We start from the raw sequence: 46,587 nt of genomic DNA, 5'->3' as shown, positions 1-46,587 counted from the left end.
TCCGCCATTTACACATAAGCCTTAGCAGAAATGCTAAGGCTTTTTTGTGCTTGTTTGTTAGCGATTGTGCTAAAAGCTTCGTCGCAGTGTTAGTGAAAGTGGAGCGGAAGTTCAGTTGGTTAGCTTATTTGTTTAGAGAAAGGGACCTGTCACGCCGGGGACCGCTGTATCTTGCAACATAGGAACTCTCGTCCGTTCCGCCATATACTTTACAATAGAGCACATAAGCCTTAGCAGAAATGCTAAGGCTTTTTTGTGTTTGTTTGTTAGAGATGGTGCTGGAAGCGTAGTGACTGTGTTAGTAAGTTTGGAGCGGCAGTTCAGCTGGTTAGTGGTTATGTGGGAAGCGCAACTCTTTGTCAAATAGAGTATCTTTGTTTTTTTGTGCTATGACTTTCTCTTTGGAGAATAACAAATCTAATATCGCTGAATACTTATCAAATTTCTCCTATCTAATATCACTAGACCGAAGGTAATGTGTTCATGAAAATCTTTCATCTTTATTATGTTTTTCTTTAATAGAGTGACTTGTATATTTCATGTTAAAATGCCTAGTATGTGTGCTTTTTTAGACGTCTAGATTTCTAGTGTTGTTTGTTAGAAGTATAAAGAAAATTAATAGAACGAGGCTGTAACGTGGTAAAGAATGTAAAAGATCAGCTTGAATCGCAACTAAAAGAACGAATCCTGCTTATCGATGGCGGGATGGGAACTATGATCCAAAATTATAAGCTTCAAGAAGAAGATTATCGTGGAGAACGTTTCGCTGATTGGCATTGTGATCTTAAAGGTAATAATGATCTTTTAGTATTAAGCCAACCGAAAATAATTCGAGATATTCATAAAGAATACTTAGATGCCGGTGCTGATATTCTGGAAACGAATACTTTTAACGCGACTACGATTGCAATGGCAGATTATGAGATGGAATCTCTTTCTGCAGAAATAAACCTGGAAGCTGCACGTATTGCTCGAAAAGTTGCAGATGAAAAAACAGCGGAAACACCAGATCGTCCACGTTTTGTTGCTGGTGTTTTAGGCCCAACTAATAGAACTTGTTCTATCTCTCCTGATGTAAATGATCCCGGTTTTCGTAATGTGAGCTTTGATGAATTAGTTGAAGCTTACACAGAATCTACATTAGCCCTAATCGAAGGTGGCAGTGATTTAATTCTCGTTGAAACGGTTTTTGATACACTCAATGCTAAAGCTGCTGTTTTTGCGATTAGTGGTGTGTTTGAGCAAATAGGATATAAATTACCTGTAATGGTGTCAGGTACCATCACGGATGCCTCAGGGCGTACGTTATCCGGACAAACCACAGAAGCTTTTTACAACTCGCTACGTCATATTGAACCAATTTCATTTGGTTTGAACTGTGCATTGGGTCCTGATGAGTTGCGTCAATACGTTGCAGAAATGTCGCGTATCTCTGAAACATATGTTTCTGCTCACCCTAATGCGGGTTTGCCTAATGCATTTGGTGAATACGATTTAGAAGCTGATGAAATGGCTGGCCATATTAAAGAGTGGGCTGAAAGCGGCTTTTTAAATTTGGTGGGTGGCTGTTGTGGTACTACGCCAGCACATATCAAAGCAATGTATGAAGCCGTTGAAGGTGTTAAGCCTCGTGTGTTACCAGAGATCGAAGTTGCCTGTCGTTTAAGTGGTTTAGAAGCACTAACAATTAGTAAAGACTCGCTATTTCAAAATGTGGGTGAGCGTACCAATGTAACCGGATCAGCACGTTTCAAGCGTTTAATTAAAGAAGAACTGTACGATGAAGCATTAGACGTTGCGTTACATCAAGTGGAAGCAGGCGCTGATATTATTGATATCAATATGGATGAAGCGATGCTTGATTCATTATTTGCTATGAAGCGCTTCCTAAACTTATGCGCCTCAGAACCTGATATCTGTAAAGTGCCCATTATGGTCGACTCTTCTAAATGGGAAATTTTAGAAGAAGGACTTAAATGTGTTCAGGGTAAGGGTATTGTCAACTCTATCAGTATGAAAGAGGGAGTTGATAACTTTATCAAGCAAGCAACGCTAATTCGTCGCTATGGTTTTGCTGTTATTGTTATGGCCTTCGATGAGGTTGGTCAGGCGGATACCCGAGAACGCAAATTTGAAATCTGTCAAAAATCCTACGATATCTTAGTAAATCGAGTGGGTTTCCCGCCAGAAGATATTATCTTTGACCCGAATATTTTTGCCGTTGCAACGGGTATTGAAGAACATAATAACTACGCGGTAGATTTCATTGAATCAGTAAAGGATATTAAAGATAACCTTCCTCATGCGATGATTTCGGGTGGTGTTTCCAATGTCTCTTTTTCTTTCCGTGGTAATAACCCTGTGCGTGAAGCGATTCACGCTGTGTTCCTTTACTATTGTTTTAAAAATGGTATGGATATGGGCATTGTTAATGCGGCGCAACTCGCGATTTATGATGACATTCCAAAAGAGTTAAAAGACGCCGTTGAAGATGTTGTTCTCAATAGAAACCCTAATGCAACCGACGCATTGCTTGATATCGCGGATAAGTATCGAGATGCAGGGCAAGAAAAGGTTGATGATGGATCTGCATTATTGTGGCGCGAACTGCCTGTCAATGAGCGAATTGCACATGCATTAGTAAAAGGCATTACAGAGTTCATTGAAGAGGATACAGAAGCGGCTCGCCTAAATGCAGATATGCCAATCGAGGTGATCGAAGGGCCTTTGATGGATGGTATGAATATTGTTGGTGATCTGTTTGGTGCCGGGAAAATGTTTTTACCACAGGTTGTTAAATCAGCACGAGTAATGAAGCAAGCCGTCGCGTATTTAAATCCTTTCATTGAAGCGACCAAGCAGGCAGGTGAAACCAATGGTAAAATCGTGATGGCAACCGTAAAGGGTGATGTACACGATATTGGCAAAAACATCGTCGGAGTTATTTTACAATGTAATAACTATGAGATTGTTGATCTTGGGGTTATGGTTCCAACGGAAACGATCATTAAAACAGCGATTGCTGAAAATGCTGATATGATTGGCCTCTCCGGACTTATTACTCCATCATTAGATGAAATGGTTTATGTTGCCAAAGAGATGCAACGTCAAGGCTTGAAGCTGCCATTATTAATTGGCGGCGCTACCACATCCAAAGCACATACCGCTGTAAAAATTGAACAAAACTACGATGAACCTGTGGTTTATGTTTCAAATGCTTCTCGTGCCGTTGGTGTTTGTCAGTTATTGCTAAATGAAAAAACAAAACCTGACTTTGTTGCTAAGTTAAATACCGACTATGAACGTGTGCGTGAACAACATGCGAATAAGCGTCCTCGTAGTAAACCTATCTCATTAGAACGTGCACGCGCCAACGCCGCGCAAATTGATTGGACATCTTATCAGCCACCTAAACCGAATAAACTAGGTGTGCAGGTAATTAAAAATATGTCGATCACAACTTTACGAGAATATATTGATTGGACACCATTCTTTATGACATGGGGGTTAGCGGGTAAATATCCTCGTATACTAACGGATGAGGTTGTTGGCGAAGAAGCGACTCGCTTGTTTAACGATGCATTAAAAATGTTGGACACAGTGGAAGCTGAAGGTGAAATCTCTGCATCGGGTATTGTAGGTATTTTCCCTGCAAATAGTGTGGGCGATGATATTGAAATATACCGCGATGAGTCTCGTTCAGAAGTATTACAAGTGAGTAATCAATTACGTCAGCAGTCCGAGAAAAAGCCACCTTTCATCAATCATTGTCTTGCGGATTATGTTGCGCCCAAATCGTCGGGTGTTGCTGATTATATAGCTGCTTTTGCTGTTACAGGTGGAATCGGTGAGCGTGAAGTGGCGGATCGTTATAAAGCGAATAATGATGACTATAATGCCATTCTTGTTCAAGCCGTATGCGATCGCTTAGCTGAAGCCTTTGCCGAGTATCTACATCAACAAACCCGTAAAGATTACTGGGGCTTTGCTGCGGATGAGAGCTTAGGCAACGACGATTTGATTCGAGAGAAATATCAAGGTATTCGCCCAGCGCCTGGCTACCCTGCTTGTCCTGAGCATACAGAAAAGCAAATTATTTGGGATCTGATGAATGTTGAGCAAGAAATTGGTATGCAGTTAACAACCAGTTATGCAATGTATCCAGGTGCCGCAGTTTCTGGTTGGATATTTTCTCATCCAGAGAGTCGTTATTTTGCCATTGCTCAGATTCAACAAGATCAGGTTGAAGATTATGCTCAACGTAAAGGCTGGGATATGCTTGTAGCTGAGAAATGGTTGGGTCCAAATATCGGATAACAGCTTGTATTATCGGTATTCGTGAATAAAAAAGAGGTTAGCATTAAGCTAACCTCTTTTTTTTGAAACTAAATTGAGAGTCATTACTCTGATTCGAATAGATCCAAATGAAGTTTCTGAATTACCCCTTTTGCTTCGTCGGCATCAACGAGGAAACATAAGTTGTGGTCACTCGCGCCATAACAAATCATACGCAGGTTATAATCACCAAGAGTGCCAAATACCTCTTTAGCATATCCTTTTGTTTCCATATGATTGCCGATAAGCGCAATCAAACTCAAGTTACGTTCTACTTCTACATTTGCCAGCTCTTCTAATTCAGCACGAACTGCAGGTGGCAGTTCTGGGGCTCCGCCTGACGTATCAGTTTTATCTAACGTAAGTGAGACACTGATTTCTGAAGTGGTGATCAAGTCGACAGATACCTTGTGTTTTGCCAGAATTTCAAAAACCTTAGCTAAGAAACCATACGCATGGAACATTTTTGCACTTCGGATCGTCACCATTGTCTGGTTAGCTCGGAGTGCTAATGCTCGGTACAAAGGTGCACTTTCTACACGCTTACGAATCCACGTGCCGCCTTTTTCTGGGTTTTTTGAGGAGCCTACGAAAACAGGAATACCGTGGCGTAATGCGGGTAACAATGTTGATGGGTGAAGAATTTTAGCACCAAAATTGGCCATCTCTGACGCTTCACTAAAACTGATTTCTGGAATGGCTCGCGCCTCGGGAGCAATGCGAGGATCGGTTGTATAGATACCAGGTACGTCTGTCCAAATCTCTAGCCCTGCGGCTTGAACGCCTTCAGCTATTAATGCTGCAGAGTAATCACTTCCACCCCGACCTAGTGTGGTCGTGTTACCTTCTACATCTGAACCAATAAAACCTTGAGTTACAACAATGTGCTTCTGACAAAGTAGTTCTAGTTTTTCTTTGGCTAGAGTTGAAATCTCCTGAACTTGAGGCTCTGCACAACCAAAGTTGTCGTCGGTGCGCAATACTTCGCGAATATCAAAGCGGACTGCATCCATTCCTTTATCTCGCATGACTTGAGCAAAAAGAAATGTAGACATTAGCTCACCACACGCGACTAAATGATCCGTTAGTTTTGCACTTGATTGGAATGATGCGGCTTCTGCTAAACTCGATATGGTATCTAATATTGCTTGAATCTCAGCTTTAATTTCTACTTGTTGATCATTGAGTTTCTCAATTATCGAGAAGTGAATCTCCGCCAGTTGAGACAGTAACTCTTGGCGTCGCTCTGTATCTTTTGTTCCATTGGCGAGTTCTACTAATAAATTCGTTACTCCAGAACAAGCACTACTAACAACCAGTTTAGTACTTTCGTTTGCAGCAACCACGTCGGCACTGCGGCTCATCGCTTCATGGTTTGCGACACTAGTTCCGCCAAATTTGGCTACATTGAATGCACTCACGGCATTTCTCCCACGATTTATGAAATGAAAAAATATGTTGGGTCACAACGATTAATATTTGTGAAGAGAGAATTTCTAGAGCGAGTTTAGAGGTGAATTTAACCAATACCTCAGAAGCCCCTCATCAGCTGAGAACTGATGACAGTTGATGGGATTCAGCCCAATCACCCGATAAGTCATACCCACAAATAAGACCTACCTCGGCACTGCTCCCCATTAATGTTTTGTATCGGAGTTGAGGCTCCACAAAACATCTACCTAGGCAGTGCTCCTCTTCTGCTTTATAGCGAGTGTATTGAACGTTTTTGTGTGACTTTTGTCAACGGGAAATTTATTACGACTGGTGTGTTTCATCAAAAAACGTTAAAAATGCTAGATGCACTAGACTTGAGTCGAATTGTCCTAAGCTCAATTTTTCGTTAGGCTCGAGAACGATAATAAATAAAGGAGCATTGCTATGTTGTTCGAAAGTTTTCAGCCACCACGACGTATTTTAATGGGACCAGGTCCATCGGACATTTCTCCGCAGGTATTGCAAGCACTTAGTCGCCCGACTGTCGGGCACCTTGACCCATTGTTTATTGGAATGATGGATGAATTGAAAGAGTTACTAAAATACGCATTTCAAACGGAGAATAGTTTTACCATTGCGGTTTCAGCACCCGGTAGCGCTGGAATGGAGGCGTGTTTCGTCAATCTAATTGAGCCTGGTGATAAGGTTATCGTTTGTCGGAATGGCGTGTTTGGTGAGCGAATGCGTGAAAACATTCTTCGTTGCGGTGGTGAAGCCATTGTCGTTGATGATGAATGGGGAACGGCAGTTAGTCTAGATAAAGTCCAAGCTGCAATAAATGCTAACCAAGATGCAAAAATCGTCACCTTTGTTCATGCAGAAACGTCTACTGGCGCATTAAGTGATGCACGAGCGATCTCTCGCATGGCAAAAGAGAAGGGCATGCTTACGATTGTTGATGCGGTAACTTCACTAGGTGGTGTGCCTCTATTGGTTGACGAATGGCAATTAGACGCCGTTTATTCTGGTAGCCAAAAATGTTTATCGTGCGTACCTGGATTATCACCACTCACTTTTTCGAGTGCAGCGATTGAAAAAATTCAGTCACGAACATCTCCAGTACAGAGTTGGTTTTTAGATCAAAGTCTTGTGCTTGGATATTGGAGTGGGGAAGGAAAACGCAGCTATCATCATACTGCTCCAGTTAATGCTTTATACGCGTTACACGAGGCGTTATTAAAACTTCATAGAGAAGGACTTGAAACAGCTTGGGCTAGACATCGTCATATGCACAATCAATTACGTGATGGCCTTGAGGCTCTTGGGTTAACATTTGTGGTTGAAGAAAGTGTTCGTTTACCACAGCTTAACTCGGTTTATATTCCAGATGGTGTTGATGATGCCAAAGTGAGAAGTTACCTTCTTGAGCATTTCAATTTAGAGATCGGAGCAGGCCTAGGGGCATTAGCGGGTAAAGCGTGGCGAATAGGATTAATGGGCTACAGTGCAAGTGAAGAAAATATTGCACTATGTTTAAGTGCTCTAGAGCAAGCCTTAGAAAAAGCCCGTTGATATTTAACCGTAACTAATTAAGTCGCGCAGTATCACTGTATTTTGATATAAAAGACTCTGTTGGAAACAAATAACGTGCTTCTGTTTGTGTTCGTTTAGCTCGGTTTTCATCACCAAGTTGATGGTACATATCGATTAATAATTGATAGTAGTATGGACGAGGGTGTAATTTTATTTTATTGAGTAACCACTGAACATCCGTTTCAGTATGTGTGCTTTTCTTCGAATGTTCTAATGCATAAACTAAAGAAAACTCTTTTAGCTCATCTTGCCAAAGTGAAGGCAAGATGAGCTGGTTTAGTGTGAGGTTATCTAGCGTTTGTCGGTATTGAGTTAAGCGCTGTTGGTCGTGTAATATTCCAACGATGGTAAAAATAGTAATCATCGGAATTAATACGGTGACCAATGTTATGATTTTGTTTTGCCATTTCACTATTGGTATTGATTTATAGCGAGCTACGCGTTGATCAACCCAGAAAAAGAGAATCATCAACGTAATCCAATGAATACTTGAAACGTAGAATAGTGATGAAAATTGAGCTTGTATCGATATAGGTAAAAGCAAAGCAAAGCTCGCTAAACGGGTGCCATTCTTCGCCGATATAATTCGACCTGTTCCCATTATTGCCGCTAAAATCATCGATAATAATGTTAATACTCCTCCTTCGACAGCCCAATAGATAGGTTCATTTTGTGGATGAATATGATCGGTCAGTGCTGGTGGAAACGTTGGGTTTAACTGATGTTGTCGTGCACTATATAAGACGTATTCTTCGTCAAAACGCCCATAACCATATCCTGTAAATGGTTTTTCTATAAGCATATTCGAAGCTTGCTTGATGCTTGTTATATAGCTATTCACATGTTGGCGCTCTATTGAGATAACTTCTTCGCTAGATTGATAGAACATTCCAAGGCTAATTGTGACACCAATAAACAACGATACCGTCCACCCCTTTAGCCTTTTGAGGCTGGCAAACTTATATAGGTAAGGCAATATCATCATACAGCCAATAATGGTGGTTGATGTCGCGATAATTGGCGAATGCATAAAAATCAGTGGCAGCATCAGTGCAGGGGTAAGGTAAAGTAAGGCTACAATGCTAAACTGACTGTATTGCTTAATTATTCGTGATAACAAGTATCCAGAAGCAACGACCGCAGTGGCTAAAAAAGCGGCTATGGAGTTAGAGTCACTAAATGTGGTAACGATTTGATTATTGCTGAGCCAAACGGAAACTTGCGCCAGCTGTGGCAAGTTGAGCTGAAGAATATCAAATAATAGGTAACCTCGAATAGCTTCAATCCATCCTGCCAATACAATAAACCAAATAATCCGCTGTTTGTGTTGATTACTGAAATGAAATTGCTGCAGTAAAACAAACAAGAGAAAACCAGCCCAAAAACCTATAAGGCGTGGACTTGATTCATCTATTTGAGGGTTGCTGTAAAGTAAAGGCAGTGTCATTAAAATACTGCAACCAAAGAAGCCGATAGTGAGCTTTGAGTAGCGTAAATAACGATGACGTATTACTTGAACTAAGCCAAGGCTAATGAGTAGGCTTATCGACATCCAAGTGATAAGGTTCGTTGGCATTGCGCTATTGGTAGGGCGCTCAACCAATGAAAATACAGGCCAAGGTAGGTGGATAGCAAACAGGTAAATGACCCCTAAAGCAAAGATGAACCGTTTATTAAGCGGTGCCTTTGCTGGGCTGTCTTGAAGTTGCGTTCCTCTAACCAGTAATTGTGCCATCGTGTCCGTCAGAATTATTTACTTGTTTCTATCATCAAGCAAATAGAAATTTAATTCTAGTTTAGCATAGTCTTTAGGAATCTGGCGGTGTGAGAATGTTCAACTTTTGATACTTGTTCTGGTGTACCTTGAGCAATAATATCGCCTCCACCTTGGCCTCCTTCTGGTCCGAGATCAATTATCCAATCTGCGGTCTTAACGACATCTAAGTTATGCTCAATGACTACAACTGTATTCCCATGATCGCGTAAGCGATGGAGTACAGAAAGCAGTTGTTCAATATCGTGAAAATGAAGGCCTGTTGTGGGTTCATCTAGGATATATAAAGTTTTTCCGGTGTCGCGTTTGGATAATTCTTTAGCAAGCTTAACTCGTTGGGCTTCACCGCCTGATAACGTTGTTGCGGCTTGCCCTAATCGAATGTAAGAAAGCCCGACATCCATTAAGGTTTGCAATTTTCGAGCAATAACGGGAACAGGTTGGAAGAAGGTATGTGCATCTTCAACCGTCATTCCAAGTACTTCATCGATCGTTTTACCTTTGTAGTGCACTTCTAATGTTTCACGGTTGTAGCGTTTTCCTTTACAGATATCACATGGGACATATACGTCGGGTAAAAAGTGCATTTCAACTTTAATTACCCCATCACCTTGGCAGGCTTCACAACGACCGCCACGGACATTGAAACTGAAACGTCCCGGCTTGTACCCTCGAGATCGAGCTTCTTGAGTGCCAGCAAACAGTTCTCGAATCGGGGTAAAAATACCAGTATAAGTCGCTGGGTTTGAGCGAGGAGTTCGACCGATAGGGCTTTGGTCGATATCAATGACCTTGTCAAAGTGTTCTAGCCCTTTGACTTTTTTATACGGGGCAGGTGTGGATGTGGTTGCTCCATTTAATGCGGTATGAGCAATCTTGAAAAACGTATCGTTGATTAATGTTGATTTTCCTGAGCCAGATACGCCAGTGACACACGTGAACAAGCCTACAGGGATAGATAAATTGACATTATTCAAGTTATTGCCTGATGCACCACGAACCTCAACAACTTTTTTGCTATCACGCTTTATCCGTTTTTTAGGAATCTCAATAGAGCGTTTTCCGCTTAAAAACTGCCCTGTAACTGAATGCTCACTTGAGAGAATATCGTTGATATCACCTTGTGCTACGACCTGGCCACCATGAACACCGGCTCCGGGGCCTATATCAATAACATGGTCAGCGGTACGAATGGCATCTTCATCGTGTTCGACCACAATTACGGTATTGCCAAGATCACGCAAATGATTCAAAGTCTTTAATAAGCGTTCGTTGTCACGTTGATGCAAGCCAATTGAAGGTTCATCCAACACGTACATCACGCCAACTAATCCTGCACCAATCTGACTTGCCAGTCGAATTCGTTGCGCTTCTCCTCCAGATAAAGTTTCTGCACTTCGAGATAGGTTTAAATAATTCAGACCAACGTTGACGAGAAAATTCAGTCTATCGTTGATTTCTTTCATGACTTTCTCAGCAATTTTTGCCTTTTGTCCTTCAAGTTGAAGAGATGCAAAGAACAGCAAAGCATCAGAAATACTTAGTTCGACAATTTCAGGTAGTGATGTATCTTGAATAAAAACATGACGCGCTTCGGTTTTTAATCTTGTGCCGTCACACGTTGAACATGGTTTATTCGAGATGTATTTATTCAGTTCTTCACGCACAGAATTAGATTCTGTTTCTCGATAACGGCGCTCAAAGTTATGCAAAATTCCTTCAAATGGGTGACGCTTAACTCGAATGTCTCCTCGATCATTAACATACTTAAATTCAATAGATTCACTACCCGAGCCATTTAACACCATATTTTGAATTTGGCTACTTAACTTATTAAATGGCATTTGAAGATCAAACTGATAGTGCTCAGCCAAAGATGTCAGCATCTGGAAGTAGTAAAAATTACGCTGATCCCATCCTTTTATTGCTCCTTGAGCCAGGCTTAATGACGGATCTTGGATTACTCGTTCAGCGTCGAAATATTGTTGGACACCGAGTCCATCACAGGTAGGGCAGGCCCCCGCTGGATTGTTGAATGAAAAAAGTCTAGGTTCTAATTCTCTCATGCTATAACCACAATGAGGGCACGCGAAGTTTGATGAGAATACGATTTCTTCTCCTTGCTCATCCATTGAAGTGACCACGACGATACCACCAGAAAGCTCCAATGCGGTCTCAAATGACTCTGCCAAACGTTGATCGAGACCAGTACGTACTTTGAATCGGTCAACAACCACTTCTATCGTGTGTTTTTTATGTAACTCTAATGTTGGTGGATCGGTAAGATCACAGGTTTCACCATCAATACGAGCTCTGATAAAACCTTGTGCGGCGAGATTCTCAAGTGTTTTAACATGTTCGCCTTTTCGTTCTTTAATGATAGGGGCAAGAAGCATCATGCGATCCCCTTCAGGTAACTCTAGAACCTTATCAACCATTTGGCTTATCGTTTGTGCAGCAAGAGGAACGTTATGAGTTGGGCAACGAGGTTCCCCGACGCGTGCATAAAGCAGACGAAGATAATCGTATACCTCAGTAATGGTGCCTACTGTAGAACGAGGGTTATGTGATGTTGATTTTTGCTCGATTGAAATAGCAGGAGATAGTCCTTCGATATGATCAACGTCGGGCTTTTCCATCAAAGATAGAAATTGGCGAGCGTAAGTAGACAGTGATTCGACATAGCGTCGTTGCCCTTCAGCATAAAGAGTATCAAAAGCGAGAGAGGATTTGCCGGAGCCAGATAGCCCGGTGATGACAATTAACTTGTCTCGGGGCAAAGTGAGACTAATGTTTTTTAGGTTATGAGTGCGAGCACCCCTTAGTTCAATTTTATCCATCAACTTTGCTCTTATGCTTTACGAAATGATAAGTTAATCAAGTATTACATAGAGTGAAGTATCTGCAAAGATGTACTGGATAAAAAAACAGTACTAGTAAGTATTACCAGTACTGTTTTTTGATTGTGACTTTTTGCTAATTATTTTTGAGCTTTTTCAGTTGAATGTTTACCAAGTTCAACTTTCTTTTCGTCTTTCTTATAAAGATTTTCGAAGCAGTAATTTGTTGCTTCGATGTAACCTTCAACACTACCACAGTCAAAGCGTTTGCCTTTAAATTTATAAGCAAGAACACAACCCGCTTGAGCTTGTTTTAGTAGTGCATCGGTGATTTGAATTTCACCACCTTTACCAGGTTCGGTTTGCTCAATTAGATCGAAGATATCTGGAGTAAGGATGTAACGACCAATGATAGCTAAGTTACTTGGTGCTGTACCCGGTTCTGGTTTCTCGACCATATCATCGACTCTAAATAAGTCATCTTTAATCATCTCACCTGCGATAACACCGTACTTGTGAGTTTCGTCTTCAGGCACTTCTTGAACCGCAACGATAGTACAACGGAACTGTTTGAATAGAGCGACCATTTGAGCTAAAACGCCTTGCTCTTCATTTACACAAAGGTCATCCGCTAGGACAACAGCAAACGGTTCATCACCAACTAATTCGCGCCCAGTTAGTATTGCATGACCTAGTCCTTTCATTTCGCGCTGGCGAATAAAGGTGAAGTTAGACTTACCGATGATTTCGCGAATATCACCTAAAAGCTCTTCTTTGTTAGTGCCTTTAATTTGGTGTTCAAGCTCGTAGTTAAGATCGAAGTGATCCATGATGGAGTGTTTACCACGTCCAGTAACTATGCACATGCCATCCATTCCGGCAAGGATAGCCTCTTCCACGCCGTATTCGATTAGAGGTTTATTGACGACTGGCATCATTTCTTTTGGCATTGATTTTGTTGCAGGAAGGAAGCGAGTACCGTAGCCAGCAGCTGGGAAAAGACATTTTTTAATCATTGATAAAACCTTTGATCCGTTTTTTATAATAAATCTGGAGCGAAACTTAGTCATTTAACTCTAGCATGTTCTTGGGGGATTTCTAACTATCTTTATTTATATCTATATCTATTTTAAAACGAAAAAGCTAGCAGGCTCATTTATGAGACTAAGTTATTGTTTGCCCAACTGATTGCCTGTGTTCTGTTTTTAACGGCGAGTTTTTTGAATATTTGATATAGGTGCGACTTCACTGTGAATTCACTAATAAAGAGGGTTTCTGCCATCTGCATATTGCTTGCGCCTGTTTGAAGAGAACGTAAGATTTGAATTTCTCTGGAGGTTAAATCAATAGCGGCTTTTAGTGCTTGATTTCGAAATAGATGGCGATAGTAGTGAATTAATTGACTCGTGACATGTCGCGGGAGCCAGTTTTGTCCCTTCTGTATTTCGGACAGTCCAAGCCGTATTTGTTCTGTTGAATCTTGACGATAGAAAACGCCTTTTAAGTTTCCGAGCTCCAGCAGTTTTTCGGTGTGTATGCGGTGAGGAACATTAATTACGATTGTTTCTACAGCCATATTAAATTGGTGAGATTGAGACATATAGGGAATAAGATGTTGCCGATCTTGATAGTCAAACATGACAATTTTATGTTTATCGTCAGATTTATGTTGGAAAAGTTGTTCTATATGGCAAGTCGTAATGTTGAGGTCAAAGTCTTGAGTGATATTAACCATATTATGTTGGCTTATTAAGTTGTCACAATAGGTAGCGTATAGTGTGCGAACGTAGTTAGACTTTTTCATGATCATCTCCTTTTGTGTGAATTGACGATCACGCTGCCTAATTTTTGACCTAAGTTCATTCTCTTTACCTATGGAATTCGAGAGAACTCAAAGAAAATTTTTGGGTGCTAAATTGTTTCTCTTTTTTAGTGAGAGCTTTCTCGTAATATCAGGGAAAGTTGCACATTATTGGTTTAGTTTTAGGATTGGATCAATCAAGGTGGTTGAGTGGAGAATAAAGCGTGGTATTCTATTGAGCTAAACGAAACTGTATAAGTTAAAGACGGAGCAATCTATGGCAAGCCGTGGAGTAAACAAAGTAATTTTAGTGGGAAATCTTGGTGGAGATCCTGAAGTTCGTTATATGCCTAATGGCAGTGCTGTGGCTAACATCACGATTGCAACGTCAGAATCATGGCGTGATAAAGCGACAGGTGAGCAACGTGAAAAAACAGAATGGCACCGAGTTGCACTGTTTGGAAAGTTAGCTGAAGTCGCTGGTGAGTATCTTCGTAAAGGTTCTCAAGTCTATGTTGAAGGCCAATTGCAGACTCGTAAATGGCAAGACCAAAGTGGACAAGATCGTTATACAACAGAGGTTGTGGTTCAAGGTTACAACGGTATTATGCAAATGCTTGGTGGTCGTTCTGGTGGCCAAGGTGCATCAGATAACCAATCTGGTAACTGGGGTAAGCCTCAACAACCAGCAGCTGCGCAGGAACGACCTCAATCTGCACCAGCACCAAAGCCCGCTCAACAATATAATGAGCCGCCAATGGATTTTGATGACGATATTCCGTTCTAGACTGGAATTTTTATAATTAGTGTAAGAATAAGCACTTTTAAATTGGAATATACCAATTAACCCAGCATTTCTGTTGGGTTTTTTATTTTTTATTTAGACTTATTAATGGTTAAGGGTACCATTAAAGAACATCGTCACCTGCTGAATATGAAAGGATTGAATATTCATGCGCTACACCCCTTCGCTAAAGCTAAGTACTAGACTGGTTGCATTTGTAACGGTTATTGTGACTAGTGCAATGTTTATCCTATTTATAGGGGGGACATTTTCTTTTCAGCGCCTCGGCCAGGAGTACCTTAATCACTATCTCCAAGGGGTTGTTGAGGTAGTAGATAAGGAGCTTGATCAACACGATACATCGAACTCGATGCAGCGCTGGATGCCTAACTTACTTCAGGCATCGAGTATTGTTGAGATGAGCTTGAGTTCTGACTCTGGTGTTATTTATCGCTTCCGAGATACCAATTCTAAAGTAGAAGCCTCTCGTTTATATAAAACTCATTTTCCACTTAAACGTAACCAAGGTTTGACGTTGTATTTTGAAGCCATTCCTCCTTATGTTGGTTTTACCTATTCTTTTAGTGCCATGTGGTCGATTACGTTTGCGATAATCTTGGTGATTTTTTGTCTTATGCGTGGGGTGAAATGGCTCAAGGCCCAACTCCTTGGCTCGGAGCTATTAGAAGAACGTGGTCGTATGATTTTAGCCGGACGCGTTGAAGGTTATGCGAAAGGGGACCATAGAGAGTGGCCTTATACCGCAAGTGAAGCATTAGATAAGTTAATCGATGAACTGAGAGATTCTCGTCAGGAGCGAAGTCGATTTGATACTTTTATTCGCTCACATGCTTTTCTGGATCAATTGACTGGTGCCGCCAATAGAGTGCTTTTTGATAGTAAATTAGAGTCATTTCTGTTGGAGAATGGGGTTCGTGGCGGCGTGATTTTTATTGCAATTGAAGATCTAGACCAAGTTGAAGAAGAAACTAAGCAGACCGCTGGGGATGAATTGATAGTACAACTTGGTGAGCTCATATCAAATGTGATTCAGCGTTACCCAGATGTTGTTCTTTCACGGTATTATGACAGCGTATTTGCTGTTCTCATTCCGCATCAAAGTGCGCGAGAATTGTCTAAAGTTTCTACGCAATGCCTCAGCATTATTGAACGTTTAACCCCACCTGAACCATTAGATAAAAACAATTGGTGTCATATTGGCTTTAGTATGTTCGAAGAAGGTGAATCTCATAGCCGGATTATCGGTGAGGTTGAAGAGGCATTGAAAGGTGCCCAGCGTGAGGGGGTTAACGCATGGGATAGTTTCAACAAGAGTAATCAAATCTCAGACGAGCGCGGAAATGTACGTTGGCGCACCTTGTTTGAACATGCTTTTACTCAAGAGCATTTACATTTGTATAAGCAAGATTGTTTTGAAAGTAAGGAAAATCATCCTCCACGGTTAATTCATTCAGAGTTATTCACCCGAATTGAAGAGCGCCCTCATCGTTTTCTTAAGGCGTCTCGCTTTAGTTCAGCGATTGAAACATTAGGGTATGAAACACTGCTTGATAAGGCGGTTGTAACCAAAGTCTTGGCTTATTGTCGTGCACAGGATGATCCTAAATCGCTTTCGATAAATTTGTATGTGACGCCATTTGAAAACCGTTCTTACTTTAAATGGTTTCGAGATGAATTAATGCAACTCCCATCTCGATATCGTGCCAAGCTATCTTTTGAGTTTGCAGAAGGGCATGTGGTTGAGCACTTGGACTATATTCGACCAGTAATTCGTATGATCTCTGCTTTTGGTTGTGAGGTAATTATAGGGCAAGCCGGTAGAACGATTGTTTCAACCCATTACATTAAAGATCTCAATATCGACTATTTGAAATTGCATCGTAGTTTGATAAAGAGAATTGAGAAGCGCCATGAAAATCAGTTGTTTATACGTAGTGTGATTGGGGTGTGTAGTGGGACGAAAACTCGAGTAATTGCGGTTGGGGTACAAAATAAGCAGGAACTAGCCACTTTACAGGAGTTGGGAATATTTGGAGCTCAAGGACGTCTTTTTGACAGCGAAGCGCTATTTTTACCAAAGCAGAAGTTGTTATCAAGTGTAAAAGCAGGCCCAAGAAAGCGTTGGAAAAAAAAGTAGTTTAAATTTAAGCGTTGAATACAAATGCATTTTAAGCGCCATTATTTTTACGTTATGATGTTTTTTCACCCATTAAGGTCTGTTTTTTTTTCCAATAGTTAGAAATGTGTAAGAAATTACATGTTTCCTATCATGTTTATGCTTCAATGCCTTGCTGTGTTGGCGTGGCATTGGTACATTTAAGGCAATTTTTGTCTTCTATTTCTTTTATTTATTTCAGGATGAACGAAGAATATGTTTAAAAAACTTCGTGGTATGTTTTCTAATGACCTTTCAATTGATTTAGGTACCGCTAACACTCTTATTTATGTTAAAGGTCAAGGGATTGTTCTTGATGAACCTTCTGTCGTCGCTATCCGTCGTGATAAAAGCCGCGGAGGACGCAGTGTCGCAGCTGTAGGTCATGCTGCTAAGCAAATGCTGGGTCGAACTCCAGGGAATATTTCAGCAATTCGTCCAATGAAAGATGGTGTTATTGCCGATTTTTATGTGACTGAGAAGATGCTGCAAACATTCATCAAACAAGTCCATGACAATAGTTTTCTTAAACCAAGCCCTCGAGTACTTGTTTGTGTGCCTTGTGGATCCACTCAGGTAGAGCGTCGAGCGATTAGAGAATCAGCGCTTGGAGCTGGAGCTCGTGAGGTTTACTTGATTGATGAGCCAATGGCCGCTGCGATTGGCGCTGGATTGCGAGTTTCCGAGCCAACAGGATCGATGGTCGTAGACATTGGTGGTGGTACAACCGAAGTTGCGGTTATTTCGTTAAATGGCGTGGTGTATTCGTCTTCAGTTAGAATTGGTGGTGACCGATTTGATGAAGCTATTATTAATTACGTTCGCCGTAATTATGGCAGTTTAATTGGTGAAGCAACCGCTGAAAAAATTAAGCATGAGATTGGTTCTGCTTATCCTGGTGACGATGTTAAGGAAATAGAAGTTCGCGGTCGCAACCTTGCAGAAGGTGTGCCACGCAGCTTTACGCTTAACTCCAACGAAATTCTCGAAGCATTGCAAGAGCCTTTATCTGGTATCGTATCTGCCGTCATGATTGCACTAGAGCAGTGTCCTCCAGAGTTGGCTGCTGATATTTCAGAGAATGGTATGGTTATGACAGGTGGTGGCGCATTACTAAGAGATATTGATCGATTATTAACGGAAGAAACTGGAATTCCGATGGTTATAGCGGATGAACCATTAACGTGTGTTGCTCGTGGTGGCGGAAAAGCCTTTGAAATGATTGACATACATGGTGGTGATCTATTCAGTGAAGAGTAATCCCACTCACGAGTGGAGGGAAGTCAGATGAAGCCTATTTTTGGAAAAGGCCCATCTCTTCCTTTGCGTCTCTTTTTAGCCCTCATAATATCAATTGGTTTGATACTGGCTGATACTCGCTTAAATGCATTTTCAAAAGTTCGATATTTGTTGAACAGCGTTGTCGCTCCGATTCAATATGCGGCTGATTTGCCGCGTATTATGTTTGATGATTTGTACACTCGCCTCAATTCTCATCAAAGTTTGATTTATACCAATCAACGAATGAAGCAAGAGTTACTTGAAATGAAAAGTGACTTAGTCTTGTTAAATCAGTACAAAGAAGAAAACCAACGGTTACGTAAATTATTGGGCTCTTCTTTTGTTAGAGATGAGAAAAAGGTCGTCACTGAAGTGATGGCGGTTGATACTTCTCCTTATACTCATCAAGTTGTCATCGATAAAGGTCACACAGATGGGGTCTATGAAGGTCAACCCGTTATCAATGAGAAGGGTATTGTCGGACAGGTGACTTTTGTCGCTGCACATAACAGCCGAGTCTTACTGCTCATCGATGATACGAGTGCTATTCCAGTCCAAAACCTCCGTAATGATATTCGAGTTATTGCATCGGGGAATGGCAAAGTTGACCATATTGAACTCGAACATATTCCGAGTAGTACAGATATTAAGGTTGGCGATTTTCTTGTATCTTCAGGCCTAGGTGGTATTTATCCTGAAGGTTATCCTGTAGGGACCATTTCAACGGTTGACCGTGATACTCGCCGCGAATTCGCCGTGATTGAGGTCGAGCCTGTCGTCGATTTTGACCGTTTACGCTATCTACTATTGATTTGGCCGAATGAAGATCGTCAGCAAAAAGCGGTGCTCTCAACTCCTGAATTACTTGGTAGTGAAGAGGTGATAAATGAAAAATAGCTTATTTCGAGGTCGGCTAGTTATTTGGTTTTCATTTATATGCGCTCTCATTTTGCAAACGACGCCTTGGCCGGGAACGTTGGATCTTCTTCGCCCTTCATGGTTATTACTGATCACTTGCTATTGGGTATTAGCATTACCCCATAGAGTTAATGTCGGATCTGCTTTGATCCTTGGGTTGATTTGGGATTTGATTCTCGGTTCTACGCTTGGCATTCGTGGCATGATGATGTCTATTGTTGTGTATGTTGTCGCGATGAATTTCCTAGTATTACGTAATATGGCGCTGTGGCAGCAAGCTGTTGTCATGGGGATCATGACGATTCTACTTGATCTGATGATTTTCTTTGGTGAATACATGTTAAGGGAAGTGGAATTCAATTCCATTTCGTTATGGGGTGGTGTGATTAGTTTCATTCTATGGCCTTGGATGTTTTTATTATTGCGGCGGGTTCGTCGTTACTGGAATATCCGGTGACGATAGTGAAAAACTTGGTTTTGGCTTCAGGATCTCCTCGACGTAGTGAACTGCTTAAACAACTTGGTTATCAGTTTGATATTTTGGTACCCAACGTTGAAGAGAAGAGACTCTCGAGTGAAAGTGCGAAAGAGTATGTCGAGCGCTTATCAAAAGATAAAGCATTAGCCGCGCAAGCATTGCTTGAGAAAAGAGATGGTAACGCGAAAGATCTCATTTTTCTTGGCGCAGATACCATTGTCGTTTCCGGTCAGCATATACTAGAGAAACCAAAAGATTTGGCAGATGCTCAGCGGATATTAACATTAATGTCTGATGCATCTCACCAAGTGATGACCTCGGTTACGCTAGTTAAGGATGAGAAATTTAAAACAATCATAGTCGTAACTGATGTATGGTTTAAATCATTGAGTTCGGAAGAAATTATAGAGTATTGGAACTCCGGTGAACCACAAGATAAAGCAGGTAGCTATGCTATTCAAGGCATTGGGGGGAAGTTTGTTACCCGAATCGAAGGTAGTTATCATGCTGTTGTTGGGCTTCCACTGTTTGAAACAGAACAGCTGTTGCTTGAATTTTCATAGTCATTTTACCAAGGTGCGCGAATGAGTGCTGAGTTGCTGTTAAATGTGACCCCGAGTGAAACGCGGGTTGCAATGATTGAAGATGGAATACTTCAAGAAATACACATCGAACGCGAAGCAAAGCGTGGACTTGTCGGTAATATATATAAGGGCCGAGTCAGTCGCGTCCTTCCTGGAATGCAAGCCGCTTTTATTGATATTGGTTTAGAAAAAGCGGCTTTTTTGCATGCCTCCGATATTATCCCTCATACCGAGTGTGTGGCTGAAACTGAAAAACAGAAATTCAAAGTTCGTGATATATCTGAACTGGTGCGTCAGGGGCAAGATATTGTTGTCCAAGTCGTAAAGGATCCGCTCGGTACCAAAGGAGCGCGCCTGACCACTGATATCACCCTTCCATCGCGTTATCTTGTTTTTATGCCTGGAGCGAACCATGTCGGTGTATCACAGCGAATAGAAAGTGAAGCGGAACGCGAGCGACTAAAAGAAGCGGTCGCTGGTCATTGTGATGATCTTGGCGGCTTTATTATTAGAACGGCTTCTGAGGGTGCTGATGCTAAAGAACTATCACAAGACGCTGCATTTCTAAAACGTTTGTGGAGTAAGGTTGTTGAACGACGAGGGCGCTATAAAACTCGCTCAATGCTTTACGGTGAGTTGGGCTTATCACAGCGTATTTTACGAGATTTTGTTGGCACCGACCTTAACAAGATCTTGATTGATTCTCGCCTCGAATATGAGAATTTGAAAGAGTTTACTTCAGAATATGTTCCAGAGCTCACCGAAAAGCTAATGCTTTACGGCGGTGATAAACCTATGTTCGATATGCATGATATCGAAAATGAAATCCAACGTTGTTTAGAGCGAAAAGTCGAACTTAAATCAGGTGGTTACATCATTATTGATCAAACCGAAGCGATGACAACGATTGATATTAATACCGGAGCTTTTGTTGGACGACGTAACCTTGAAGAAACGATTTTTAATACCAATATTGAAGCGACACAAGCTATTGCCCGACAACTACGCCTTCGAAATTTAGGTGGAATCATCATTATTGATTTTATCGATATGGCATCAGACCTTCATCGCAAAAGGGTTGTAACGTCATTAGAGCTAGCTTTAGACAATGATCGAGTGAAAACAAACATTAACGGCTTTACCCAACTCGGTTTGGTTGAAATGACTCGTAAACGCACTCGAGAAAGCATCGAACACGTTCTTTGTTCAACTTGTTCGGCTTGTGAAGGTCGTGGTCGAGTTAAAACTATCGAGACGGTTTGCTTTGAAATTTTACGTGAAATTACTCGTGTAAATAGAGCTTACGATTCAGATAAGTTTGTCGTTTATGCTTCTCCAGCCGTTGCTGATAGCCTACAAGGTGATGAATATCATGCTTTGGCAGAGCTTGAAGTGTTCATCGGAAAACAAGTTTGCATTCAATCGGAGCCGCTCTATGTTCAAGAGCAATTCGATGTTGTTATGATGTAGTTGGAATGGCGTTTATTTATGCTTAGTCGGTTGTGGCGAGTATCGCTTTGGACATTGACCCTTCTGTTACTATTGCTCGCTATTTTTGTAACGACTTTACGCATAACTCTTCCACATATTGATCGTTATCAATCTGAAATTATTCAATGGATTAACCAGCAAACTCAAGCCAACTTATCCATTCAGCATGTTGATGGGTTCTGGCGCAATGCGCATCCTTCAATCTCGTTAAGTGGTTTGAATGTTCTGAATCTAGATGGTGAGGAATTAAATTTAAACGCAAAACAGGTTGATATTGAATTCGACTTGCTCCGCTCGATAGTCAGAGGGCAGTTGGTTATTGCTGATCTGACTATTTATCAGCTAGGGTTGGATGCGAGCTCGATTGCTATTCCTTTATTTGAACAACCCAAAGATCGACCTCCTTCATATAATCAGTTCCTCATCGATACGTTAGACCGAATATTTCTGCGTCAGCTTGAATATTTTTCTGTTGTTGATTCAGCAATAAAATATCAATCGATAACAGGGGAAACTCACGTCTTAGCAGTCGAAAAGCTCAGATGGAAAAATAAAGGTAAGAAACATTTTACTGAAGGGCGAGTTAGTATCGTTGGAACTGGGGTCAACTCTCTTCATGTCGGTGCAGAGTTTTATGATCATGGTAGCTTTACCGATCTCTCTGGGCAGTTTTATTTACAGGCGAATAAGATCGAGCTTGGCCCTTGGTTGGGGGACTATTTAAAACAAGATATGGGAATCAGAGGTGGTGAAGTCAGTTTTGATGCGTGGATTGACCTTCAACATAATGCTGCCTCTTCAACTTACTTTGACTTTCGTCCTTCCACTATACAATGGGGAGAAGGGCATGAAGCGACTATCCAGAAAGGTATTATCGAGTCCTCTGTAATTGAAACCGATATGGAGCGCTCTTGGCAGCTAAGAAGTCATTCCTTTGCTTTAGTTACAGATGGCCATCAATGGCCTGGGTTGGATATTAATGCTTTATTATCAAATAAGGGTTGGAGAGCCGAATTAGCTCAAGCGAACATTGCGAGCTTGACACCTTTCATTGATATTATTCCACAAGCTGAAATGCTTAAACGTTGGATAGCAGGACTAAGCCCTTCAGGGAAAGTAAATCAGTTTCGTATAGCTCACACCAATAATGAATCATTTCGGTATTCTGCTCAGCTGGATAATATTTCGACTGACCAATGGGCATTGCTACCAGAAGTTCATAAACTCAAGGCGCGCGTGAGTGGAGACGAGAGTCATGCCATTATTCATGCGACATTAAACGATGACGAGTTGCCATATGGGGATGTCTTTCAGGCTCCGTTAGTCATTGAAAATGGGGAAATTACTTTTGTTTGGCAAAAAGATAACAGTGGTTGGCGCATTTGGTCCGATCATATTTCACTTAAGACTCCAGAACTTTCATTTATTGGTGAATTTCGTTTAGACTTTCCTCATGAATATAGCCATGAACAAAGTCCATTGCTTTCTATTTATGGTGAAGGAGATGTGTCTGATGTTGGTCAAACATGGCGTTATTTACCAACCCGAGCCTTAGGTGTACCGCTAACTAAATACCTTTCTTCTGCTCTACAGGGTGGCGAATCGAAGAGTGCTCAAATTCTTTGGTATGGCCGATTAAAGCAGTTTCCTTATTCGGATAACAGTGGTGTCTTCCAAGCTAAGGTTAACTTGGAGAATGGTCGATATCGGTTTGGTGAAAAGTGGCCTGATGTTAAGGAGATCCAGCTTCAAGCTTTGTTTGAAAATCTATCACTTAACTACGAAGCTTCTACTGCCAAACTAATGGATGTTAAAGCCTTGAATGTGATTGGGACCATTCCTAGTTTGGTGAGTAAAGGGCATCTGGATATCTCTGCAAACGCAAAGGGAGACGGCATTGCGATACGTGATTTAATGAACTCTTCACCGTTGGCTAATTCGCTAGGTACGGCATTAACAAGTGTTGAAATTCATGGAAATGTTGACTCTACTTTACAGCTACATATTCCGTTTGATTTACGTAAACAGAATGTTCGAGTGTCTGGAAAAGCGAAACTGAAGAACAATAACGTTAAGATTCAATCGCCATCAATGAACATCCAAAACGTGTCTGGGGATGTTTCTTTTAATGACGATGTTATCACGGCGAAAAAAATGTCCGGAGAACTATTGGGACAACCGATCTCATTTGGGTTTAATGGTAAAACAAAAAATAAAAGTTATAACGTTAATATCTCTTCAAAAGGGGTTTGGGATGTCGCAAAGCTTGAACCATATATTGGAAAGTTCTGGATAGATCCATTGCGTGGCGATGGTCCTTGGACGTTAGGGATTAATCTCGACCTCCATCAGCAAGGGCTGAACTATCAAGTTGATTTGGAAGGTGACTTGACTAGAGTGAGAAGCCGTTACCCTTATCCATTGAATAAACATGTCGGTGACTTAGGTAGTATCTCGGTGCAAGCATCGGGTAATCAGCAAACGATTTCCGCAAGAGCTCAATTGCCAAACGCGAAATACCAAGTTGAAATCGATATTTCTGAGAAAAGACCGATATTAACAGCCACAAACTTGGTTATCGGGGATGGTAGCTTTAAACCAAGTCCCATTTCTGGCCATCAAGTCGCAATTCGAACCGACAAATACAATATGGATGATTGGATTCCCATTGTTTTTTCTAAGCAGGCACAAGTTGCAAGTACCGACGGTGATACTGAAGCCTCTTTATTTCCAGTGATACCAGATCCGACATTGATACAAATCGAAGCCAATGAACTTACGGCTGGAACATTGGAGTGGCATGACGCCGACCTCGTTGTTAAAAAGCAAAATGTTGGCTGGTCGATCGATATCAATAGCCAAGAAGCTGAAGGGCAAGCTTCGTATATTGCACCTTATGATCTTTCTGTTGCGTTGAAGCGCTTACACATTTATAGCTCAGATCTCGAGAGTCTAGGCAACGAAAATAGTCAGACTACTAGTGCGGAACCATCTCTGGATAAACCATTGGTTTCTCAATTTGATCGTGATTTTCATGAGTTAATCCCCAATCTAACATTACATGTGGATGATTTTTGGTTGCAAGGGTATAAAGTTGGTGAGTTAAATATGGACTTCCAGCGCCAAGGTAACACGCTAGTCTGGAAAAATATTGATGTGATTAGTGGTTCGAATGAAATTCATGCGAGTGGAGATTGGACGCTAAATAGCGAGAGTTCGTTCACCAATGTAGATTTGCGTATGAGTGGTGACAACAGTACCGATCTTATGCGGAGATTTGGAATTACGTCAGGTATTCAAAAAGCGCCATTTTCCCTTTCGAGTAATTTACAGTGGCAAGGCTCTCCTTGGTCCATGAAAGTAAATACGCTGACCGGAAAAGTGAATACAGAGCTAGGAAAAGGTGTTGTTTCCCATGTAAGTGGTGCTGCTCGCTTAATTGGTTTATTTAGCTTAGATTCAATTATACGCAAGATGCAGCTAGATTTTAGTGATGTGTTTGACACAGGTATGGCATTTAATTCGATCGAGGGTAGTGGCAATTTAACTGACGGGGTTTTTGTCACCAACAATATCACTATGGATGCGGTTGCTGGTGAAATGACGATTAAAGGTTTGGTGGACCTTAATCAGCGAATGATTGATTCTGAAGTAAAATTTGTTCCTGATATAACGTCTGGCATTCCTGTTCTAAGTGCATTTGCAGTAACACCAATTACCGCCTTGTATGTGTTTGCTATTACGGCAGTTATTGCGCCGGTTGTTGAAGTCTTTACAGAGGTTAACTACTCTGTGACTGGTCCAATTGATTCTCCGAAAGTGAAAGAAATTTCACGTACTACAGGGGAGTTTACGTTACCGGAAAATATGCGTGAGCAAGTTAAGAACCAAGGAGAGCGTAAATGAGTAAGGTTGGTTTGATTCAGATGACGTCAGGACCTGATGTTGACGTTAATATAAACTATATTGAACAACAAGTTACCACTCTAGCAAAGCAAGGTGTTGAGTGGGTACTTACGCCTGAAAACTCAATTGTATTTGGTACGAAGACGGACTATCACAATGTGGCTGAACCTCTTGAATCAAATCAATATATTTCTCGACTCGCGACCCTAGCACAAAGCCAAAATGTTTGGCTTATTATTGGCAGTATGCCGATTTTAACTGTTGATAATTTGGTGACCACAACAACGGTGGTCATTAATAATAAAGGCCAAATCGCTGAACACTATGACAAGATTCATATGTTTGATGTCGATGTGTCTGATGGCCATCAACGCTATCGTGAATCGGAAACATTTACTCCTGGAAATGAAGTGAAAACTGTGACAACCCCTTATGGGTGTATCGGTTTATCAATTTGTTACGATGTGCGCTTCCCTCATTTATACACAGAATTAAGACGCCAGCAGGCTGATATAATTTTGGTTCCAGCGGCTTTTACTGCTGTAACCGGAAAAGCCCATTGGGAAATACTACTGCGAGCTCGGGCGATTGAAGCTCAATGTTGGATTGTTGCCGTGAATCAAGCGGGAACCCATCAAGGTGGACGTGAAACGTGGGGGCATTCAGTGGTTATTTCACCTTGGGGAGAAGTGATAATTCAAGCTGGCTCGCAAGCTGAAAACGTTATTGCTGAACTCGACCTTAATACACTCGGCAGTATCCGAAGTGCCATGCCGGTAGAACAACATTGCCGATTTAGTAGCCAAATTATTGCAACAAGGAACCATTCTGGATCTTGTTAAGCTGCACTTGTCAGTGCGTATTCATCACTTTTCTTTTCCTGCCAAAAGTCCCATCTTGAGATCGAGACGATTTGATCATACTTAGCTCTTGGTCACATAGTGATACATTGATTTATATCACTATGCGGAAACCTTGAGTTGGTCACATTAAAGCCAATGACATCTTATATTGATCAAGACGTTGATGTGCTAGATTCGTTAAGGTGTTTTAATTTAGTCGATATACAGCAATCTGTTTTTCGTTTAGCACTTCAGTTCACTTTTGTATCGCAAGTTTGGAGTATTTTCACGAGCATAAAAAAAACAGCTGTAATAACTAGAATATTGTCTCATTGGAGAAATCATATGGTTCAAACTACAGATCGTTTTATTAGTAACCTCACCAAAGAAACGTACGCATTGGTATTGGCCGGTGGTCGAGGTAGTCGCTTACATGAATTGACAGATTGGCGTGCAAAACCCGCTGTTTATTTTGGCGGTAAATACCGTATTGTTGACTTCCCACTTTCGAATTGTATTAACTCTGGCATTCGCCGTATTGGTGTTGCTACACAATACAAATCTCACTCATTAATTCGTCATATTCAGCGTGGTTGGGGACACTTTAAAGCTGATACTTCAGAGTTTGTTGATGTTTTGCCTGCGTCTCAGCGTATGGGGGATGATTGGTATGTTGGGACGGCTGATGCTGTCCGTCAGAATCTTGATATTCTTCGCGCAGAAAATCCGAAATACGTACTTATTCTATCTGGCGATCATGTGTATCGAATGGACTATGGTTTGATGATTGCTGAGCACGTTTCAAATGGTGCTGATATGACCGTATGTTGTTTGGAGTGTGATATTGAGGAAGCGGCTGGCGCATTTGGTGTCATGACAGCCAATGAAAGTGGACAGGTGGTTGCGTTTGATGAGAAGCCTGCTGAGCCGAATCCAATTCCAGGTAACCCTGATAAATGTTTAGCATCGATGGGGAACTATGTATTTACGACAGAATTCTTATTTGAACAGCTAGAAAGAGATGGGGATAATTCGAATTCCAGCCATGATTTTGGCAATGATATCATTCCTTCAATTATCGAACAGCACAACGTGTACGCTCATGCATTCAAAGATCCTGAGACTGGTGAACAGCCGTACTGGCGTGATGTCGGAACATTGGACTCTTTTTGGGAAGCCAATATGGAACTTGTTTCTCCTACTCCAGCCTTAAACTTGTACGATAGGGATTGGCCAATCTGGACCTTCCAAGAAATGGTTCCATCTGCCAAATTTATTTTTAACGATGATGATCGTCGCGGTATGGCTGTAGACTCTACAGTTTCTGGTGGTTGTATTGTTTCGGGCTCCCACATTAGTAATTCTTTGTTGTACTCTCGTGTTCATACCCATTCTCGAAGTATGATTGAGCAATCAGTTTTGTTACCTGGCTGTGATGTTGGTGAAGGCGCTAAACTGAAGAAAGTGATTGTTGATAGTGATTGTACTATTCCAGAAGGGATGGAAATTGGTTACGATCATGCTAAAGATAAAGATCTCGGCTTCCGTGTTACGGAGAAGGGCGTTACTCTGGTCACTAAAGAGATGCTTAAGGCACTGAACACCTGACCTTTTAGCTAAAATGTAATTAAATGAAGAAGAACAAATTATGACCGTTACACGTATAGAGCAAGCCTTATTGAATCCAACTGGGTTAACTGAACAAGATATTGCTGGGACACTATCAAGTATTGTTAGTCGAGACGTTGACTACGCGGATATCTATTTTCAATCGAGCTGGCATGAATCTCTCGTACTTGAAGACGGTATTATTAAAGATGGTTCGTTTAATATCGACAAAGGCGTCGGTATTCGAGCGGTTACTGGTGAGAAAACAGGCTTTGCCTATTCAGATCAGATTACGCTTGATTCACTAAAACAAAGCGCTATTGCGGCTCGTGGGATCGCTCAGCAGGGGAAAAACGCACAAGTTAAGGCATTTGTAAAACATGATAATCAGGCTTATTACCAAGCAACTAATCCTCTAGAGTCATGGGAGAAAGAGCAAAAAAGCCGATTACTTCAAGAGTTAGACGCCTACATTCGGGCGAAAGAGCCTTTGATTCAAGAAGTCTCGGTTAGCCTATCTGGAGTATATGAACAAGTCTTAGTGGCTGCAACGGATGGCACCTATGCGGGCGATATTCGCCCACTTGTTCGCTTGTCTATTAGCGTACTAGCACAGCGAGGCGATCGTCGTGAACGAGGTAGCGCTGGTGGTGGTGGTCGCTTTTCTTACGACTATTTCTTGAGTGATGAACAAGGACAAAAAATTGCTTTTCAATTTGCTGATGAGGCGGTTCGCCAAGCACTGGTTAATCTAGAAGCTATTGCGGCACCTGCAGGCACAATGCCAGTAGTTTTAGGGGCTGGCTGGCCTGGCGTTCTACTTCATGAAGCGGTAGGGCATGGATTGGAAGGGGACTTTAATCGAAAAGAGACGTCGGTTTTCTCTGGAAAAGTAGGCCAACAAGTGACATCTAAGCTTTGTACTATCGTGGATGATGGCACTCTAAAAGATTTACGTGGCTCTTTAAATATCGATGATGAAGGAGTCAATGGTCAATATAACACCTTGATCGAAAATGGTGTTTTGAAAGGTTATATTCAAGATAAGTTGAATGCTCGATTAATGGGAGTGGCACCGACTGGAAATGGTCGACGTGAGTCCTATGCGCATTTACCAATGCCGCGAATGACCAATACTTATATGTTACCAGGAGAACACTCGCCAGAGGAGATTATCTCTACTGTGAAGAAAGGTGTTTATGCGCCAAACTTTGGTGGTGGGCAAGTTGATATTACTTCAGGTAAATTTGTATTTTCAGCATCGGAAGCGTATCTAATCGAAGATGGTAAAATCACAGCCCCAATTAAGGGAGCGACATTAATTGGTTCAGGAATTGAAGCGATGCAGCAAGTTTCCATGGTAGGGAATGATTTGTCGATCGATAGAGGTGTTGGGGTGTGTGGGAAAGCCGGACAGAGCGTTCCAGTTGGGGTTGGGCAACCGACACTAAAACTTGATGCGCTTACTGTTGGTGGAACAGAGTAGTATTTTCAAGTATTCCGTGCGATAGTTGCGCCACAAAAATTGCACCTTGTCATTTAGCTTAGTCTGGAGCCTGAAGAATGTCTCAAAACGATGAATATGTATCAGTACACGATCTGATTGAAATCCATAAAGAAGAAACTCGCGAAATTATTCAAGCGTTGCTTGAGGATGGTAGCGAAGCTGATTCACTCTATGATATTGAGCATCACCTTTTCGCAGAAAGCTTCGAAAAACTTGAAAAAGCAGCAGTAGAAGCTTTTAAAATGGGGTTTGAGGTTCAAGAAGCAGAAGAGACTGAAGACGAAGATGGAAATCAATTGTTTTGTTTTGATGCGACTGTTGAATCAACACTTGATCCAGAAACAATCGATGAACAAGTTTCTAAATTGATCGACTTAGCGGAAAAATTCGACATTATCTATGACGGATGGGGAACGTATTATGAAGGCGAAGATGCACTCTATCCTGAAGAAGACGATGATGAAGAGTAAATAAACCCGAATTGATGTTTACTAAAACCAACTGTCACAGTTGGTTTTTTATTTTCCTTTTCTATCGATCCTGTGCGTATAATGTGAAAAATTGATCTAAGACAATAAATGCATGAAATTCTCTCTCTCAGGCTATTGGCAATTATCTCCATTAACTGATCTATCATTACCTCAGGATGACATTGTATTTCCTGCGCCTTTTAGTCAGGTTTTACCTCAAGAGTTAACAGAATCAGAAATTACAGAGCAAGAATGGCACTTGATGCACGATATTGAAGTGGACGAGGCATTTCTGCGATACCCTGGTATTGATTTGGTTATTGAGGGTGTTGACTATTACGCCGAGGTTCGTCTCAATGGTGTTGCTATTTTTGATTGTGATAATTCAAAAGATAGCTATCGAAAGGATATTCGCTCTTTGCTTCAGCTAGGCCGAAATCGATTTGAGATTCTCTTTCTTGAGGAAGAAGAAAGCTTATTACTTGAAGAAGATATCGATGAGCTATGCTTACTTACTTCAACGAAAAAAACAATTCACGATCAACGGATGGGGATTTGGAAAGAACCTTACCTACAGTTGATCAATCATGTACGACTCAATCATATTTCAACTGAACAAGTTTGGCATCATGGTGGCGGCTGTGAAGTGATCGTTAATCTTTATTTTGATCTTTTATCTCCAGGGCTAGTGGCTGCAAACATAAAGTTTAACGGTTTAACCTATACATTACCGATCGACATGCGGCAGAACTCTGTTCGCGCTATTTTTCAGGTTGATGCTCCTAGGTACTATGATGTTAATGATCCACACCAAGATGATCTTTATCTTCTGGCAATTGAACTCGATGAACAAAATTATGAATGCCTAATTGGGTTAAGCCATGGCTTATGCGTGAGCCATTTCTCGATAGAGCGATAAGAACAACATACTGAAATGTTTTTCATGATGCGACTTACCGCGTTCATATCGTTGTTACTTCATTATCCCAATCTCACGATAATACCGCACGGCTCCAGAATGAAGAGGTGCGGATAAGCTATCTTTAATCATATGCTGTTTTTCTAATGTTGCGAGAGCAGGGTGACTGTTTTTGAATTGCTCAAAATTTTCGAAAATGGCTTTCACCAGTTTATAAACAACCTCTTCGGAAATATTACTTCTTGTGATCAATGTTGCGGCAACACCAAAGCTTTGGATTGGCGTAGTTTGCCCTCGATATGTATTGGGAGGAATAGTGGTGGTTGTGTAATAAGGGTGTTCGGCAACAATGCGTTCAATTTCTTGTCCTGTTGCTGGCACTATTTTAGCGTCACAGGATGTGATTGCTTCTTGAATCGAAGAGCTAGGGTGTCCAACCATATAAATGTATGCATCTAATTTATCTTCACATAAGGCTTGTGAGCGTTTTGCTCCTGTTAGCTCGGAAGCAAGTTGAAAACTCTCTTTATTCCAACCAAAAGCATCCATTACGAATTCCATTGTGGCTCTATCACCAGAGCCTGAATTACCAATGTTGATACGCTTTTGGAACAGGTCTTGTACGCTTTGAATGTCATTATCTGGATGCGCGATAATATTAAATGGTTCAGTGTAGAGTGAAAAAACACTTCGCATTTCTTTGAAAGCACCACGTTGTGTAAACGGTCCACTTCCTTGAATACCATGATATTGCCAGTCAGATTGCACAATAGCGAAGTCAAACTGCTCCCTTCTTAGTGTGTTCACGTTGTAGATGGAACCACCAGTAGCTTCGATGGAGCAGAGAAGGTTGTGTTGACCTCTTTCTTGATTAACTATTTGACACAAGGCACCACCGCTAGGGTAATAAACGCCCGTTTCAGACCCTGTTCCAATCGTGATAAAACGTGTATCACTCCAGGCTGAATGGGAGGGAATAAGAGACAATGTTGCAATTGCATACAACCCAATTAATCGTGCCATAACTCAGCACTCCTCTATGGTACGTCTTATATGAGAAGAATAGTCAGGCTAACCTGCATATTCAAATAAATCACAAATTGCATTAAAAAGGGTTTCTGTTGATATGCCTGATGTTGGAGTAATAAACACCGTATCATCTCCCGCAACAACACCAAGAATGCCTTCTGATTTTCCTAAAGAATCAAGAAGGCGAGCGATAAGTTGTGCTGCTGCTGGGCTGGTATGAATAACGACCAATGCTTCATTAAAATCTATGTCTAAAACTAGCTCACGCAATGAACTGGAAACAGTTGGCATACCCAGTTCTGCTGGTAAGCAATACACCATTTCCATTTTTGCATTTCGAGTTCGAACTGCTCCGAACTTAGTTAACATTCGCGACACTTTAGATTGGTTTATATTTTCAAAACCTTCGACGCGCAGAGCTTCAACGATATCGCTTTGTGAACCGAAACGTTCTTCCTTTAAAAGCGCCTTAAACGCACGGACTAGATTGTCTTGTTTATCCATATTTTTCATCACTTAGGGCTATCTTTATTGAGAATGACTATTCTAGTGCATATTTTCGCATAATTATGCATTAGACACCAAGCTATTGTCGTTCTATAGACTATTCCTTTAAAAATCTATGTATTTTTAATGATAACTTGCTATGTACAACGCTCTGTTTTCAATAGGAATTTATAATGACTTGTGAGTGGAAAAGTAGATGGAGATTTACTTATGAGAGATGTCTCAAACATGAAGTTAATTTATTGTAATCAGTTTGTAATTAATATAACGTCTTTGGGTTGCACTTTGAGTGTTCTGTACCACATTATAATAAAATCTCATGGAGAAATGCCCTATGAAAGTTGCTGTTATTGGCGCCGCTGGTGGTATCGGCCAAGCCCTTGCATTATTACTCAAGAATAATTTACCAGCAGGATCTGATCTTGCTTTATATGATATTGCACCAGTTACTCCTGGTGTTGCCTGCGATCTTAGTCACATCCCAACACCTGTATCAATTAAAGGTTATTGTGGCGAAGACCCAACTCCTGCGCTAGAAGGTGCCGAAGTTGTTCTTATTTCGGCGGGTGTTGCTCGTAAGCCAGGAATGGATCGTGCGGATCTATTTAATGTTAACGCTGGAATCGTACGCAGCTTAGCTGAAAAAATTGCGGCAGTTTGTCCTACTGCTTGTGTTGGGATTATCACAAACCCAGTTAACACGACAGTTCCTATTGCTGCGGAAGTTCTAAAAAAAGCGGGTGTTTACAATAAGAACAAACTTTTTGGTATCACGACACTTGATGTTATTCGTTCAGAAACTTTTGTCGCAGAACTAAAAGGTAAAGATCCATTATCGTTGAATGTCCCTGTTATTGGTGGTCACTCAGGAGTAACGATCCTACCTTTACTATCTCAAGTTGAGGGTGTTGAATTTAGTGATGAAGAAGTTGCCGCATTGACGCATCGTATTCAGAATGCGGGTACAGAAGTTGTTGAAGCTAAAGCGGGTGGTGGTAGTGCGACTCTTTCAATGGGACAAGCGGCATGTCGGTTTGGTTTATCGCTCGTGAAAGCTCTTTCTGGTGAAGAGAACATCGTTGAATGTGCTTATGTGGAAAGCGATGGTGGATTAGCCCCATTCTTTGCTCAGCCAATTAAATTGGGTAAAAATGGCATTGAAGAAGTGTTGAGTTATGGTGAGCTAAGTGCATTTGAACAAAATGCATTGGAGAGCATGCTAGATACTTTACGCGGTGATATTCAGATCGGTGTTGATTTCGTAAAATAAACACAGCGTTAAATGAAAAAGCTGGCTTAAAGCCAGCTTTTTTTGTTTGTATCACTTTAGATTACTTATTCCGATTAACCGCGAGATGCGAGAGTGATATCAAGGCTTGTTTGTATTCACTGTCTGGAATGATAGATAGAGACGCAATGGCTTTATCAGCTTCTTCCATCGCTTTCTTACGGGTATATTCTAATGCCCCGGTTTCTTCCATCGCTTGAAGAATCTCGGTTAAGCGTTCCATACCGTTCGCTTTTTCTATTGCTTCTCGAATCATTTCGCATTGTTGCTCGTTACCATTATGCATCGCATAAAGTAATGGAAGAGTAGGTTTTCCTTCGGCTAAGTCATCACCAACATTCTTACCCATCTCATCACCGTCTGAGGTGTAGTCCATAACATCGTCAATAAGCTGAAAAGCAGTACCCAAATAGCGACCATAATCTTGCAGAGCACTTTCCACTTCAGCAGGGGCATCGCAAAGGATCGCTCCAACCTGTGTTGCGGCTTCAAACAGTCGAGCTGTTTTAGAGTAGATAACCTGCATATAGCTTTCTTCAGTGGTGTCAGGATCATTACAATTCATCAATTGTAATACTTCACCTTCTGCTATCACATTGACGGCATTGCTCATTAGCTCGAGGATCTTTAATGATCCAATCTGAGTCATCATTTGAAATGAACGAGTATAGATAAAATCTCCGACTAATACGCTTGCTGCATTTCCAAACGCTGCGTTTGCCGTTGCTTTACCGCGACGCATATCGGATTCATCGACAACATCATCATGTAAAAGTGTGGCCGTATGAATAAATTCAATAAAGGCAGATGCCGTCGTATGATCATTTCCCTCATATCCTAGAGAGCGAGCCGACAAAATCGCAATTAGTGGCCGAATTCGTTTCCCACCACCACTTACAATATAAAATCCTAATTGGTTGATTAAAGAGACATCGGAATTGAGTTGCTTAAGAATCGTTTCATTCACTTTTGCCATATCATCGGCAGTTAGTGTTTGGATAGCTTTAAAATCCATGGTAAATCCGGCTAGTATCAATGCTTATAAGGACTTCTAATCCTAAGAATTGTTCAATAATACACTATAAAACGTTGATAAACATATGACTTAAGGGCATGATCCGAGCACTTTTATAGGGCGATAATATTTTCGCCATTTTTTTTCAAATATGGCTTGTCATAAGGTACTCATTCACGTAGAATCTGCGCCCTATTATGATTAGTTTAGCGTACACCCTATATGCCATAAACAGGCTAACGGCTGTGCGGAAAAAGCGGAGTAAAATATGTACGCTGTTTTCCAATCTGGTGGTAAACAACACCGAGTTAGCGAAGGTCAAACCCTTCGTTTAGAGAAATTAGACGTAGAAACTGGTGCAACTGTAGAATTCGATTCTGTTTTACTTGTTGCTAACGGTGAAGACATCCAAGTTGGCGCTCCTCTAGTAGAGGGCGGCAAAGTTACTGCAGAAGTAGTACAACACGGACGTGGCGATAAAATTAAAATCGTTAAATTCCGTCGTCGTAAGCATTCTCGCAAGCAACAAGGTCATCGTCAGTGGTTCACAGAAGTGAAAATTACTGGTATCAACGCGTAATTATTAGGAGAGTCCAACAATGGCACACAAAAAAGCTGGTGGTTCTACTCGTAACGGCCGCGATTCAGAAAGCAAACGCCTAGGCGTTAAGCGTTTTGGTGGTGAATCTGTATTATCAGGTAACATCATTGTTCGTCAACGTGGAACTAAATTCCATGCAGGCAATAACGTAGGTATTGGTAAAGACCATACACTTTTCGCATTATCTGACGGTAAAGTGAAATTTGAAGTTAAAGGTCCTAAGAACCGTAAATTCGTTAGTATCGAAGCTGAATAATTTAGCTTCAATCTGAATTTAAAAGCCCTGCCGTTTCGGTGGGGTTTTTTATTTGTATATTAAAAATAAAAGTAGGAACTTAGGTGTGTTACCTAAGGCGGATCATTTGATCTATAGATAGCAGCAAACAGCCAATATGGTAAGATCTGCTAGACTAGGAACTTAAGTGATGGTTTTGGCAACGCACTTATTGCGGAGTAAAAAATGAAATTCGTTGATGAAGCGGTAATCAAAGTCGAAGCAGGCGATGGTGGTAATGGAATCGTTAGCTTTTGGCGTGAGAAATTTGTCACCAAAGGTGGCCCCGACGGTGGTGATGGTGGTGATGGTGGTGATGTATATATCGAAGCCGATGAGAACCTTAATACACTGATTGATTATCGGTTTCAGCGTTTTTATACCGCTGAGCGTGGAAAAAATGGTAGCGGTGGCAACTGTACAGGAAAACGTGGTAAAGACATTACGTTAAAGGTTCCTGTTGGTACGAGAGCTATCGATATTCACACCAATGAGGTTGTGAGTGAAGTTACCGAGCATGGTAAGAGAATGATGATCGCAAAAGGCGGTTGGCATGGACTCGGCAATACTCGCTTTAAATCTTCAGTGAACCGCGCTCCTCGTCAAAAAACTATGGGAACGAAAGGTGAAGTGCGAGAGCTGCGCCTTGAGCTTCTTCTATTAGCTGATGTTGGAATGCTTGGTTTGCCTAATGCGGGTAAATCCACTTTCATTCGCGCGGTTTCTGCGGCCAAGCCGAAAGTCGCCGATTATCCGTTTACGACTCTGATCCCTAGTTTGGGGGTTGTTAGTGTTGTTCCTGGTAAGAGTTTTGTTGTTGCCGATATTCCTGGCTTGATCGAAGGTGCTTCTGATGGAGTTGGTTTAGGTGTTCGCTTCCTTAAACACTTAGAGCGTTGTCGAGTTCTGTTACATATGATCGATATTATGCCAGCGGATCAAAGTGATCCAGTTGAGAATGCAAAAGTGATCATTGAAGAGCTTGAACAATATAGCGAGAAAGTTTCGGAGAAACCTCGTTGGCTCGTCTTTAATAAAGTTGATCTGATGTTGGAAGATGAGGCTGAAGAGATCATTCAATCTATTCTCACAGCACTGGATTGGAAAGGCGAGTACTTCAAAGTCTCTGCAGTTAATAAACAAGGCACGAGTGATCTTTGCCGAGAACTTGCTGACTTTATGGAGTCATTACCAAAAGAAATGGCGGCCCCTGAGGAAAGTGAAAAAGTTGAATTTATGTGGGACGATTATCATAAAGATGCGATGACGGGCCAAAATGTCATTACCGAAGAAGGCTGGGATGATCTTGATGATGATTGGGATGACGATGATGAAGATGACGGTCATGTTATCTATGTTCGCGAATAGTTAGCCATAAAATAATTGGGCCGCAATATTAATTGCGGCTTTTTTCATCGAGGTCATTTTTTCCGTTGGTGACTTCAGGCACACTGAAGCACGAAATTACCTCAATTTACCTTTTATTAAGCTTTCGTTAGGAATGAAATAATGACCACCAAACAACGAGAAGTTTCTCGTTTGATTGCTCAGTCGGGCCAAATGTTATTAGCACATGGTGCAGAAAGTACTTTAGTTGCTGGAATTATGCAGCGCATGGGATTGGCACTGCATATGGATGAAGTCGAAGTTGCGCTTACTGCAAACTCCCTCGTGGTTACAACCGTAACCGATGAACACTGCATTACAACCGCTCGCCGTTGCCAAGATCGTGGAATTAATATGACCGTAGTGATCAATATTCAACGGATTTGTATCATGTTGGAAAAAGGCATTCTTGATCTTTCAATGGCTCAAGCAAAACTCGATAGTATTAGCCCTAAGCGTTATGATCGCTGGATCGTGATATTAATGATCGGTCTTTCTTGTGGTTCATTTGCGCACTTGGCTGGAGGTGATTGGATCATCTTTCTTGCGACATTTGTCGCATCTGCTGCAGGTATGTGTGTGCGTTTGGAAATAGGTCACCGTCATTTCAATCCACTCCTCAACTTCTGCGCGACTGCTTTTGTTACTTCTCTGATTTCTGCTCAGGCGGTTATTTATCAATTGGGGAATAAACCATCACTCGTTATGGCTTGTTCTGTTTTAATGCTCGTTCCCGGTTTTCCTCTGATTAATTCGGTTGCTGATATGTTGAAGGGATATCTGAATACTGGGATTGCTCGCTTTATGATGGCAACATTGCTGACGTGGGCTACATGTTTAGGTATTGTCGCAGCGATGTTTGTGACGGGGGTATGGAGATGGTAGAAGTGAGTTTTATCGAATTATTGCTTGGTTTGATTGATGACATGTTCTTTGCATCAATTCCTGCAGTAGGGTTTGCCTTGGTATTTAATGTTCCCCCTCATGCGTTAAAGTACTGTGCATTAGGTGGGGCTATTGGGCATGGCACTCGTTACCTTCTCATGCACTATGGAATGCCAATTGAATGGGCAACCTTTTTTGCGGCGACAACTGTTGGAACGATTGGTGTTCATTGGTCTCATAAAGTATTAGCTCATCCGAAGGTGTTTACGGTTGCGGCGTTGATTCCAATGGTGCCTGGTGTTTACACCTATAAAGCGATGATTGCGATGGTGGAAATTAACCATGTAGGGTTCTCTCCTGAATTAATGTCGGTATTAATGGAAAACTTTCTCAAAGCGATGTTTATTGTTGCTGGGTTAGCAATCGGCCTTGCGGTACCAGGCTTGCTGTATTATCGTCGTAAGCCAATTGTTTAACCTATGTTGTAAAGCAAGTGAGTCAATTTTATTATGATTATTAGTATGATAGCCGCAATGGCGAAACAACGCGTTATTGGTAAAGACAACTCGATGCCATGGCATCTTCCCGCCGATTTCGCTTGGTTTAAACGTTGCACCATGGGAAAGCCGATTGTGATGGGGCGTAAAACCTTCGATTCAATTGGGCGACCTTTACCTGGTAGAAAAAATATCGTTATTAGTCGTAATTCGACGTTGGATATTGAAGGGGTGAGTGTCGTTGCATCGATTGATGAAGCGTTAACCTTACTTACCGATGAACCGGAAGTTATGATTATCGGTGGTGGGAGTATTTACGCCTCTTGCCTTCCTCTTGCATCGAAACTGTACCTTACATTTATCGATGCCGATATTTCTGGTGATACTCAATTTCCAGAGTGGGGGAGTGAGTGGAAAGAGTCGTCTCGTGAGTATTACTCTGTTGACGAGAAAAACAGTTACGCCATGGATTTCGTTATACTCGAAAAGTGATGCAAAGAAGGCTAATTTAAGATTTACCTAGCAACGCTATTGAGTTAACGCAGGTTGAGTTATATAGCGTTGGGTTTCCCATTCAAGCATCGTGAGTTCACCTCCCCAGACGCAGCCTGTGTCGAGCCCGATGACATCGGTCCCTTGATAGCCCTCTAATGCAGCCCAATGACCAAATAGCAGAGTTTTGGGTAGCTGAATTCGCTTTTCCCATGTGAACCAAGGTACTAAAGTACTTTTCTCCAAATCCTTTGGTGGTAGTTTACAATCCATATCGAGTGAGCCATTTGGGAAACAGTACCGCATTCGGGTAAAGGCATTAATTATGTAGCGATAGCGTTCAATACCCTCTAAATCTTCTCGCCATAAGGAAGGTTCATCGGCATACATCCCCTCTATCAACCACGCCCATCGCTCACTTTGTAAAATCGATTCCACTTCTTTTGCGGCCGTTTTTGCTGTCGGTATATCCCATTGTGGCGATATTCCCGCATGAGTGAGAATAAAATTAGGGTGCTCAAGTAACAGCGGCTGAAAGCGAATCCATTCCGCAAACTTGTCTCGCTTTGGAGAGTGAATAATAGAGGCTGTTTTATCTTTCTTACGTGCTTTATAGAGCCCAAGAATGAGTGCAAGTAGATGAAGATCGTGATTCCCTAACACCGTTTTAGCTGAGGAACCAAGAGACATAACTAATTCTAGGGTTTCTAGTGATTTTGGTCCTCTAGCGACTAAGTCACCGGCAAGCCATAACGTATCTGAACTGGGGGAGAAGTCGACGCGATCAAGTAGGCGTTCCAATTCATCAAAGCAACCTTGAATATCGCCAACAATGTAATTAGCCAATGACTTGCTCCATTAATTCAGGATGTTAGGAATAGAAAGTCGAAAAGGTTCGATAGCAACGGTAAACTCATCTCCAGCTTCATCGATCATAATGTAGTGACCTTGCATCGCACCTACAGGAGTTTCAATCACTGTTCCACTGGTATAGCTATAGTCATCGTGAGCGCTAATAATGGGCTTCTCTCCAACAACACCTTCACCTTCAACACTGATTTGCTTTCCATCTGCATCGGTAATTAACCAACGACGACTCAGGAGTTGTACTTCTTGTGAGCTTAGATTTCTAATTGTGATCATATACGCAAAGACATATCGGCTTTTCTCGGGTTGAGATTGCTCTTCAATATATTTAGTGCGTACTTGAATCTTTATGCATGGGATTGAGTTAGGCATCATATCCTCAAAACGAAAAGGGAGGTGTTTACCTCCACTTAATTAATGTTTGTGATTGGCATCTAACCAGTTTGCCATGGCAACGAACTGTTGCAAAGTGAGGTTTTCTGGTCGAAGTGATGTATTGACACCGAGTTCCTCTAGTGTTTCAGCAGAAATTAACCCTTTAAAGCAGTTCCTTACAGTTTTACGGCGTTGGTTAAATCCTTCACGGCATACTCTTTCAAGCCAGTTAAGGTTTGTTGCAGGGTAAGGCAGAGTTTCATAAGGAACTAAGCGAACCACAGCTGAATCGACCTTAGGCGGTGGCACAAATGCACTCGGTGGTACCTCTAGCACAGGAACGACTTTACAGTAGTACTGGGCCATGACGGTTAAACGTCCATAAGCTTTTGTTCCTGGTCCTGCACAAAGACGATTGACGACTTCTTTTTGCAACATAAAGTGCATATCTTGCACATCTTTATGGAACTCAAATAAATGGAACATCAAGGGCGTTGAAATGTTATAAGGCAAGTTACCAAAAATTCTTAGCCTGTTATTTGGCTTCACCAAAAGGTTGAAGTCAAACTTCATCGCATCACCTTCGTTGATAATCAATTTATCTTTGAGGTCTGGGTGCTGGCGTAGGCGCTCAGCAAGATCTCTATCCAATTCAACGACGGTTAACTTATCGACTTGTTTTGCAACGGGTTCAGTCAATGCACCTAATCCAGGGCCTATTTCAACAATATTTTCCCCTGGTTGTGGATTAATTGCTGAAACGATTCCATCGATAATATAGGGATCGTTTAAAAAGTTTTGACCAAAGCGTTTACGTGCTTTGTGCCCTTGGTGGACATCATTTCTCATTTTAGTTCCAAATTATTGTGCTTTGCTATCGACTAAATCAATAGCATATTGTAATGCGGTTTTAAAGCTTCCGGTATCCGCTTTCCCGCTGCCTGCAAGGTCGAGAGCTGTCCCATGATCCACCGATGTTCGAATAAAGGGCAGGCCAAGTGTGATGTTCACCGATTGACCAAACCCTTTGTATTTGAGTACGGGTAATACTTGGTCATGATACATACCCAGCACGGCATCGGCTTGTTCCAAGTACTTAGGATTAAAAATAGTATCAGCTGGCAAGGGACCAATTAACTGGTAACCGTGTTGTTGACGCAGTGTATTTAGGACCGGTTGAATTGTATCGATCTCTTCGCTTCCTAAAACACCATCTTCACCTGCATGTGGGTTTAGTCCACACACATAAATATTGGGCTGTTTGATACCAAATTTATTAACGAGATCAGCGTGTAAAATATGAATAATATCTTCTAATAACTTTGGTGTTATAGCTTGGGATACTTTGTTTAAGGGTAAATGAGTGGTGGCTAATGCAACTCGTAATCCTTCCGTTGCAAGCATCATAACCACAAGTGGTGTATTAGACTGCTCAGCAAAAAATTCAGTATGCCCACTAAATTGAACACCTGCTCGATTGATGACACCTTTATGTACCGGTCCTGTGACTACAGCATCAAATTCGCCTTGTAGACAGCCTTGTGCTGCCCGCTCTAGAGTGCGCAAAACATACTGACCATTGGTTTCATCTAGTAACCCAACAGAGCAAGGGGTTGCAAGCGGAATGTGTTCAATCAACAAAGTCCCGGCAGTTTGTTGCGTAACAGGTATTGAAGCATGATAGTCAACTAGATCTACCGTGATCCCAAGTACAGCTGCTCGCTGGGCAAGCATATCGCGATCAGCGCAAACGACGATTTGGTGTGCCCAGTTTTCCTGAGATAACGCGAGAACCAAGTCAGGACCAATCCCAGCAGGTTCTCCCGCGGTAACAATGATTCTTTTAACTGTCATCTTCTTGGCCTTCAACCACTTCAATAAACGCACTTGCCTTCAGCTCTTGTATCCAAGCTTCTGACTCTTCGTTAAATTTGCGATTAAATAAAATCTGATACGCTTTATTTTTAAGTGCGGAATCGGTTCGATCTACTTGGCGGTGTCCTAAGACTTCAACGATATGCCAACCGTGAACAGTCTTAAAGGGCTCGCTAATTTTGCCAACGGCTAATGTTTCGATCTTATGTTTGAATTCAGGTACAAAAATACTTGATGTTTGATACCCCAACTCACCTTGTTTTGCTGCTGAACCTGGATCTTGGCTGTATTGAGCAGCCATTTGAGCGAAGGTACTTTTGCCAGACATGATATCACCACGAATACGGTGGAGCTCTTGTTGGGCACCCTCATCGCTTAGAATGATTGATGGCTTGATTAAAATATGTCGGCTATTAATTTCAGTCACTGCGACTGTTTCAAGTCCTTGTACATCTTTAACCTTAAGGATATGAACACCAACACCACTGCGGAATGGGCCAATGATAGCGTTTTTTCCTTGAACCTTAATCTGGTCAGCAAAAATCGTCGGCATCTCTTCTTTTCTCATCCAATCCCATTCGCCGCCATTGAGTGCTTTTGGGCCTTTTGAATAAGTGAGTGCAAGAGTTTCAAAGCTCGTGCCAGAGTCTAATTGCTTGAGGATATTTTTTGCCAATGCTTCGGCATCGCTAAAATCTTGCTCGCTCTCTGGGCGTAATAAGATATGGCTTATTTTGTATTGAGTTGTTGCTGAGGTTTTTTGTGACAACATATCAGAAAGAGAGTCAACCTCGGCGGGAAGAATATTGATTCTTCGACGAACTAAGGCATTACGCGCTTCTGATGCGGCAACTTCATTGCGAATACCATCTCGATACGCTTCGTAGGAAACACCAGCATCATTAATGGAAGCGATGAGTTGATCGATAGACTGATTATTGTTCTTGGCAATATTTTCAAGTGCTAGATTGAGGCGCGAATCATCAATTTTGACTCCGATTCTATCGGCTTCTTGCTTTTGTAACGAGTCACTAATTAACTTGTCGATTACTTGTTGTTCGAGCACGCTGTCATCTGGCAAGGATTGAGCTTCTGATTGTGCGTTCACTTTAACCAGTTTGATAGCATTGTCGATGTCGCTCTTGAGTATCGACTGATTATTAACAATGACCGAAATCCGATCTAATTCAATCGGCGCCGCAACGGTGGCTGCATGATTGAACGCCAATAGCGAAACGATGAGGTATTTACAGAATTTCATTGAGATTCCTAATTATATCGAGCAAGTAAGTGATCAATTATTCAAAAAGAATGGTCTAGTGTAACCAATTGAACTAGAAGCCGTAGAGTATGATGAACCAGTCACTCCATTGGTGCCAAATCCAACAATACCAAAATTAATGCCGTAATTATTTTCGTATTCAGCGTCGGCATCTGGGTAAGACTCAAAATTTGGAGACCAACCCGTTAGTTCTCGACTAAAAGTAAAGCCGATGTACCAACAATCTGAATGGTAAGTTAATGTCGATTGCCATTCTAATGTCTTATCTGTCGTCAAATCATAATAATATTGAGATTTTGTATTCCATCGGTCTGATAGTTTATAAGTCAGATAGAGTCCTGCTTGAGAAATACCTTCTTCGGTTAATTCATCAACTGTGAGGGTTTCTCCAACGGTATCTTCAATATAGTCTAGAGAGACATAGCGATAGTTTCCTTGAATGGTTCCTTTATTAAATTGATATTCAATTGAGGTATTTCCAAGCTGGATGTTACTCGATGTCACATCGTATTGAAGAGAACCATGGAAAAACAGATTATCGGCATAGTTAAAGTCAGATTCGAGTGCCCACGCAGAATAGCTATTATTGTTACCATCGTTAGATGCACCATCGAGGTATAATATTTGACCAAAAGAAATATTCATTCTTTCTTTATTATTCTCGTCATAAAAGCGATTACTCGCCCCGAAACTGATTTGATTAGCTTCCGCTATATAATCAACGCTGCTATAGCGGCGAGAGCGGAATAAGCCATAATAATCGGTTTGCAGTAAGGTCGTATCGTATTCAGAATAAATGGCTGATTGATCGCGATGCGGTATATAGAGATATTGGAATTGCGGCTCCAACGTTTGTGTGTAACCGTCGAGTAAGGTGGTTTCACGCTCTAGCACTAAACCTAAATGAGAGCGAAACTGTGGCAATGTCCTCACAACCGTTTCTTCATAGTCGTCAGAAGACACACCATCGAGATCTTGATCATAATAACTTGAAAGTAAGCGAGCTTCTGTTGTTAGCGTGCCCCAAGGGGTGCTTAGCGGTACGGTTAAGCCAGGTTCGACATGCACTCTGATTGCGGAAGGTTTTCCACTTTCATCGGTCTTGAAATTGGTAATATGGCTTATGGTGTCAAAATTAACGTACGGTAATATATCAGGTTTATAATAGTTAAACGCCAGCTGTGGCATCATTCTATATGGTTGAGTATCGCTGTCATCATCAAGAAGAAGTTGAAAATCACGTACCAATAGCGTGGCATCCCAGTTGGTATCACGATAGCTTAGAGAGGCTTCTTGAACTAATTGCCCATCGGAGCGAGTTCCTAAATCTGAGTCGAAATCAGAAAAGTAGCTAATGTCACTAACTTCTGAATAGTCCGCGGAGAGTTTCCAATTGTTATTGAATATACCTGAGTGGGTATATTGGAAGCCCCAGCGTTCACCATATTCGGTATTTAGAGCATCTTCATTTAGATACTCATATTCTAATGCTCCTTTACCGAATGCTGATGTTAAATAACGGAATTTCCCATTAAATTGGGTACCTCGATTTTCCATATATTTAAATTCAGTCTCCAAGTCGTAATTTGGAGCTAGATTCCAATACACCGGGATGGTTATTTCAACACCATTGATCGTATCGTACGAAATCAATGGATACAAAAAGCCAGTTTTTCGAGTATCTCCAATAGGAACCGTTAAATAAGGTAGATAGAAAACAGGCACATCGAGTACTTGTAAAACAGGATTGTAGAAGGTTGCTTCATCTTCGTTTTGATCAATGTCGATGCTCGACGCTGTGAGCCGCCAAGCGTTGTCACCTTCAGGGCATGAAGTAATAGACCCGTCTTCAATCCTATATAATGCTTGTCCTGTTTTTTTGATGTAGGCTGCTTCACCACGTCCTGATTCACATAGAAAAGAGTACTGAGTTTGCTCAATGACTATCTCTTCACTATTTAAATCATTGGTTGCTTTGTCGGAAATCGTTTTAATTTCACCATTGGAGAAGTTAACATTGCCTTCAGCGGTGACGATATTGCTAGATTGGTCGACAGTAACTGAGTCGGCCACAATGCTATTTAATCCTTGAGTGACAACTACATCGCCAGTGTATTTAGCATTTTTACCTTCCACGACCTCTAGATTATCGGCTTCCACATTGATAGTCTGTGAGTCTGAATTCTCGGTATCTTGCTCGTTGATTTTACATTGGTCGAATTGAACTTGAGGTTTTTTATCATTTATTACCTCATCAGCAGCAACGCCTTGCGAAAATACAAGTGCTAAGCCGGTGTACAATGAAAAAGAAAATCGAGATTGACGAGCCATTAAATGTAAAGGTCCTGTTTTATATCTGATTGGAATGATAAGACGTCGCTATAAGCGAAAAGGTTCCTAATGATAATGGAAATTTAGCTCGTCGGCACTAATTGACTGCTTAACTCCTAAAAAATTCATATATTGAGATTAAATAATGCAAGTTGTAGGGAAAATTTTAGGCACTTTGTTTGGTTCTTTGCTCGGAACCTTTGGTGCTATTGTTGGCTTTTATATTGGTCATCAGTTCGATAAAGCGAAAGCGAGAGGCAATTTTAGCTTTTCTTCTGGTTCATTTGGTGGTTCAAGAAGCCAAGTAGAGCGTCAGGAAGAGTTCTTTAAAGCAGCTTTTTCGGTTATGGGGCATGTTGCTAAGGCGAAAGGGCAAGTGACTCAGCAAGAAATTAAACTTGCTAGCGTGATGATGGAGCGGATGAAGCTCAACGAAGAGCAACGTCAAATGGCTCAAGATGCATTTCGCGATGGGAAATCCAGTAGCTTTCCGTTAGATGAAGTACTTCAGGGGTTGCGCCAGTCTACTGGTGGACGTCATGATTTAATTCAATTCTTCCTTGAATTGCAAATATCCTCTGCCTTTGCTGATGGCAGCCTACACCCGAATGAGCGAGAGGTATTGCACCGTATAGCAAGAGGGTTAGGGTTTTCCGCTGAGCAACTTGAACGACGATTACGAATGCAAGAAGCGGCGTTTCGATTTCAACATCAAGGTGGTTTTGCTGGTGGCCAAGGTGGGCAAGGCTCTTCTGGACAATGGAGTGGCCCAGCTTCGAGTGCTGATCAACTCAAAGATGCCTATAGTATTCTTGGCGTTGATGCTGAAGCCGATGGTAAAGCAGTCAAACGTGCTTACCGAAAGCTTATGAATGAACACCACCCAGATAAGTTGATGGCTAAAGGCTTACCACCTGAAATGATGACTGTCGCGAAGGAAAAGTCTCAAGAAATTCAAAAAGCGTACGACTTGATTAAGCAAGAGAAAGGCTTTAAATAGTTCCGTTGCTGCACTGTTCGTTTTTGTAAAAAAAAGCCCAATCTGTTGATTGGGCTTTTTTAATGTGGCTCCCCCTGCAAGACTTGAACTTGCGACATACGGATTAACAGTCCGCCGTTCTACCAACTGAACTAAGGGGGAA

37 protein-coding genes, 1 tRNA gene and 1 riboswitch are annotated in these 46,587 nt (G+C 41.5%); of the genes, 23 read left to right on the top strand and 15 right to left on the bottom strand.

Translation table 11 applies throughout. From position 1 onward, the window contains the following. Positions 1–636 precede the first annotated feature (636 nt). Positions 637–4,317: a methionine synthase gene (gene metH, locus ACXJY6_RS18980; RefSeq protein ID WP_458769286.1), complete on the top strand. Its 3,681-nt coding sequence runs from the start codon at positions 637–639 to the stop codon at positions 4,315–4,317. 83 nt (positions 4,318–4,400) lie between these two features. Here metH and lysC read toward each other — a convergent pair whose 3' ends face one another. Next, complete coding sequence (lysC, locus tag ACXJY6_RS18975; RefSeq protein ID WP_456053045.1) at positions 4,401–5,756, bottom strand: lysine-sensitive aspartokinase 3; 1,356 nt, start codon at positions 5,754–5,756, stop codon at positions 4,401–4,403. A gap of 106 nt (positions 5,757–5,862) precedes the next feature. After that, positions 5,863–6,040, bottom strand: a riboswitch (Lysine riboswitch). A 173-nt stretch (positions 6,041–6,213) separates the two neighbouring features. On the opposite strand from lysC, the gene ACXJY6_RS18970 reads away from it, so the two are divergent. After that, complete coding sequence (locus ACXJY6_RS18970) at positions 6,214–7,341, top strand: pyridoxal-phosphate-dependent aminotransferase family protein (protein WP_458769285.1); 1,128 nt, start codon at positions 6,214–6,216, stop codon at positions 7,339–7,341. A gap of 13 nt (positions 7,342–7,354) precedes the next feature. Here ACXJY6_RS18970 and ACXJY6_RS18965 read toward each other — a convergent pair whose 3' ends face one another. The 4 genes from ACXJY6_RS18965 to ACXJY6_RS18950 form a co-directional block, all read right to left on the bottom strand. Further along, positions 7,355–9,097, bottom strand: coding sequence for a PglL family O-oligosaccharyltransferase (locus ACXJY6_RS18965; RefSeq protein WP_458769284.1), 1,743 nt, complete (start codon positions 9,095–9,097; stop codon positions 7,355–7,357). A gap of 56 nt (positions 9,098–9,153) precedes the next feature. Then, the gene (uvrA, locus tag ACXJY6_RS18960) at positions 9,154–11,976 is read right to left on the bottom strand and encodes an excinuclease ABC subunit UvrA (RefSeq protein WP_458769283.1); all 2,823 of its coding nucleotides are present in this window, start codon (positions 11,974–11,976) and stop codon (positions 9,154–9,156) included. A 140-nt stretch (positions 11,977–12,116) separates the two neighbouring features. Continuing rightward, complete coding sequence (gene galU, locus ACXJY6_RS18955; RefSeq protein ID WP_456053041.1) at positions 12,117–12,992, bottom strand: UTP--glucose-1-phosphate uridylyltransferase GalU; 876 nt, start codon at positions 12,990–12,992, stop codon at positions 12,117–12,119. Between the two features lie 140 nt (positions 12,993–13,132). After that, on the bottom strand, positions 13,133–13,780 hold the full coding sequence (locus ACXJY6_RS18950) for a LuxR C-terminal-related transcriptional regulator (RefSeq protein ID WP_456053040.1): 648 nt from the start codon (positions 13,778–13,780) through the stop codon (positions 13,133–13,135). Between the two features lie 274 nt (positions 13,781–14,054). Here ACXJY6_RS18950 and ACXJY6_RS18945 point away from each other — a divergent pair, with 274 nt between their 5' ends. The 13 genes from ACXJY6_RS18945 (at position 14,055) to ACXJY6_RS18885 (ending at position 30,741) form a co-directional block, all read left to right on the top strand. Further along, the gene (locus ACXJY6_RS18945; RefSeq protein WP_456053039.1) at positions 14,055–14,564 is read left to right on the top strand and encodes a single-stranded DNA-binding protein; all 510 of its coding nucleotides are present in this window, start codon (positions 14,055–14,057) and stop codon (positions 14,562–14,564) included. Positions 14,565–14,730: 166 nt separating this feature from the next. Further along, the gene (csrD, locus tag ACXJY6_RS18940; RefSeq protein ID WP_458769282.1) at positions 14,731–16,719 is read left to right on the top strand and encodes an RNase E specificity factor CsrD; all 1,989 of its coding nucleotides are present in this window, start codon (positions 14,731–14,733) and stop codon (positions 16,717–16,719) included. A gap of 234 nt (positions 16,720–16,953) precedes the next feature. Then, positions 16,954–17,997 (top strand): rod shape-determining protein, encoded by a 1,044-nt coding sequence (locus tag ACXJY6_RS18935; RefSeq protein ID WP_456053037.1) that lies wholly within the window; start codon positions 16,954–16,956, stop codon positions 17,995–17,997. 27 nt (positions 17,998–18,024) lie between these two features. Further along, positions 18,025–18,915 carry a rod shape-determining protein MreC gene (gene mreC, locus ACXJY6_RS18930; RefSeq protein ID WP_456053036.1) on the top strand — a complete coding sequence of 297 codons (891 nt, stop codon included), beginning with the start codon at positions 18,025–18,027 and terminating at the stop codon, positions 18,913–18,915. Further along, positions 18,905–19,393 carry a rod shape-determining protein MreD gene (gene mreD / locus ACXJY6_RS18925; RefSeq protein WP_456053035.1) on the top strand — a complete coding sequence of 163 codons (489 nt, stop codon included), beginning with the start codon at positions 18,905–18,907 and terminating at the stop codon, positions 19,391–19,393. The genes mreC and mreD overlap by 11 nt, the downstream gene beginning before the upstream one ends. Continuing rightward, the gene (locus ACXJY6_RS18920) at positions 19,336–19,977 is read left to right on the top strand and encodes a Maf family protein (RefSeq protein WP_458769281.1); all 642 of its coding nucleotides are present in this window, start codon (positions 19,336–19,338) and stop codon (positions 19,975–19,977) included. Before mreD ends, ACXJY6_RS18920 begins: the two co-directional genes overlap by 58 nt. 21 nt (positions 19,978–19,998) lie before the next feature. Further along, positions 19,999–21,468 (top strand): ribonuclease G, encoded by a 1,470-nt coding sequence (gene rng, locus ACXJY6_RS18915; protein ID WP_456053034.1) that lies wholly within the window; start codon positions 19,999–20,001, stop codon positions 21,466–21,468. Between the two features lie 18 nt (positions 21,469–21,486). Beyond that, entirely contained in the window at positions 21,487–25,395 is a 3,909-nt protein-coding gene (locus ACXJY6_RS18910; RefSeq protein WP_458769280.1) for a YhdP family protein, read from the top strand. Continuing rightward, the gene (locus ACXJY6_RS18905; protein ID WP_458769279.1) at positions 25,392–26,237 is read left to right on the top strand and encodes a carbon-nitrogen hydrolase family protein; all 846 of its coding nucleotides are present in this window, start codon (positions 25,392–25,394) and stop codon (positions 26,235–26,237) included. Before ACXJY6_RS18910 ends, ACXJY6_RS18905 begins: the two co-directional genes overlap by 4 nt. 345 nt (positions 26,238–26,582) lie before the next feature. Then, positions 26,583–27,845, top strand: coding sequence for a glucose-1-phosphate adenylyltransferase (gene glgC / locus ACXJY6_RS18900; RefSeq protein ID WP_458769278.1), 1,263 nt, complete (start codon positions 26,583–26,585; stop codon positions 27,843–27,845). Between the two features lie 40 nt (positions 27,846–27,885). Further along, the gene (gene tldD / locus ACXJY6_RS18895; protein WP_458769277.1) at positions 27,886–29,331 is read left to right on the top strand and encodes a metalloprotease TldD; all 1,446 of its coding nucleotides are present in this window, start codon (positions 27,886–27,888) and stop codon (positions 29,329–29,331) included. A 77-nt stretch (positions 29,332–29,408) separates the two neighbouring features. After that, entirely contained in the window at positions 29,409–29,822 is a 414-nt protein-coding gene (rraB, locus tag ACXJY6_RS18890; protein ID WP_458769276.1) for a ribonuclease E inhibitor RraB, read from the top strand. A 112-nt stretch (positions 29,823–29,934) separates the two neighbouring features. Next, complete coding sequence (locus tag ACXJY6_RS18885) at positions 29,935–30,741, top strand: glycosyl hydrolase 2 galactose-binding domain-containing protein (protein WP_458769275.1); 807 nt, start codon at positions 29,935–29,937, stop codon at positions 30,739–30,741. Positions 30,742–30,795: 54 nt separating this feature from the next. Here ACXJY6_RS18885 and ACXJY6_RS18880 read toward each other — a convergent pair whose 3' ends face one another. Beyond that, positions 30,796–31,764, bottom strand: a complete 969-nt coding sequence (locus ACXJY6_RS18880; protein WP_458769274.1) for a TAXI family TRAP transporter solute-binding subunit — start codon at positions 31,762–31,764, stop codon at positions 30,796–30,798. Between the two features lie 48 nt (positions 31,765–31,812). Further along, a complete protein-coding gene (gene argR, locus ACXJY6_RS18875) occupies positions 31,813–32,283 on the bottom strand; it encodes a transcriptional regulator ArgR (RefSeq protein ID WP_456053047.1) in 471 nt (156 codons plus the stop codon). 328 nt (positions 32,284–32,611) lie between these two features. On the opposite strand from argR, the gene mdh reads away from it, so the two are divergent. Beyond that, on the top strand, positions 32,612–33,547 hold the full coding sequence (gene mdh, locus ACXJY6_RS18870) for a malate dehydrogenase (RefSeq protein WP_456053022.1): 936 nt from the start codon (positions 32,612–32,614) through the stop codon (positions 33,545–33,547). A gap of 61 nt (positions 33,548–33,608) precedes the next feature. On the opposite strand, the gene ispB is transcribed toward mdh, so the two are convergent. Further along, positions 33,609–34,580 (bottom strand): octaprenyl diphosphate synthase, encoded by a 972-nt coding sequence (gene ispB / locus ACXJY6_RS18865; protein ID WP_458769273.1) that lies wholly within the window; start codon positions 34,578–34,580, stop codon positions 33,609–33,611. 268 nt (positions 34,581–34,848) lie between these two features. On the opposite strand from ispB, the gene rplU reads away from it, so the two are divergent. The 6 genes from rplU to folA all read left to right on the top strand — a co-directional run bounded on the left by rplU (position 34,849) and on the right by folA (position 38,715). Beyond that, positions 34,849–35,160, top strand: coding sequence for a 50S ribosomal protein L21 (rplU, locus tag ACXJY6_RS18860; protein ID WP_456053020.1), 312 nt, complete (start codon positions 34,849–34,851; stop codon positions 35,158–35,160). 19 nt (positions 35,161–35,179) lie between these two features. Next, complete coding sequence (rpmA, locus tag ACXJY6_RS18855; protein WP_456053019.1) at positions 35,180–35,437, top strand: 50S ribosomal protein L27; 258 nt, start codon at positions 35,180–35,182, stop codon at positions 35,435–35,437. A gap of 204 nt (positions 35,438–35,641) precedes the next feature. Further along, positions 35,642–36,823: an Obg family GTPase CgtA gene (cgtA, locus tag ACXJY6_RS18850; RefSeq protein ID WP_458769272.1), complete on the top strand. Its 1,182-nt coding sequence runs from the start codon at positions 35,642–35,644 to the stop codon at positions 36,821–36,823. A gap of 141 nt (positions 36,824–36,964) precedes the next feature. Continuing rightward, positions 36,965–37,726 carry a threonine/serine exporter family protein gene (locus ACXJY6_RS18845; RefSeq protein ID WP_458769271.1) on the top strand — a complete coding sequence of 254 codons (762 nt, stop codon included), beginning with the start codon at positions 36,965–36,967 and terminating at the stop codon, positions 37,724–37,726. Positions 37,727–37,728: 2 nt separating this feature from the next. Further along, positions 37,729–38,202, top strand: a complete 474-nt coding sequence (locus tag ACXJY6_RS18840) for a threonine/serine exporter family protein (protein ID WP_456053016.1) — start codon at positions 37,729–37,731, stop codon at positions 38,200–38,202. Positions 38,203–38,235: 33 nt separating this feature from the next. Beyond that, entirely contained in the window at positions 38,236–38,715 is a 480-nt protein-coding gene (folA, locus tag ACXJY6_RS18835; RefSeq protein ID WP_458769270.1) for a type 3 dihydrofolate reductase, read from the top strand. 36 nt (positions 38,716–38,751) lie between these two features. Here folA and ACXJY6_RS18830 read toward each other — a convergent pair whose 3' ends face one another. From ACXJY6_RS18830 to lptD, 6 genes are read right to left on the bottom strand one after another with little or no spacing between them, the layout of a single operon-like run. Next, positions 38,752–39,561, bottom strand: coding sequence for a symmetrical bis(5'-nucleosyl)-tetraphosphatase (locus tag ACXJY6_RS18830; protein WP_456053014.1), 810 nt, complete (start codon positions 39,559–39,561; stop codon positions 38,752–38,754). 12 nt (positions 39,562–39,573) lie between these two features. Continuing rightward, positions 39,574–39,954, bottom strand: a complete 381-nt coding sequence (gene apaG, locus ACXJY6_RS18825; protein ID WP_456053013.1) for a Co2+/Mg2+ efflux facilitator ApaG/CorD — start codon at positions 39,952–39,954, stop codon at positions 39,574–39,576. 42 nt (positions 39,955–39,996) lie between these two features. After that, complete coding sequence (gene rsmA / locus ACXJY6_RS18820) at positions 39,997–40,806, bottom strand: 16S rRNA (adenine(1518)-N(6)/adenine(1519)-N(6))-dimethyltransferase RsmA (protein ID WP_456053012.1); 810 nt, start codon at positions 40,804–40,806, stop codon at positions 39,997–39,999. Between the two features lie 12 nt (positions 40,807–40,818). After that, the gene (gene pdxA, locus ACXJY6_RS18815; RefSeq protein ID WP_458769269.1) at positions 40,819–41,811 is read right to left on the bottom strand and encodes a 4-hydroxythreonine-4-phosphate dehydrogenase PdxA; all 993 of its coding nucleotides are present in this window, start codon (positions 41,809–41,811) and stop codon (positions 40,819–40,821) included. Beyond that, complete coding sequence (gene surA / locus ACXJY6_RS18810) at positions 41,801–43,093, bottom strand: peptidylprolyl isomerase SurA (protein WP_458769268.1); 1,293 nt, start codon at positions 43,091–43,093, stop codon at positions 41,801–41,803. The genes pdxA and surA overlap by 11 nt, the downstream gene beginning before the upstream one ends. Before the next feature lie 33 nt (positions 43,094–43,126). After that, on the bottom strand, positions 43,127–45,445 hold the full coding sequence (gene lptD, locus ACXJY6_RS18805) for an LPS assembly protein LptD (RefSeq protein ID WP_458769267.1): 2,319 nt from the start codon (positions 45,443–45,445) through the stop codon (positions 43,127–43,129). A 145-nt stretch (positions 45,446–45,590) separates the two neighbouring features. Here lptD and djlA point away from each other — a divergent pair, with 145 nt between their 5' ends. Then, the gene (gene djlA, locus ACXJY6_RS18800; protein WP_456053008.1) at positions 45,591–46,445 is read left to right on the top strand and encodes a co-chaperone DjlA; all 855 of its coding nucleotides are present in this window, start codon (positions 45,591–45,593) and stop codon (positions 46,443–46,445) included. A gap of 65 nt (positions 46,446–46,510) precedes the next feature. Here djlA and ACXJY6_RS18795 read toward each other — a convergent pair. Further along, positions 46,511–46,586, bottom strand: a tRNA-Asn gene (locus ACXJY6_RS18795). Between the last annotated feature and the right edge of the window lies 1 nt (position 46,587).

The organism is Vibrio phycocola (genome assembly GCF_054404255.1).
The sequence above is the reverse complement of the archived record's forward strand: the minus strand, read 5'-3'. Positions and strand labels throughout refer to the sequence as shown.

Excerpts from the sequence above, each read along its gene's own strand:
- ACXJY6_RS18970 (WP_458769285.1), top strand. The coding sequence starts at position 6,214 with ATGTTGTTCGAAAGTTTTCAGCCACCACGACGTATTTTAATGGGACCA.
- ACXJY6_RS18965 (WP_458769284.1), bottom strand. The coding sequence starts at position 9,097 with ATGGCACAATTACTGGTTAGAGGAACGCAACTTCAAGACAGCCCAGCA.
- uvrA (WP_458769283.1), bottom strand. The coding sequence starts at position 11,976 with ATGGATAAAATTGAACTAAGGGGTGCTCGCACTCATAACCTAAAAAAC.
- galU (WP_456053041.1), bottom strand. The coding sequence starts at position 12,992 with ATGATTAAAAAATGTCTTTTCCCAGCTGCTGGCTACGGTACTCGCTTC.
- ACXJY6_RS18950 (WP_456053040.1), bottom strand. The coding sequence starts at position 13,780 with ATGAAAAAGTCTAACTACGTTCGCACACTATACGCTACCTATTGTGAC.
- ACXJY6_RS18945 (WP_456053039.1), top strand. The coding sequence starts at position 14,055 with ATGGCAAGCCGTGGAGTAAACAAAGTAATTTTAGTGGGAAATCTTGGT.
- csrD (WP_458769282.1), top strand. The coding sequence starts at position 14,731 with ATGCGCTACACCCCTTCGCTAAAGCTAAGTACTAGACTGGTTGCATTT.
- ACXJY6_RS18935 (WP_456053037.1), top strand. The coding sequence starts at position 16,954 with ATGTTTAAAAAACTTCGTGGTATGTTTTCTAATGACCTTTCAATTGAT.
- mreC (WP_456053036.1), top strand. The coding sequence starts at position 18,025 with ATGAAGCCTATTTTTGGAAAAGGCCCATCTCTTCCTTTGCGTCTCTTT.
- mreD (WP_456053035.1), top strand. The coding sequence starts at position 18,905 with ATGAAAAATAGCTTATTTCGAGGTCGGCTAGTTATTTGGTTTTCATTT.
- ACXJY6_RS18920 (WP_458769281.1), top strand. The coding sequence starts at position 19,336 with ATGGCCTTGGATGTTTTTATTATTGCGGCGGGTTCGTCGTTACTGGAA.
- rng (WP_456053034.1), top strand. The coding sequence starts at position 19,999 with ATGAGTGCTGAGTTGCTGTTAAATGTGACCCCGAGTGAAACGCGGGTT.
- ACXJY6_RS18910 (WP_458769280.1), top strand. The coding sequence starts at position 21,487 with ATGCTTAGTCGGTTGTGGCGAGTATCGCTTTGGACATTGACCCTTCTG.
- ACXJY6_RS18905 (WP_458769279.1), top strand. The coding sequence starts at position 25,392 with ATGAGTAAGGTTGGTTTGATTCAGATGACGTCAGGACCTGATGTTGAC.
- glgC (WP_458769278.1), top strand. The coding sequence starts at position 26,583 with ATGGTTCAAACTACAGATCGTTTTATTAGTAACCTCACCAAAGAAACG.
- tldD (WP_458769277.1), top strand. The coding sequence starts at position 27,886 with ATGACCGTTACACGTATAGAGCAAGCCTTATTGAATCCAACTGGGTTA.
- rraB (WP_458769276.1), top strand. The coding sequence starts at position 29,409 with ATGTCTCAAAACGATGAATATGTATCAGTACACGATCTGATTGAAATC.
- ACXJY6_RS18885 (WP_458769275.1), top strand. The coding sequence starts at position 29,935 with ATGAAATTCTCTCTCTCAGGCTATTGGCAATTATCTCCATTAACTGAT.
- ACXJY6_RS18880 (WP_458769274.1), bottom strand. The coding sequence starts at position 31,764 with ATGGCACGATTAATTGGGTTGTATGCAATTGCAACATTGTCTCTTATT.
- argR (WP_456053047.1), bottom strand. The coding sequence starts at position 32,283 with ATGAAAAATATGGATAAACAAGACAATCTAGTCCGTGCGTTTAAGGCG.
- mdh (WP_456053022.1), top strand. The coding sequence starts at position 32,612 with ATGAAAGTTGCTGTTATTGGCGCCGCTGGTGGTATCGGCCAAGCCCTT.
- ispB (WP_458769273.1), bottom strand. The coding sequence starts at position 34,580 with ATGGATTTTAAAGCTATCCAAACACTAACTGCCGATGATATGGCAAAA.
- rplU (WP_456053020.1), top strand. The coding sequence starts at position 34,849 with ATGTACGCTGTTTTCCAATCTGGTGGTAAACAACACCGAGTTAGCGAA.
- rpmA (WP_456053019.1), top strand. The coding sequence starts at position 35,180 with ATGGCACACAAAAAAGCTGGTGGTTCTACTCGTAACGGCCGCGATTCA.
- cgtA (WP_458769272.1), top strand. The coding sequence starts at position 35,642 with ATGAAATTCGTTGATGAAGCGGTAATCAAAGTCGAAGCAGGCGATGGT.
- ACXJY6_RS18845 (WP_458769271.1), top strand. The coding sequence starts at position 36,965 with ATGACCACCAAACAACGAGAAGTTTCTCGTTTGATTGCTCAGTCGGGC.
- folA (WP_458769270.1), top strand. The coding sequence starts at position 38,236 with ATGATTATTAGTATGATAGCCGCAATGGCGAAACAACGCGTTATTGGT.
- apaG (WP_456053013.1), bottom strand. The coding sequence starts at position 39,954 with ATGCCTAACTCAATCCCATGCATAAAGATTCAAGTACGCACTAAATAT.
- rsmA (WP_456053012.1), bottom strand. The coding sequence starts at position 40,806 with ATGAGAAATGATGTCCACCAAGGGCACAAAGCACGTAAACGCTTTGGT.
- pdxA (WP_458769269.1), bottom strand. The coding sequence starts at position 41,811 with ATGACAGTTAAAAGAATCATTGTTACCGCGGGAGAACCTGCTGGGATT.
- surA (WP_458769268.1), bottom strand. The coding sequence starts at position 43,093 with ATGAAATTCTGTAAATACCTCATCGTTTCGCTATTGGCGTTCAATCAT.
- lptD (WP_458769267.1), bottom strand. The coding sequence starts at position 45,445 with ATGGCTCGTCAATCTCGATTTTCTTTTTCATTGTACACCGGCTTAGCA.
- djlA (WP_456053008.1), top strand. The coding sequence starts at position 45,591 with ATGCAAGTTGTAGGGAAAATTTTAGGCACTTTGTTTGGTTCTTTGCTC.